Below are 56532 nucleotides of genomic sequence, written 5' to 3' on the forward strand. Positions count from 1 at the left end.
CATGGTCACCCTCGCCTGCCTGCGGCTCTGGCTCCCATGACTTTCCGGACACCCCCTAGGGCCTGTCCGGCGGATCCGGTCTGGGACGCGGGGCCTGGCACGCCCACCGGCACCACGCAGCAGAGGCCGCTCGGCGGCGACCGGATCCGCCGGACAGGCCCCGGGCACGACGAAGCCGGGTGCCCGGCCGGGGTCCGTGGGGACTCGCGGCCGGGCACCCGGCTTCGTCATTGCTCCGCCGGATCAGCCGACCACGGTCCAGGTGTCCTTGCCGGCGAGCAGGGAGCCGAGGTCGCCCTTGCCGTTCTGCTCGATGGCGGTGTCGAGCTGGTCGGACATGAGGGTGTCGTAGACCGGCCGCTCGACCGAGCGGAACACCCCGATCGGGGTGTGGTGCAGGGTGTCCGGGTCGGCGAGCCGCGACAGCGCGAACGCCGTGGTCGGCGAGGCCTGGTGGGCGTCGTGGACCAGGATGTCGGCCTCGTTCTCCGGCGTGACCGGGACGACCGCGAGGTCACCGGTGGCCGCGTCGCGGACGACGCCCTTGGCCCGGTCCGCGCCGAAGCGGATCTGCTGCCCGTGTTCGAGCCGGATGACGGCTTCCTCGGCCTGGTCCTTGTCCTTGAGGACCTCGAAGGCGCCGTCGTTGAAGATGTTGCAGTTCTGGTAGATCTCCACCAGGGCGGTACCGGGGTGCTCGGCCGCCTGCCTCAGCACCTCGGTGAGGTGCTTGCGGTCGGAGTCGACGGTACGGGCCACGAAGGAGGCCTCGGCGCCGATCGCCAGGGAGACCGGGTTGAACGGGGCGTCCAGGGAACCCATCGGCGTCGACTTGGTGATCTTGCCGACCTCGGAGGTCGGCGAGTACTGGCCCTTGGTCAGGCCGTAGATCCGGTTGTTGAACAGCAGGATCTTCAAGTTGACGTTGCGGCGCAGCGCGTGGATGAGGTGGTTGCCGCCGATGGACAGGGCGTCGCCGTCACCGGTGACCACCCACACGCTCAAGTCCCGCCGCGAGGAGGCGAGTCCGGTCGCGATGGCCGGGGCGCGGCCGTGGATGGAGTGCATCCCGTAGGTGTTCATGTAGTACGGGAAGCGGGAGGAGCAGCCGATGCCGGAGACGAAGACGATGTTCTCCTTGGCCAGGCCGAGCTCGGGCATGAAGCCCTGCACGGCGGCCAGGACCGCGTAGTCGCCGCAGCCCGGACACCAGCGGACCTCCTGGTCCGACTTGAAGTCCTTCATGGACTGCTTGGCCTCGGCCTTGGGGACCAGTTGCAGCAGCTCGTTGGCGTGAGCGTCAGGCATGGATGGCCTCCTTGAGAGCGGTGGCGAGCTGCTCGGCCTTGAACGGCATGCCGTTGACCTGGTTGTAGGAGTGGGCGTCGACCAGGTACTTGGCGCGGATCAGGGTGGCGAGCTGACCGAGGTTCATCTCCGGCACGACGACCTTGTCGTAGCGCGCCAGGATGTCGCCGAGGTTCTTCGGGAACGGGTTGAGGTGGCGCAGATGGGCCTGCGCGATCGGCTCGCCGGCCGCCCGCAGCCGGCGTACGGCCGCGGTGATCGGACCGTAGGTGGAGCCCCAGCCGAGCACCAGGGTGCGGGCGCCGTCGGGGTCGTCCACGGTCAGGTCGGGGACCTCGACGCCGTCGATCTTGGCCTGGCGGGTGCGGACCATGAAGTCGTGGTTGGCCGGGTCGTAGGAGATGTTGCCCGTGCCGTCCTGCTTCTCGATGCCGCCGATCCGGTGCTCAAGCCCCGGCGTGCCCGGTACCGCCCACGGGCGGGCCAGGGTCTGGGGGTCGCGCTTGTAGGGCCAGAACACCTCGGTGCCGTCGGCCAGCGTGTGGTTCGGCCCGCTCGCGAACTGGACGCGCAGGTCCGGGAGTTCGTCGAGATCCGGCACCCGCCACGGCTCGGAGCCGTTGGCGAGGTAGCCGTCGGAGAGCAGGAACACCGGGGTGCGGTAGGTCAGGGCGATGCGCGCCGCGTCCAGGGCCGCGTCGAAGCAGTCCGCCGGGGTCTTCGGCGCGACCACCGGCACCGGGGCCTCGCCGTTGCGCCCGTACATCGCCTGGAGCAGGTCGGCCTGCTCGGTCTTGGTCGGCAGGCCCGTCGAAGGCCCGCCGCGCTGGATGTCCACGACGAGCAGCGGCAGTTCGAGCGAGACGGCGAGGCCGATCGCCTCGGACTTCAGGGCCACGCCCGGGCCGGACGTCGTCGTCACCGCGAGCGAGCCGCCGAAGGCCGCGCCGAGCGCCGCGCCGATCCCGGCGATCTCGTCCTCGGCCTGGAAGGTGCGCACGCCGAAGTTCTTGTGCCGGGACAGCTCGTGCAGGATGTCGGAGGCCGGAGTGATCGGGTACGAGCCCAAGTACAGCGGCAGATCGGCCTGTTGGGCCGCCGCGATCAGTCCGTAGGACAGGGCCAGGTTCCCCGAGATGTTGCGGTAGGTCCCGGCCGGGAAGGCCTGGGTCGCGGGGGCGACCTCGTAGGAGACGGCGAAGTCCTCGGTCGTCTCGCCGAAGTTCCAGCCCGCGCGGAACGCCGCCACGTTGGCCTCGGCGATCGCGGGCTTCTTCGCGAACTTCGAGCGCAGGAACTTCTCGGTGCCCTCGGTCGGCCGGTGGTACATCCACGACAGCAGGCCGAGCGCGAACATGTTCTTCGACCGCTCGGCCTCCTTGCGGGAGAGGCCGAACTCCTTGAGCGCCTCGATCGTCAGCGTCGTCAGCGGCACCGGATGCACGTTGTACGCGGACAGCGAGCCGTCCTCAAGGGGCGAGGTGTCGTAGCCGACCTTCGCCATGGCCCGCTTCGCGAACTCGTCCGTGTTGACGATGATCTCGGCGCCCCGCGGCACATCCGCCAGGTTGGCCTTCAGCGCCGCCGGGTTCATCGCGACCAGCACGTTCGGCGCGTCGCCCGGGGTCAGGATGTCGTGATCGGCGAAATGCAGCTGAAAGCTCGACACACCGGGAAGCGTTCCGGCAGGTGCCCGGATCTCGGCCGGGAAGTTCGGCAGCGTCGACAAGTCGTTTCCGAACGACGCGGTCTCCGACGTGAACCGGTCACCGGTGAGCTGCATACCGTCACCCGAGTCACCCGCGAAGCGGATGATGACCCGGTCGAGTCGCCGGACTTCCTTCTCGCCGGCTGGCTTGCGCTGCTCCCCGACGACGGCCTCATCGGGTCCGTCTGCCTGCTCGGCTGGGCTACTGACCTGGCTGGTCACTGAACTGGACCTCCCTCGGGCGGGCTGCTCGGGCGCATCCGGCCGACCGGTAGCGCCAAGGCCCACCCTACGTCGGTAAGGGTCGCCTTCCCTGGACCGCTCATATGTTGGACGCTCTTTTGAGACGCCTTATTGCCCTGAATTGCCACTCTTTGTTCGCCCCCCGGCCCTTCTGCTGAGTCGCCCGGCCATCCTTCTTTGGTTGTAGGTCCCGCCGTGACGGGAGCCCCGCGGGCGGGGTGTCAGTCCGGCCCGGCGACCGGAATGCGGCCCCGGCGGTCGTGGCCCGCCCGATCCTCGCCAGGGTGACACCCGGTCATGAATTGATATAGGTCAGGACCGCGAGAACGCGGCGGTGATCCCCGTCACTCGGCGAGAGTCCCAGTTTCAGGAAGATGTTGCTGACGTGCTTCTCGACCGCGCCGTCGCTGACCACCAATTGCTTGGCGATCGCCGAGTTGGTCCGGCCCTCGGCCATGAGTCCTAGGACCTCCCGCTCGCGCGGCGTCAGATTGGCCAGCACGTCCTGCTTGCGGCTGCGCCCCAGGAGCTGCGCCACGACCTCCGGGTCGAGGGCGGTGCCGCCCCGGGCGACCCGCACCACGGCCTCGACGAACTCCCTGACCTCGGCCACCCGGTCCTTCAGGAGATAGCCGACGCCCCGGCTCGACCCGGCGAGCAGCTCGGTCGCGTACTGCTCCTCCACGTACTGGCTCAGCACCAGGACGCCGATGTCCGGGTACAGCGCGCGCAGCTGGACCGCCGCGCGCACGCCCTCGTCGGTGTGCGTCGGCGGCATTCGTACGTCCGCCACCACCACATCGGGCAGCGCGCCCTGGTCGGCGAGTTCCCCCACGGTCTTGACCAGCGCCACCCCGTCGCCCACGCCCGCGACGACCTCGTGCCCCCGGTCGGTCAGCAGGCGGGTCAGGCCCTCCCGAAGCAGTACCGAGTCCTCGGCGATGACCACCCGCACCCTGTCCTCCACGACTCCACAGCCCCCGTGCTCTGTCGGCTCCCCAGGCCCGCGCCGTCGGGCGCGCGCCGCACAGCTCCGTGCAAGCCGTGACGTTGTGCCGTCCAGCATCTCAGCATCCGGCCGCGAAACCGCGCCCGCCAGGCAAAAACCCCCTGACCCGAGGTTTACGGGCCAGGGGGTGGTACCGGGTGCCGGCGTGTCGTCCGGGGCGTGGGGCGCGTCCGGTACGCGGCCGGGGACGCGCCCGGACGGTGGCTCAACTCCTATGAGCGCCAGGGAAGTTCGGCGGTGATGGCCGTCGGGCCGCCGGGCGGGGAGTCCACGGCGAGGACGCCGTCCACCGCGTCGAGCCGATCGGCGAGGCCCGCGAGGCCGGAACCCGCCGAAGCGTCCGCACCCCCGCGCCCGTTGTCGACGACCTGGAGCATCAGACGCTCGCCGGCCTGCCAGACGTCCACCGTGGCCCGGCTCGCGCCGCTGTGCTTGCTGACGTTCTGGAGGAGTTCGGAGACGGTGAAGTACGCGATGCCCTCAATGGCCGGAACCGGTCGGCCCGGCAGGTCCACCTCGACCCGGACCGGCACCGTGCAGCGGGACGCGACGGCGGAGAGGGCCGCGTCCAGGCCCCGGTCGGTGAGGACCGCGGGGTGGATGCCGCGGGCCAGGTCGCGCAGCTCCTGGAGGGCGACCTTCACCTCGCCGTGCGCCTCGTCGACCATGCGGGCCGCCGTCTGCGGGTCCTCGGTCAGCTTCTCCTTGGCGAGGCCGAGGTCCATGGCGAGGGCGACCAGGCGGGCCTGCGCCCCGTCGTGCAGATCGCGCTCGATGCGGCGCAGATCGGCGGCCGAGGTGTCCACGACCACGCCGCGGTCCGACTCCAGCTCGGTGACCCGCTCCTCCAGGCGCGAGGGGCCGAGCAGCCCGACGACCATCACCCGGTCCACCGCCGTGAGGCCGCGGATCAGCCACGGCACGGCCAGCGTGATCAGCAGGCCCGCGGCTGCGGTCAGGCCGATCTCGAACGGCGTGTCCAGGTACACGTCGTGGTGGTCGTCGCCGTACAGCTGGAGTCCGGCCTGCCCGGCGTACATCGGGAACACCCAGCGCCACAGCGGGTAGCTGAACAGCGCCCAGCCGGTCAGCCAGAGCGGCAGCGCCGTGCAGAAGGCGAAGACCGCCCAGGGGAAGTGGAGCACCGCGTAGATCAAGTGGCGCCAGGAGACACCGCTCTTGAGGACTCCGCCGATCCACGCCATGAGGCCGCCGCGCGAGCGCACCGGCCGCGGCTCGTCGATCTCGACCCCGAGCAGCGCCCGCGCCCGGGCCCGCTCAAGCATGCCGAGCCCCCGGCAGCCCATCAGGGCCACCGCCATCAGCGGGATGCCGATGAAGGTGATCAGGAGCCCGGCGCTCGCCGACACCATGGGCACGGCCCAGCAGAACAGCACGACGCTGATCGGCAGGCTCAGCAGCAGATAGCCGAACTCGCGGAAGGTGCGGCCCTCGAACGGCGCCCGCAGCACCGGCGGAAGGAGGTGCCGCCGGTGCTCGGGGGAGCGCGCCACGCCGTACCCGTACTCGGTGTCCATGGTCATCGTCCCGTCCGTCCGTTCCGTGTGCCGCGTGCACGCCGACTGCGCGCCGCCCCCTGTGACCTCCAGCCTGTCCTGCGCGGGCGCCCCCGGCCATGGAGCCGGTCACCCTCTTCGACCGGGGGTTTTCCCTACCCCGGGACCCCAGGGCGCTCCCGAGGGCGCTCCAGGGCCCCGGCCGGTCCCGCGGGGCCCGGCGCCGGTTCTGCGGGGCCCCGTCAGTCCTGCGGGCCCCGGTCGCGCCATGGCAGCTCGGCGGTCACGGCCGTCGGGCCGCCGGCCGGCGAATCGAGGACGAACAGGCCGTCCACCGCGCCGAGCCGCTCGGCCAGCCCCGCCATGCCGGAACCGCCGTCGAGCCGGGCTCCGCCCACCCCGTCGTCCTCGACCTGGATGAGCAGCCGGTCCCCGCTGCGCCACACCTCGACCGACGCGGCCCGGGCCCGGCTGTGCTTGCTGACGTTCTGGAGCAGCTCGGAGACCGTGAAGTACGCGATGCCCTCGATGGCGGGCGCGGGCCGTCCGGGCAGGTCGACGGCGACCTTGACCGGGACCGTGCAGCGTGTCGCGATGGCGGAGAGGGCGGCGTCGAGACCACGGTCGGTGAGGACCGCGGGGTGGATGCCGCGGGCCAGGTCGCGCAGCTCCTGGAGGGCCAGCTTCACTTCGCCGTGCGCCTCGTCGACCATCGCGGCCGCCGTGTCCGGGTCTTCCAGGAGCTTCTCCTTCGCCAGGCCGAGGCCCATGGCGAGGGCGACCAGGCGGGCCTGCGCCCCGTCGTGCAGATCGCGCTCGATCCGGCGCAGGTCCGCCGCCGCCGTGTCGACGACCACGCCCCGGTCGGACTCCAGCTCCGCGATCCGCCGCTCCAGGCTGTCCGACGGGGAGAGCAGGGCGCGCACCATCATCCGGTCCGCGTTGGTCAGCCCCCGCGCGACGAAGCCGAGCAGCGGCCACGCCACGAACAGCGAGACCAGCGTCACCGTGAAGGTCAGGATCCCCCAGGGCAGCCGCACGAACTCGTACAGCACATTGCGCCAGGCCACCGGGTCGCGCAGGCTCGTCCACAGCCAGGGGAAGAAGCCGCCGTGCCTGCTCGGGCGCGCCGGGATCGGGGTGGGCTCCTCGACGTGCACCCCCAACAGGGCCCGGGCCCGCGCCCGTTCGGCCTTGCCGAGCTGGCGTGCGCCGAGCAGTCCCACGGCGAGCAGCGGAAGACCGATCACGGTGACGGAGAGACCGAGCCCGAGGGCGACCATCACGACCACGTAGACGAAGCCGATCAGGGCCATCGGGAAGTCGGCGAGGAGATGCGCGATCTCCTTCCAGGTGTGCCGCTCGTAGGCGAACCGCACGACGGGCGGAGCGGTCTTCTCGTCGCCGGTGGCCGCGCCCGGCTGTTCTGCTGCGTACCGCTGCTGCTCGCGGGGGGTCCTGGTCATGGTGCCAAGCCTGCCGGGCGGAGATCGGCGGCGCCATGGGGTGCCGCACCCTCCTTGTGCGGGGGAAAACCCCACCCCGGCGGCCCACCCCGTGAGACGCGCCTGCGAAGGGCCCCCTTAGCAGGGCCTAGACTCCCGTCCGTACACAGCGTCGAACAGGGCGCGACGAGATCATCGAGGCCAGGGAGCGAGGGGCGCGACGTGCCGGAACCGACCGTGCGCCAGATGCCGGTGTTGGCTGCCGACTACTTCCACAGCTATGCGGTCGTGGGCCTGCTCGCCGTCGTCGGCGTGCTGTTCGTCGCCGTGGCCTTCGGGGCCGGGCGGCTGCTGCGGCCCGTGGTGCCGACGCCGGAGAAACTCCTCACCTACGAGTGCGGCGTCGACCCGGTGGGCGAGGGCTGGGCGCACACCCAGGTCCGCTACTACGTCTACGCCTTCCTGTACGTGATCTTCGCCGTGGACTCGATCTTCCTCTTCCCCTGGGCGACCGTCTTCGCGGCCCCCGGCTACGGCGCGACCACCCTCGTCGAGATGTTCATCTTCCTCGGCTTCCTGGCCGTGGGACTGCTCTACGCATGGAAGAAGGGCGTCCTGGAATGGACGTGACGACTCCCGGACCCGCGTCGCAGCCCGTGCTGCTGCCCGAGCCGAAGAAGCTGGGCGTGCTCTCGCGCCTGGCCCCCGAGCCGATGAAGGTGGTCCTCAACTGGGGCCGCCGCTACAGCCTCTGGGTCTTCAACTTCGGCCTCGCCTGCTGCGCGATCGAGTTCATCGCGGCCTCCATGGCCCGCCACGACTTCATCCGGCTCGGCGTGATCCCCTTCGCGCCCGGACCGCGCCAGGCCGACCTCATGATCGTCTCCGGCACGGTGACGGACAAGATGGCGCCCGCGGTCAAGCGGCTCTACGAGCAGATGCCCGAGCCCAAGTACGTCATCTCCTTCGGCGCCTGCTCCAACTGCGGCGGCCCCTACTGGGATTCGTACTCGGTGACCAAGGGCGTGGACCAGATCATCCCGGTCGACGTGTACGTGCCCGGCTGCCCGCCCCGGCCCGAGGCGCTGCTCCAGGGCATCCTCAAGCTCCAGGAGAAGATCGCCCGCGAGTCGCTCGGCGAGCGGTACGCGAACGCGGCCACCCCGGCCCAGCTGACCAGCGGGCTCGTCACGGCCCCGCCGACCCCGGGGGAGGACCGGGCGTGACCGCGTACGACAGCCTGCCCGACGGCGTTGCGGACGTCTTCGGCGCGGAGGCCACGGCGGAGGAGGCCTACGGGCTGCTCACCGTCGACGTGCCCGCGGGATCGTGGATCGCCGCGCTCGAAATCGCCCGCGACAAGCTGGGCTGCACCTACTTCGACTGGCTGAGCGCGGTCGACGAGCCCGGCACGGGCTTCCGGGTCTGCGCGCATGTCGTCTCGCTCGGCGAGGGCCGGGTCCGCCGTCTGCTCGTGCGCACGACCGTGCCGCACTCGGCTCCGGTGCTGCCCTCCGCCATCGACGTCTACGCGGGCGCGGCCTGGCACGAGCGCGAGACCCACGAGATGTTCGGCGTGGACTTCAGCGACCATCCGCACCTGGTCCCGCTGCTCCTCCCCGAGAACTTCGAGGGCCACCCCCTGCGCAAGGACTTCGTCCTCGCGGCCCGCGTCGCCAAGGCGTGGCCCGGCGCGAAGGAGCCGGGGGAGCCCGCGGCGGGGACGGCGCACGGCGGGCCCAAGCGCCGTCAGATGCTCCCGCCCGGCGTCCCCGACCCGAACGAATGGGGCCCCCTGAAGGGCCAGCTCCCTCCGGCCCCGGCCCGTCCCGCCCGCACCCCGCGTGCGGCGGGCGCGGCCGGCGCCGAACGCCCGGCCCGGGCCGCGGGCGACCGCCCGGTGCGGCGCGCCCGAAGCGTGTCGGAGGGCTCGGCTTCGCAGTCGGCCGCCCCGGCCGTCACGGAGGGTGCCGCGACTGCGGAGCCCACGCCTTCGGAGGCCCCTGCGGTACGCCCGAGGCGGGCCCGCACGGCGAGCGAGGGCTCGGCGTCGCAGACGGCCGCCCCGGCCGTCACGGAGGGTGCCGCGACTGCGGAGCCCACGCCTTCGGAGGCCCCTGCCGTACGCCCGAGGCGGGCCCGCACGGCGAGCGAGGGCTCGGCGTCGCAGACGGCTCCGGAGGGCCCGGACGGCCAGGGGACACCGGCTGCTCCGAAAAGCCCGGCCCCGCCGGAGGCTCCGGCGGGGCCGGGCAACCCGGACGCCCCGGCCACCCCGGACGCCCCGGGGACCCCGGTACGTTCGGAGGGCCCCGCCGGCCCGGCCGCCCCGGAAACCCCTGTGGCCCCCGCTGCCCCCGAAGCGCCCGCCGCCCCGACGGGGCCCGGTGCGCCCGAGACCCCGGCAACTCCCGACGCCCCCGAGGCGCAGGAGAGCCCGGTCGGCCCCGGGACCCCGGAAGCTCCGCCCACTCGCGAGGCCCCGGAAAGCCCGGCCGCCCGCCCCCGGCGGAGCCGCAGTGCCAGTGAGGGCTCCGCCTCGCAGCAGGGCGCGGACACGCAGAAGCGGGCCGCCGCTCCGCCCCGTACGCGCAGCTCGGACGCCCCCTGGCACAGCCCGAAACCCGCCTTCGACGAGGAGGAGCCGGCCGCGAAGCCCGCCCCGGCCCCCGGAACCGAAGAGCCGGAACCCAACGGCCCCGCCGACCCCGACGTCGACTCCAGCGCCGAACCCACCGACCCAGCCGAACCCACCGACCCCGCCGGAGGCGACCCGCGTGAATGACGCACTCGACGTCGCCGTCCGGCTTGTCGTCGTCTTCGTCGTGTTCCTGGTCCTCCCCCTCGTCGTCGGGCAGACCGAGCACAAGGTGATGGCGCACATGCAGGGCCGGCTCGGCCCCATGTACGCGGGTGGCTTCCACGGCTGGGCCCAACTCGTCGCGGACGGCGTGAAGTTCGCCCAGAAGGAGGACGTCGTCCCGGCGGCCGCCGACCGGCGCATCTTCCAACTCGCCCCTGCCGTCGCCCTGTTGCCCTACCTCCTCGTCCTCGTCGCCGTGCCGATCGGCCCGAGCGAGGGCGCGGTCGGCCAGGTCGTCGACGCGGGCATCTTCTTCGTGCTCGCCGTGATGGGCGTGGGCGTGCTCGGCTCGCTGATGGCGGGCTGGGCATCGGCCAACAAGTTCTCCCTGCTCGGCGGACTGCGCACCGCGGCCCAGCTGCTCGCGTACGAACTGCCGATGCTGCTCGCCGCCGCCTCCGTGGCGATGGCGGCCGGCACGGTCTCGCTGCCCGGCATCCTCAACGCCTTCCACTGGTGGTGGCTGCCCTGGCAGATCGTCGGCGCCCTGGTCTTCTTCGTCGCGGGCCTCGCCGAACTCCAGCGCCCGCCGTTCGACATGCCCGTCGCCGACTCCGAGATCATCTTCGGTGCGTACACCGAGTACACGGGCCTGCGCTTCGCGCTGTTCCTGCTCGCCGAGTACGCCGGCATCGTCGTCCTGTGCGGCCTGACCACCGTCCTGTTCCTGGGCGGCTGGCACGGCCCGTGGGGCGCGGACGGCCTCGGCTGGGTCTGGACCCTGCTCAAGACGGCCGTGCTCGCCTTCGTCGTGATCTGGCTCCGGGTCAGCTACCCCCGCCTCCGCGAGGACCAGTTGCAGAAGCTCGCCTGGACCACGCTCATCCCGCTCGCGCTCGCCCAGATCGCGCTCACCGGCATCGTGAAGGTGGCGATCAGCTGATGTCTGAGTCTCTCCCGCCCACCCGGCCCCGGATCCCTGGTTCGGGCCTCGCCAAGGGCCTCGCCGTCACGCTCCGCACGATGACGAAGAAGACCGTCACTGCGCAGTACCCCGACGTCCAGCCCGAACTACCGCCCCGCAGCCGGGGCGTGATCGGCCTGTTCGAGGAGAACTGCACGGTCTGCATGCTGTGCGCCCGCGAGTGCCCCGACTGGTGCATCTACATCGACTCCCACAAGGAGACGGTGCCCGCCGCCGTCGAGGGCGGCCGCGAACGCAGCCGCAATGTCCTCGACCGCTTCGCCATCGACTTCTCGCTCTGCATGTACTGCGGCATCTGCATCGAGGTGTGCCCCTTCGACGCGCTGTTCTGGTCGCCGGAGTTCGAGTACGCGGAGACGGACATCCACGAACTCACCCACGAGCGCGACAAGCTGCGCGAGTGGATGTGGACGGTGCCGGCCCCGCCCGCGCTCGACCCCGGCGCCGAGGAGCCGAAGGAGGTCGCCGCCGCCCGCAAGGCCGCCGACAAGCTGGCCGCCGCGCAGGCGGCCGCTTCGGCCACCCCGGACCCGGCCACCCCGGACCCGGCCACCCCGGACCCGGCCACCCCGGACGCCGCGTCCCCGAACCCGGCGACCCCGGACTCCGGCCCCGAGGGAGGCCGGGCATGAGCGCGACCCTCGCCCAGGCGGCGCTCACCGCACCGCAGGGCTTCCTGTCGCCGAGTGGCGTCGAGATCGCCTTCCTCCTGGTCGGCATCGCCACCCTCGGCGCGGCCGTCATGACCGTCACAACCCGGCAGCTGGTGCACGCCGCGCTGTGGCTGGTCGTGGCGCTCGGCGGCCTGGCCGTCGAATACCTGCTGCTCACGGCCGAGTTCATCGCCTGGGTGCAGGTCCTCATCTACGTCGGTTCGATCGTCGTGCTCCTCCTGTTCGGCCTGATGCTCACCAAGGCCCCCATCGGCCGCTCCCCGGACGCCGATTCGGGCAACCGCTGGGTGGCCCTGACCGTGGCCGTCGCCGCCGCCGGGACCCTGGTCTGGGTCGTCGTGGACGCCTTCCGCACCAGCTGGATCGACCTCGACGGACCGGCCCAGGGCTCCACCAAGGTGTCCGGCGAGATCCTCTTCCGGCACTGGGTGCTGCCTTTCGAGGCGCTGTCCGTACTGCTCCTGGCCGCCCTTGTCGGCGCGATCGTGCTGTCCCGCAAGAGCGCCCCCGATGACACCCCCGGTGAAGCCTCGGCCGCAGCCGCCCCCGGTGGGCGCTCCGCAGCCGCCCCCGGTGAGCCCTCCGCCGCCGCCCCACCTGAGACGGAGTCGCGCTGATGCACCTCGCCTATCCCGCCGTGCTCGCCGTCCTCCTGTTCTGCACCGGGCTCTACGGTGTGCTCGCGCGGCGCAACGCGATCCTGGTCCTGATGTCCGTCGAGCTGATGCTCAACGCCGTCAACCTCAACCTCGTCGCCTTCGACGTCTGGCTGCGCGACACCCTCCACGGCGGCCAGGCGCTCACCCTGTTCACCATCGCCATCGCCGCCGCCGAGATCGGCATCGGCCTCGCGATCGTGCTCGCGGTGTACCGCAATCGCGGCAGCTCCGACATCGACCGGCTCCGCGACACCGCCGAGGGCCCCGACCCGGCCGACCCCGAAGGTCCCGAAGACCCCGCCGCCCCGGCACAGAAGGCTGAGGCCGCCGCGTGACCACCACGACCCTCGCCGTCCTCGTTCCGCTCCTTCCGTTCCTGGGCGCCGCGGCCGGCCTGCTGCTCGGCCGCCGCGCGCCCGGCTTCGTCCGCCCGCTCGCCGTGCTGCCGACGTTCGCCGCGTTCGTCCTCGCCGTCGTCGTCGCCGTGGACCAAGGCGGCGGCAAGGCGATCGACGCGGCCACCCGGCTCACCCCGACCGGCTCGGTGCCGATCGAACTCGCCCTCCACCTGGACGGGTTCGCGGTCCTCGTCGCCGTCCTGGTCGGCCTGGTCGCCACCTGCGTCCAGCTCTACTCCACGGGCTATCTGCGCGACGACCCGCGCTACACCTCGTACGCCGCACTCGTCTCGCTCTTCACCTCCGCGATGCTGCTCGTCGTCTACTCCGGCGACCTGATGGTGCTCCTGGTCGGCTGGGAGATCATGGGCATCTGCTCGTACTTCCTGGTCGGCCACTACTGGGAGACTCCCGAGGCGCGGGCCGCCTCGCTGAAGGCCTTCCTGGTCACCAAGCTCGGCGACGTCCCCTTCCTCATCGGTCTGTTCGCGCTCGCCACCGACGCCGGCGCGTTCCGGATCACCGGCGTCGTCCAGGCCGCCCTGACCGGCGGCATCGGGCACCCCACCCTCATCGCCCTGCTGCTGCTCGCGGGCGTGGCCGGCAAGTCCGCCCAGTTCCCGCTGCACACCTGGCTGCCCGACGCGATGGCCGGCCCGACCCCGGTCTCCGCGCTGATCCACGCGGCGACGATGGTCGCCGCCGGCATCTACTTCGTGGCCCGGCTGCTGCCCGTGTTCGCCGCGTCCGCCGCCGCGATGACCGTGCTCGCCGTGATGGCCGCGATCACCATGGTCGGCTCGGGCCTCGCCGCGCTCGCCCAGGACGACATCAAGCGCGTCCTCGCGTACTCGACCATCGGCCAGCTCGGCTATCTGTCGGGCGCCCTGGCCGTCGGCGACCGCGGCGCCGCCGTCTTCCACCTCCTGTCGCACGGCGCCTTCAAGGCGCTGCTCTTCCTCGCCGCCGGCGTGGTCATCCACGCGGCCGGCACCAACTCCCTGACCGCCATGTCCCGCATGGACGGCCTGGCCAAGCGCATCCCCGACGCGTACTGGACGATGACCGTCGCCCTGCTCGCGCTCGCCGCGATCCCGCCCTTCGCCGGCTTCTTCTCCAAGGAGGCCGTCCTGTCCGCCGCCGAGCACACCGCGCTCGGCGAGAGCCAGATCGCCCCGTCCGGCGCCGGCTGGACCGTGCTGATCGCCGGGCTCCTCACCGCCCTCCTGACCGCCGCGTACGCGACCCGCCTGTGGCTGCTCGCCTTCCGCGGCAGGGGAGCGGAGGCCCCCGACCACGGTCGTCAGCCGTTCGTCATGAACGCCGTCCTGTGGGTGCTCGCCATCCCCTCCATCGGTTTCGGTCTCACCGCCGGCTACCTCGGCGACTGGTTCGACGGGCGCGCGCTCACCCCGTCCGTCACCACCGCCGTCCTGTCCACGGGCGTCGCCCTGGTCGGCGGCCTGGTCACCTACGCGGCCTGGCGCCACACCTCGGCCCTGGCCGCCCGCACCCCGATGGGCGCCGTCGCCGCCCACCCCGAGGGCGACGGAAGCCTCGTCGAGGAGGAGGCCATCGCCAGCCACACCGAGGTCTACGGCTCCATCGCCTCCGCCCCCGACCCGGCCGACCCGGGCCGTCTCCTGCTCGGCCCGCTGCACCGCCACGCGGCCACCGGCTTCCACCTGGACGCCGTCTACTCCGCCCTGTTCGTCCGCCCCGTCCTGGCCGCGGCCGGGCTGGTCCGCTTCCTGGACCGGGAGGTCGTCGAGACGTATGTGCGCGCTGCGGGCGCGGGGCCGCGCTGGCTCGGCCGGGCCGTGCGCCGGGCGCAGAACGGCAATGTGCAGAGCTACCTCAGCGCGCTGCTGGCCGGCTCACTCGTCCTGGCGGCCGCCGTGGTCGTCCTTGCCAACGTCACCGCGGGGTCCTGAGCCGTGATCGATATCAGCGAGTCCGTGATGCAGTTCCTTCTGGCGTTCATCGTCGTCGTCCCCCTCATCGGCGCCGTCGCCGCCCTGCTCCCCGCCCCGCCCGGGCTCCGGGGCAGGAGCCCCGACCAGGCCGTGCTCCGCCACGGCGTGACCGTGACCGGCGTGATCCTGGTCGCCGCGATCGTCCTCGCGCTCGGCTTCGACCGCGGCCATCCGTCGAAGATGCAGGCCACGACGGACATCCAGTGGATCCCGGCGCTGAACATCCACCTCCACCTCGGCATCGACGGCATCTCCCTCCCCCTCCTCGTCCTGACCGCGCTGCTGACCTTCCTCTGCGCGCTGTACAGCTACTTCAAGATGCCGTCCGGCCCCGGCCCGAAGGCGTTCGTCGCGCTCCTGCTCGTCCTGGAGTCCGGCACCCTCGCCACCTTCGCCGTCCTCGACCTCGTGCTGTTCTTCCTCGCGTTCGAGATGGTCCTCATCCCGATGTACTTCCTGATCGCCCGCTGGGGCGGGGCCGAAAGGACCGCCGCCGCCTGGAAGTTCATCCTCTACACCCTGCTCGGCTCCGTCGTCATGCTGCTCGGCCTGCTCCTGATCGGGCTCAAGGCGGGCACCTTCGACATGGTGGCACTCGCCACTGACAACGGCCGGGGGCTGACCACGTCCGTGCAGGTCATCGCCGTTCTGGCGATCGGGATCGGGCTCGCGGTCAAGACCCCGATGTTCCCCCTGCACAGCTGGCTGCCGGACGCCCACACCGCCGCCCCGACCGTCGGCTCGGTGCTGCTGGCCGGCGTCCTCCTGAAGATGGGCACGTACGGGTTCGTGCGCATCGTGCTGCCGATCGCCCCGCACGGCATGCACACCTTCGCGCCGTATCTGGCCGCCTTCGCCGTCGCCGGGATCATCTACGGTTCGCTGGCCTGCCTCGCGCTCGCCAAGCAGGGCAACAAGGGCGACCTGAAGCGGCTCATCGCGTACTCCTCCGTCGGCCACATGGGCTTCGTGCTGCTCGGCATCGCCTCGATGACCCCGACCGGCGTGAACGGCGCGCTGTTCGCCAACATCGCCCACGGCCTCATCACGGGCCTGCTGTTCTTCCTGGTCGGCGCCCTCAAGGACCGCTACGGAACCGCCGACCTCGACACCCTGGCCGGCGCCACCGGGGCCGCCCTGTACGGCAGGGCGCCACGCCTGGGCGGGCTCCTCGCCTTCGCGGCCGTCGCCTCCCTCGGGCTGCCCGGACTCGCCGGGTTCTGGGGCGAGATGCTCGCGATGTTCGGCGCCTTCGACCCGGCGGCCGGCCTCAGCCGCCCCGCCTTCCTCACCTTCGTGGCGATCGCCGCCCTCGGCACCCTGCTCACCGCCGCGTACCTGCTGGTCGTCGTGCGCCGGGTCTGCATGGGCGGCAAGCCGAGCGAAGGCCCGCAGCTCGCCGACATCCAGGGCTACGAGTTCGCCGCCTGGAGCCCGCTCGTCGCGCTCACCGTCCTCGCCGGGCTCTGGCCCGCGGTCCTCCTCGGCCTGACCGACCCGGCCGTCCAGAAGCTCCTCGCAGGAGGCAAGTCGTGACCCCCGACGTCACCACCGCGGCGGCCGGCACCGCAAGCCTGGTCCAGTCCGTCGACTGGGTCGCGATCGCGCCGCCCCTGATCGCCGCCGCGGTGGCCCTGGTCGTGCTGCTCGCCGATCTGTTCCTGCCGCCCGCGCGCAAGCCGCTGCTCGGCTGGATCACGATCGCGGGCCTGGTCGCGGCGCTCGCCGCGCTGGTGCCGCTGCGCACCGGCAGCCGCTCCACGTTCTGCCTGACCGCCAACCCGGACGCGTGCAGCTACACCGCCGACCAGTTCGCCTTCGTCATCCAGGCCCTGGTCCTCGGCGGCGCCCTGCTCACCGCGCTGCTCTCGATGAAGGACACCGAGGAGAAGCTCCCGGCGGGCGAGTTCTGGTTCCTGCTGCTGTCCTCGGCGGCCGGCGCGGCCCTGCTGCCCGCCGCCCGCGACCTGGCCACCCTCGTCGTCGCCCTGGAGGTCGCCTCGCTGCCGGCCTTCGCGCTGGTCGGCCTCAAGCGCGGCGACCGGCTGTCCTCCGAGGCGGCCCTGAAGTTCTTCCTCTCCTCGGTCACCGCCACCGCCGTGATGCTGCTCGGCGTCAGCTTCGTGTACGCGGCCACCGGCACCCTGCACCTCACGGAGATCGCCACCAGGCTCGCGGACGTGCCCGGTCAGCTGGGCACGGTCGCCGAGACCGGAGTGGTGCTGACCCTGGTCGGCTTCGCCTTCAAGACGGCCGCCGCGCCCTTCCACTTCTGGGTGCCCGACACCTATGTGGGCGCGCCGCTGCCGGTCGCCGCCTATCTGTCCGTCGTCGGCAAGGCAGTCGGCTTCTCCGGACTCATCCTGGTGACCGTCATCGCCTTCCCCGCGTACGCCGACGTGTGGGGTCCGGCGCTCGCGGTGCTCGCCGCGCTGACCATGACCATCGGCAACGCGGCCGCCGTGCGCCAGGCCGCGAGCCGCGCCCACAGCGCGGTCCGGCTGCTCGCCTGGTCCTCGGTGGGCCAGGCCGGCTACCTCCTGGTGCCGATCGCGGCCGCCGCGTACTCCGGCGACGACAAGGTCGGCGCCACCGTCGCGTACGCCCTGATGTACGCCGTCGTGAACCTGGGCGCCTTCGCGGTGGCCGCCCTGGTCGCCCGCGGCAAGCCGCTGAACCGCCTCACCGACTACCGGGGCCTGTACGCCGAGCGCCCCCTGGCGGCCCTGGCGCTCGCCTTCTTCCTGCTGTGCCTGGCCGGTCTGCCGCCGGGCATCATCGGCCTGTTCGCCAAGGTCACCGTGTTCTCGGCGGCCGTGGACGCGGGGCTCGGCTGGCTGGCGGTCGTCATGGCCGTCAACGTCGTCGTCGCCCTGTACTACTACCTGCGCTGGACCGCGATCCTGTTCCGCTCGCCGGAGAGCGCCGACGAGCCGTCCGAGGCGGCGGGGGAGCCCTCCGGGACCGCCGGGACCGCCGGGACCGCCGGGACCTCCGAGATCCCCGAGATCCCCGAGATCCCCGTGCGGCCCGTACGCTCCCGCGTCCCGGCGCCCCTCGCGGTCGCCATCGCGCTCACCGCGATCGCCGGCGTCGTCCTGTCGGGCCTGCCCCAACTCGCCCTGCACTTCGCCTCGGTGACCCTCTTCTGACGGACCCGCGCCCGCCCACGGGCGCGCGCGGGGCGTGCCGGAGACGACGTGCCCTCTTGCGGCCGCCGCCGCGTTGTGGCGAGCCTGGAGCGAGGGCACGGTTTGGTGCGCAGGTGCTGGAGCAGGCACTGTCGTACGCGCACACCCGGGCGCGTACGCGTGTACGACAGCGCGGATCCAGACGAGACACATCAGGGAGCAGAGCGGTGCTGAGCGGGTTCAAGGACTTCATCCTGCGCGGGAACATAGTCACGATGGCGGTCGGTCTGGCCGTCGGATCGGCGTTCACCGCGGTGGTCACGGGCTTCAGCACCGCGTTCATCACCCCGCTGATCGGCCTGGCGACCCGCTCGACCGGCGACTTCAGCACGGCGACCTTCACCGCCCAGGGCGTGACGTTCCCGTACGGCAAGTTCGTCGGCGCGGCCATCGCCTTCGTGATCACCGCTGCCGTGCTGTACTTCATCGTCGTCGTGCCCATGATGAAGGTGCAGGCCCGCTTCGACCGCAAGGACAAGCCGGTCGACATCAAGGCCGCGCTGCGCGACTGCCCGCGCTGCTACTCGCAGATCCCCGGCATCGCCAGCCGCTGCTCGTACTGCACCAGCGAGATCGAGCCCGACGAGGCGGCCCTGGAGATGGCCGGGCTGCCCGCGCAGCGCTGAGCCCGCCCCGTACGGCGTAACGCGCCCTCCAGCGCGCACAAGGGAACCCGCGTCCCCCGCCTGGCGTTGACCAGTACGGGAGGGTCCACTGGACAGTGGAAGGACCACCAGCGATGGCTCCCCACCGCACCACTTGGAGGGCGTACCGTGCACCGCCGGCACAACGGGCTGAGGACAGCTGTCCTCCTCGGAGGACTGTCCGCGCTCATCATCGTCATCGGAAGCTTCTTCGGCCGCACCGGGCTGATCGTCGCGGTTCTGATTGCCCTTGGCACCAATGCCTACGCGTACTGGAACAGCGACAAGCTGGCCCTGCGCGCCATGCGGGCCCGCCCGGTCAGCGAGTTCGAGGCCCCGGCCCTGTACCGGATGGTCCGCGAGCTCTCGACGCAGGCCCGCCAGCCCATGCCCCGGCTGTACATCTCGCCCACGCAGGCCCCCAACGCGTTCGCGACGGGCCGCAACCCGCGCAACGCGGCCGTCTGCTGCACGGAGGGGATCATGCAGATCCTCGACGAGCGGGAGCTGCGGGGCGTGATCGGGCACGAACTGAGCCATGTCTACAACCGGGACATCCTGATCTCCTCGGTGGCCGGCGCGCTCGCCTCGGTGATCATGTTCCTGGTCAACTTCGCCTGGCTGATCCCCGTCGGCCGCTCCAACGACGACGAGGGCCCCGGCATCTTCGGCATGCTCCTGATCATGATCCTGGGCCCGCTCGCGGCCTCGGTCATCCAGCTCGCGATCAGCCGCTCCCGCGAATACGAGGCGGACGCGTCCGGCGCCCAGCTCACCGGTGATCCACTGGCCCTGGCCAGCGCGCTGCGCAAGCTCGAAGCGGGCACCCAGCAGCTGCCGCTGCCGCCCGAGCCGCGCATCGAGACGGCCAGCCACATGATGATCGCGAACCCCTTCCGCCCCGGTCAGGGAGTGTCCAAGCTGTTCTCGACCCACCCGCCGATGGCGGAACGCATCACCCGACTCGAACAGATGGCAGGTCGCCGCCCGTGAAGACAATCCTGAACGTCATCTGGCTGATCCTGTGCGGCTTCTGGATGTTCCTGGGCTACCTGCTGGCGGGCGTCCTGCTGTGCGTCACCATCATCGGCATCCCGTTCGGCATAGCGGCGTTCCGCATCGGCGTGTACGCCCTCTGGCCGTTCGGCTACACGGTCGTCGACCGGCAGGGCGCGGGCGCGCCCTCGTGCGTCGGCAACGTCCTGTGGCTGGTGCTCGCCGGCTGGTGGCTGGCGCTCGGCCACATCGTCACGGGCATCGCGCTGTGCGTCACGATCATCGGCATCCCGCTGGGCATCGCCAACTTCAAGCTGCTCCCGGTGTCGCTGCTGCCCCTGGGCAAGGAGATCGTCCGCACGGACGAGCCGTTCGCCGCGCGCTGAGGGGCGAGCGGGACGGCAGCCTGCCGCGGGCCGTCGGGGGCGGCCCCTGTGGCCTGCGCCGCACCCTGAAGCGAGGCGCAACCGTGCGTGCCGCGACGGCGTCTTCCCCGACGACCGAATGGTTGCGGGGTTACGCAATACGGCAGATGCCCCGCGCAGCGCGTACGAAAGGCAGGTTCCCGGAATGGGCATCTTCAGCTGGATCGTTCTCGGCCTGCTCGCCGGGGTGATCGCCAAGGTCCTGCTCCCCGGCCGCGACCCGGGCGGACTGATCGGCACGACCCTCATCGGTATCGCGGGAGCGTTCGTCGGCGGCTGGATATCGGCCCGCTGGCTGGACCGCCCGATCGCCAACCACTTCTACGACGGCGCCACTTGGGCGGCCGCGATCGGCGGCTCGCTGGTGCTGCTGATCATCTACCGCATCCTGTTCGGCAATTCACGCAGCCGCTGACCAACCGGCCACCGCGGCAAGGCGGTCAGCCGCCGAGCCCGGTGTCGCGCAGGGTGATGTTGAGCCGGCCACGAGCCATGCCCGTGGCCGGCTCGCCCGTTCCCGGAAGCACTTTGGGCACACCGTGATAGGCGAAGCGGGACGCCCCGCCGAAGACGAACAGGTCGCCGGACACGAGCTCCACATCGGTGTAGGGCCGCCCCCGGGTCTCGGCGTTGCCGAACCGGAAGACACAGCTGTCCCCGATGCTGAGCGAGACGACCGGCGCGTCGGACTTCTCGTCCTTGTCCTGGTGCAGCCCCATCCTGGCGGTGTCGTCATAGAAGTTGATGAGCGCGGTGTCGGGCGCGTAGCGCGCGGCGGCGGCACCGTCCCCGTACGCGGCAGCCACCGCCGACCGCCCCAACTGGCCCAGCCAGTCCGGGAACGGGGCGACGGGCAGCCCGTTCACATCATCGGCCACCCGGGTGTACCGATAGGGCTGCCAATGCCACCCGACGCACACCGTCCGCACCGACATGACACCGCCGCCCGGCAGCTCGGTGCGACGGATCGGCACGGGGCCCCGGGCCCACTCCCGGCAGGCGGCGACGAGTTCCCGCTGCCGCGCGATCGAGAGCCAGCCCGGCATGTGGACCGCGCCCGGCGCGACCTCGACCCGCTCGGGCCGAGGCAGCCGGAACAGCCCCTCGCTCATGACGTCGGGGCGCCTTCGAGCCCCAGCAGCGCCCGCTTGCGCTCCAGCCCGCCGGCGTACCCCTTGAGGGAGCCGTCGGAGCCGATCACGCGGTGGCAGGGTCGCACCACGAGCAGCGGGTTCCGCCCGATGGCGGTGCCCACGGCCCGCACCAACACGGCCGAGGCGCCGAGCCGCCGGGCGATCTCCCCGTACGAGACCGTCGTCCCGTACTCGATCGCGTCCAGCTCGGCCCAGACCTGGCGCTGGAAGGCGGTGCCGGGGGCGCCGGCGGCGTACTCGATGTCGAACCGGGTCAGCTCGCCGGCGAAGTACGCCCGCAGCTGCGCGGCGATCGCGTCGAAGGCGTCCGGCGCGTGCCGCCACCCGTCCTGGACGACGGCGCCGCCCTTCTGCCCCGGCACGGAGAGCGAGACCAGCGCGGTCCCGCCCGGCGCGGTCGCGGACTCCTCCCCGACCAGCAGCAGCTCACCCAGAGGGCTTTCGAGGGTCGCGTAGACAGTCATCGCACATTCCCTTCCTTGCGTACGACATCGAGTCTGCGACCCTCGACCGCGTGGCGCTGGCGGAATTCGGACACCACGTCCGGACGCCGGCGCATCGGGCGGACGATCTCAGCGGTAGTTCACGAACTGGATCGCGAAATCGAAGTCCTTGCCCTTGAGCAGGGCCTGGACGGCCTGGAGGTCGTCGCGGCTCTTCGAGGAGACGCGCAGCTCGTCGCCCTGCACCTGCGCCTTGACGCCCTTGGGGCCCTCGTCGCGGATGACCTTCGCGACCTTCTTGGCGTTCTCCTGGGAGATGCCCTCCTCGATGGAGGCGAAGATCTTGTACTCCTTGCCGGACAGCTGCGGCTCGCCCGCGTCCAGCGACTTCAGGGAGATGCCGCGCTTGATCAGCTTGGTCTCGAAGATGTCGAGGATCGCCTTGACCCGCTCCTCGCCGTTCGCCTGCATCAGGATCTTCTCGCCGGACCACGAGATCGAGGCGTCGGTGCCCTTGAAGTCGTAGCGCTGCGAGATCTCCTTCGCGGCCTGGTTGAGGGCGTTGTCGACCTCCTGCCGCTCGACCTTCGAGACGATGTCGAAACTGGAGTCGGCCATGTCCTGTGGCTCCTTGGTTCGGTTCTGTGTCGGGTGCGCACGAGCCCTGCGGCCGAACGCGCGGCGACCCGGCCCCACTGCCGAACCACCGCCCCAAAGCCTAGCCACCCCATGCCGGGCGAAGCGTTGATCAATGGGGTGGCGAAGCACCCCTGGGCATCGGGTATCGTTTACGTCGTTGCCACGGAGCACCGCCGAAAAGCGGGAACCGGAGGCGACATCCCATGGCGGTGTGCCCGAGTGGCCAATGGGAACGGACTGTAAATCCGTCGGCTCTGCCTACCCAGGTTCGAATCCTGGCGCCGCCACAGTGGGTGAAACCCCTGGTGACCTGAGAAGGTCACCAGGGGTTTCTTCGTTGTGCGCCCCCTTCCGAACGGGCTGCCCTGCCGGGGGGATGGCGGTGGGGGCCGTCTAGAGTCGCGGGGATCTGGCCCATGGGGGGACCGGGGGCAGGTGGGGACGTATGCGTAATCGACGAGCCGTGGTCTGTGGAGCGGCGCTGGCCGGGCTGCTGGTGTCCGGGTGCGGGGGCTCCGGCGAGGCCCGGCCCCGGGACGTCGGGAAGCTTCTGGACGGCGCGAGCACACGGCCCTATTCGGTTCAGTTGCAGGCGACTTCACTGCGGAACGGTGTGCAGGTTTACCGGTCGCAGGGCCGGGTGAACCTCAACGGTCCACTCACGGGGCGGCTCGACGATCAGGTCAGGGGCCATCCGGGTGAGGAGGTCGTCATCACGGCCGCCCATGTCTACCGCCGCCCTGTGACGGGAGGCGGACCCTGGCAGCCCTTCGACGCCGCCACGGCGGAGGGCGGGATTCCCACCAAGAACCTGCCCGGATATGCCCGCCTGCTCATCGGCCACGGAGCCCGGGCTGTCGACGGCGACGACGAGGGGACCGGTCCCACGTGGCGCCTCTCCGCCCGGATCACGCCCGCCGACCTGAAAGGGGTCGACCCCGTCGTCGCGGGCAACCTCGACGGCGTCGGGTCCGTCGCCAGCGACCTCTGGGTCGACGGGCAGGGGCGCGTGGTGCGCGTGGAGCAGCAGTTGCACGCGCCCGACGGCTCGGCGATCAAGAACACCCTCACCCTGCGCGACTTCGGGGAGCCCACGAGCGTCACGGACCCCGGTTAGTCCTGCCGGGTCAGTTTCCCGCCACGCCCTTCACGGCCACCACCACCGGCGCCGAGCCGCTGATCAGCTCCAGGGTGAGGCCCGCCGTCGCGGGGGAGTCCACGAGTTCGGCCAGGACCGCGGCCACGTCGTCGCGGGGGATCGTGCCGCGGCCGGTCGAGGCGGCCAGGGTCACCAGGCCCTTGCCCGCGTCGTTGGTCAGCATGCCGGGGCGCAGGACCGTCCAGTCCAGGTGCTCGCGGGAGCGTACGGCGTCGTCGGCGGCGCCCTTGGCACGCAGGTACTCGTCGAAGACCTCGTCGCCCTGGTGGGCCGAGTCCGCGCCCATCGACGACACGATGACGTAGCGGCGTACGCCCGCCCGCTCCGCCGCGTCCGCGAGCAGGACCGCCGCCCCGCGGTCCACCGTCTCCTTGCGGGAGGCGTCGCTGCCCGGGCCTGCGCCCGCCGCGAACACCACCGCGTCCGCGCCCTGGAGCGCCTCGGCGACCGCCTCCACCGTCGCGGACTCCAGGTCGAGGACCACCGGCTCCGCGCCGACCTTCCGCAGGTCGTCCGCCTGTTCCGGCTTGCGGATGATTCCGGCCACCTCGTCGCCGCGCGCCGCCAGCAGGCGTTCGAGCCGCAGCGCGATCTGACCATGACCTCCAGCGATGACAATGCGCATGCTCCCGACGGTACGCGGAGATGCCGTCGCTCGCCGGTGGAGCGGGTGGAGCGGTGGCGCGGAGGGACCGGGCGGCACCCGGGCCCTCACCCGGGCCCTCACCCCGCGTCGCCGCGCCCCGATTCCGTGCGCCCCTGCCGGGGCAGGTCGAGGGCGACCGCCGCGGCCGAGTCGCAGTACTCGCGCACCGCGCTCGTACGGGCCACCACCCGGCCGCGGTGGACGACGATGCGGCTGTAGGCGAGCGAGAGGACGCCCGCGATGCGTTCGCCGCGCACCGCGAGCAGTTCGGCGGGGAAGCCCGCCTCGACCCGCACCTCGGGCAGCCCCATCGACTCGCGGGCCACCGTGCTGACCGCCGCGTACGCGTCCTCGGGCCGCATGCCGGCCTGGGAGGCGAGGAGGTAGGCGGCCTCCAAGGGGTCGCCCCGGCCGACCGGATTGGAGACGTCCCGCAACGCGCCGCTGCCCGCCGCCAGTCGGACCCCGGCAGCCCTCAACAGCCTTACTGGTGCTGCTCCTTGACGGTCCGTCATGCCGCAGCCGCCCTGCGGAAGGCACATCACCGCCACACCCGCGGAGGCGAGTTGGTCGGCGGCGCGGGCCGCGGTGTCGCGCGGAAGGCGGGACAGGCCGCCGCAGGGGCCGATCGTGACGCCCGGGCGCAGGCCGCCGGACATGGCCGCGAGCCGCGCGAGGCGGGCCGGATCGGCGCCGTCGGTGTGCAGGTCGACCGCGCAGCCGTGCTCGGCGGCGAGCTCCAGGACGGCCTGGGCGTACCCGGCCGGATCGGCGTCCAGATCCGGGCAGCCGCCCACCACGGAGGCGCCCATCTTGACCGCGTCCCGCAGCATGGCGAGCCCGTCCGCGCCGGCCACCCCGGTGAGCAGGCGCGGCACGGCGACCACCGCAAGCTCGGTGAGGCCGCGCAGGGAGCGCCGGGTCTGGAGCACCGCCTCCAGCGGATCGAGGCCGCTGACCTCGTCGATGCGTACGTGCGAGCGCAGCGCGGTGGCGCCGTGCCCGAGCTGGAGCAGGGCGGCCTCGGTGGCCCGGCGCTGGACCTCCTCGACCGCGTACGAGACCGGGCCCTCGGCGCTGGAGGCGGTCAGGGCGGTGTCGCTGTGGGCGTGCGGCTCGGCCGGGGCGGGGAGCAGCAGGAAGCCGTTCAGATCCACCCGCGAGGAGCCGTTCGCGGTGAGGCTGCCCGCGGTGCCCACCGCCTCGATGCGACCGCCGCCGAGCCGCACGTCCACCGTGCGCCCGTCGGCGAGCCTGGCGCCGCACAGCAGCAGCGAGGAGCCCGCGGCGGGATCGGGGCCTTCGCCGGTGCCGGGGGAGTGGGCCGGCTGCTGGTGGCTGTCGGACATCGCGCTCCTGATCGGGCTCGGGTGATCGGGCTCGGCTGATCGCGCTCGGGTGATCGGGCGCGGCGGGCATGATCACGCAGCGTGAGGCGAGCCTAGGGGCGGCCACGGCACGCATCGAGGAGGAGCGAAATAGTCGTACCGGTGTGGCCCTGAGTGGCCTACGAGACCGGTGGGGGAGGGCCTCGGGAGGGGTGCTCGGGGGCGGCACGAAACGGATTTGGGCGATCGGCGAGAGAGCGTGTAATGTCTTCCTCGCTCGCCCCAATAGCTCAGTCGGTAGAGCGTCTCCATGGTAAGGAGAAGGTCTACGGTTCGATTCCGTATTGGGGCTCTGGTGCGGAAGCCCTCACCTTCGGGTGAGGGAATCCGTGTCAAAGCGGTGTAGCTCAGTCGGTAGAGCAAGCGGCTCATAATCGCTGTGTCACCGGTTCAAGTCCGGTCACCGCTACACACAGTAGCCGATTGTGGGGTCGGTCCTTCGATCGGCTACTCTTTCATGCGTTCATCCGTCAACCCGTCCGTCAAGGAGCACTCACGTGGCTGCCACCGACGTCCGCCCGAAGATCACGCTGGCCTGCGTGGAGTGCAAGGAGCGGAACTACATCACCAAGAAGAACCGGCGTAACAACCCGGACCGACTGGAGATGAAGAAGCACTGCCCGCGCTGCAACTCGCACACCGCGCACCGCGAGACCCGCTAACCACGGCGTCTGGCACTCAGGCTCGTCCGAGAGGTCGTCCCCCATACCGGGGGGCGGCCTCTCGGCGTTTTCCGGGCGTACGGCGTTTCCCAGGCGTACGACTAAATTCTCCGTAGACCGCATCACCACCCTGATCCCCAGGAGGTAGCCGCCCGATGGCGCTCGACCAGTCTTTCGTGGGGCGGACCTATCCGCCCACCGCCCCGTACGAGGTCGGCCGCGAGAAGATCCGCGAGTTCGCGGTGGCGGTCGGGGACGAGAACCCCGCCTACACCGACCCGGAGGCGGCCAAGGCGCTGGGGCACGCCGATGTCATCGCGCCGCCCACCTTTGTGTTTGCCATCACATTCGGTGCTGCGGGCCAGGTCGTCCAGGACCCGCAGCTGGGCCTGGACTACAGCCGGGTGGTGCACGGCGACCAGAAGTTCGCGTACACCCGCCCGGTCCGCGCGGGCGACCGGCTGACGGTCACCTCCACCATCGACGCGATCAAGTCCCTCGCGGGCAACGACATCCTGGACATCCGGGGCGAGGTCCACGACGAGGCCGGCGAACACGTCGTGACCGCCTGGACCAAGCTGGTGTCCCGAGCGGCCGAGGGGGCCTGACATGACCGCGAAGATCCGTTACGAGGACGTCGAGCCCGGCACCGAGCTGCCGTCCGCGTCCTTCCCCGTGACCCGCGCCACGCTCGTGCAGTACGCGGGCGCGTCCGGTGACTTCAACCCGATCCACTGGAACGAGAAGTTCGCGAAGGAGGTCGGGCTGCCCGACGTCATCGCGCACGGCATGTTCACGATGGCCGAGGCGATCCGAGTGGTCACGGACTGGGCCGGCGACCCGGCCGCGGTCGCGGAGTACGGCGTCCGCTTCACCAAGCCGGTGGTGGTCCCCAACGACGACACCGGCGCACTGATCGAGGTCACCGCCAAGGTGGCGGCCAAGCTCGACGACGAGGCCCGCACGGTCCGGGTGGACCTCACCGCGACGAGCGCCGGCCAGAAGGTCCTGGGCATGTCCCGGGCGGTCGTCCGCCTGGCCTGAGCCGCGGAGGTTCCGGGGGTCGCGGCCCCCGGAACCCGGCGGGGGCGGCGGCCCCCACGGGGCCGCACCCGTACGCTGGACCCCGTGCAGGAACTTCACGACGCTCCCCTCGCCCCCCTGACCACCCTCCGCCTCGGCGGCCCGGCGGACCGGCTCGTCACCGCGACCACCGACGCCGAGATCGTCGCCGCCGTGCGCGAGGCCGACGACAGCGGGACCCCGCTCCTCGTCATCGGTGGCGGCAGCAACCTGCTGATCGGGGACAAGGGCTTCGCCGGTACCGCCCTGCGCATCGCCACCCGCGGCTTCGAGCTCGACGGCACGCGCCTCGAACTCGCCGCCGGCGAGGTGTGGAGCGACGCCGTGGCCCGCAGCGTGGAGGCCGGGCTGGCCGGGATCGAGTGCCTGGCCGGCATTCCCGGTTCGGCCGGCGCGACCCCGATCCAGAACGTCGGGGCGTACGGGCAGGAAGTCTCCAGCACCATCACGCACGTCGTCGCCTACGACCGCGTCGAGGGCGCCACCGTCACGCTCACCAACGCCGAGTGCGACTTCTCGTACCGGCACAGCCGCTTCAAGCAGCACCCCGACCGCTACGTCGTGCTCCGCGTCGTCTTCGAGCTGGAGGACGCCGGTGGGCTCTCGGCGCCGGTCAAGTACGCCGAGACCGCCCGCACCCTGGGCGTCGAACCCGGTGACCGGGTCCCGGCCGCCACTGCCCGCGAGACCGTCCTGAAGCTGCGGGCCGGCAAGGGGATGGTGCTCGACCCGGAGGACCACGACACCTGGTCGGCCGGCTCCTTCTTCACCAACCCGATCCTGCCCAACGAGGCGTACGCCGCGTTCCTCGCCCGCGCCCAGGAGCGGCTCGGCGCGGACGTGGCGCCGCCCGCGTGGCCCGTCGGCACCGACCGTACGAAGACCTCGGCGGCCTGGCTGATCGACAAGGCGGGCTTCACCAAGGGGTACGGGACGGGGCCCGCCCGCATCTCCACCAAGCACACCCTCGCCCTCACCAACCGCGGCGGCGCCACCACCGAGGACCTGCTGGGCCTGGCCCGCGATGTGGTGGCCGGGGTGGAGCTGGCGTTCGGCGTGACCCTGGTGAACGAGCCGGTGGCGGTCGGGGTGGAGATCTGACCCGGTGGAGAGCTAGCCCCGCACGGGTCGACGGGCGTCAGGCCTTCAGCCAGGTATCCACTCCCGCCAGAAGTTCCCCCCGGATGTCCGCGGGGGCCGCCGACGCCCGGATCGACTGGCGGGCCAGCTCCGCCAACTCGGTGTCGTCGAAGGCGTGGTGGTGGCGGGCGATGTCGTACTGGGCGGCCAGCCGGGAGCCGAAGAGCAGCGGGTCGTCCGCACCCAGGGCCATCGGGACGCCGGCGTCGTACAGCACGCGTAGCGGCACGTCCTCGGGCTTCTCGTAGACGCCGAGGGCGACGTTGGACGCGGGGCACACCTCGCAGGTGATGCCCTTCTCGGCGAGGCGGCGCAGCAGGCGGGGGTCCTCCGCGGCCCGCACCCCGTGCCCGACCCGCCGCGCGTGCAGGTCGTCGAGGCAGTCGCGCACCGAGGACGGTCCGGAGAGCTCGCCGCCGTGCGGGGCCGCGAGCAGCCCGCCCTCGCGGGCGATCGCGAAGGCGCGGTCGAAGTCCCTTGCCATGCCCCGGCGTTCGTCGTTGGACAGGCCGAAGCCGACGACCCCGCGATCGGCGTAGCGGACCGCGAGCCGGGCCAGGGTGCGTGCGTCGAGGGGGTGCTTCATGCGGTTCGCCGCGACCACGACGCGCATGCCGAGCCCGGTCTCGCGCGAGGCCGCGTCGACCGCGTCCAGGATGATCTCCAGGGCCGGGATCAGACCGCCGAGCAGCGGGGCGTACGAGGTCGGGTCGACCTGGATCTCCAGCCAGCCGGAGCCGTCCCGGACGTCCTCCTCGGCCGCCTCGCGCACCAGCCGCTGGATGTCCTCGGGGGCGCGCAGACACGAGCGCGCGGTGTCGTAGAGGCGCTGGAAGCGGAACCAGCCGCGCTCGTCGGTGGCCCGCAGCTTCGGCGGCTCCGCGCTGGTCAGCGCCTCGGGCAGCCGTACGCCGTACTTGTCGGCGAGCTCCAGCAGGGTCGAGGGCCGCATCGACCCGGTGAAGTGCAGATGCAGATGGGCCTTCGGCAGATCTCGTACGTCGCGAACGTGCTCCATCCAGGGATCTTGCCGCACCCGGCCGGAATCCGGCAGCCCCTTTCCCCGATCGGGGCCGGCCCCGAACGCAGAAGCGGGCCCCACCGGGGCCCGCTCCCGCCGCACGACCCGCCGGAATCTAGTCCCGGGCCTCCGCCAGCAGCTTCTGGATCCGCGAGACGCCCTCGACGAGGTCCTCGTCGCCCAGCGCGTACGAGAGCCGCAGATAGCCCGGTGTGCCGAAGGCCTCGCCGGGGACGACCGCGACCTCGGCCTCGTCCAGGATCAGCGCGGCGAGCTCGGCCGAGGTCGCCGGGCGCTTGCCGCGGATCTCCTTGCCGAGCAGGCCCTTGACCGACGGGTAGGCGTAGAAGGCGCCCTCGGGCGTGGGGCAGATCACGCCGTCGATCTCGCTCAGCATGCGCACCATCGTCGTGCGGCGCCGGTCGAAGGACTCCCGCATCCTCGCCACCGCGTCCAGGTTCCCGGAGACCGCGGCGAGCGCGGCGATCTGCGCCACGTTGGAGACGTTGGACGTGGCGTGCGACTGGAGGTTGGTCGCGGCCTTGACGACGTCCTTCGGGCCGATGATCCAGCCCACCCGCCAGCCGGTCATCGCGAAGGTCTTGGCGACGCCGTTGACGACGATGCACTTGTCGCGCAGCTCGGGCACGATCGCGGGCAGCGAGGTGAACGCGGCGCTGCCGTACACCAGGTGCTCGTAGATCTCGTCCGTCATCACCCACAGGCCGTGCTCGACGGCCCAGCGCCCGATGGCTTCGGCGTCGGCCTCGCTGTAGACGGCGCCGGTCGGGTTGGACGGGGAGACGAACAGGACGACCTTCGTCCGCTCGGTACGGGCCGCCTCCAGCTGCTCCACCGAGACCCGGTACCCGGTCGTCTCGTCGGCCACGACGTCCACCGGGACACCGCCTGCGAGCCGGATCGACTCGGGATAGGTGGTCCAGTACGGGGCCGGGACGATGACCTCGTCGCCCGGGTCGAGGATCGCCGCGAAGGCCTCGTAGATCGCCTGCTTGCCGCCGTTGGTCACCAGGACCTGCGAGGCGTCGACCTCGTAACCGGAGTCGCGCAGTGTCTTCGCGGCGATCGCGGCCTTGAGCTCGGGCAGGCCCCCGGCCGGCGTGTAGCGGTGGTACTTCGGGTTGCGGCAGGCCTCGACCGCGGCCTCGACGATGTAGTCGGGCGTCGGGAAGTCGGGCTCGCCCGCGCCGAAACCGATGACCGGACGCCCGGCGGCCTTGAGGGCCTTGGCCTTGGCGTCGACGGCGAGGGTCGCGGACTCGGAGATGGCGCCGATGCGCGCGGAGACCCGGCGCTCGGTGGGGGAGGAAGGCGGGGGAGTTGCAGCGCTCATGCGGGCCATGGTCCCAGAACGCCAACGGGCCGGGCACCCGCGTTTCACGGACCGGTCAGCATGTGGACAGGAGTCCGAGAGGGCTTCTCGCAGCGGCCGTGCGGAGGCCGTGGGAAGGCCGTGGGAAGGCCTGGGGCGGGCGCCGAGAAGGCCGGCGGAAGGACGGTACGGCGGCGGTCCGGAGGGGCTCGGGAGGAAGCTGTTCGACGCCGGGCCCCTGACCACGTACACTCACTGCCTGTTGGTCCTCACCAACCGCAGCATCACATGCGGTAGGTTGGGGGAACCACAAAGGGTCGTAGCTCAATTGGTAGAGCACTGGTCTCCAAAACCAGCGGTTGGGGGTTCAAGTCCCTCCGGCCCTGCTACACACACCTTCGCCAGGATGTGTGCGCATGTACGTACTTCAATGCACCGCCGTGCGGCTCCACCGGGCGCGGCACGGCCATGACCCGGAATCAGGTGAGAAGCGTGACGGACGCCGTGGGCTCCATCGACATGCCTGATGCCCAGGACGAGGCAGCGGAGTCCAAGGATGCGAAGAAGAAGGCCCGCAAGGGCGGTAAGCGCGGCAAGAAGGGCCCTGTGGGCCGTCTCGCGCTCTTCTACCGGCAGGTTGTTGCCGAACTCCGTAAAGTTGTCTGGCCGACACGCAGCCAGCTGACGACGTACACCACGGTCGTGATCGTGTTCGTCGTCATCATGATCGGCATTGTGACGTTGATTGACTCCGGCTTCTCGCAGGTAGTCAAGTACGTCTTCGGCTGATCGCGAAGGGCGCCCCTCATCGGCGCCCCTTTCGCGCGTTCCACCCCATCTGTAGCCAGGAAGAAGCAGCCACCGTGTCTGACCCGAACCTGAACGACGCCTCCGAGTCGGTCGAGTCCGTCGAGGACGAGATCAAGATCATCGAGGCGGCCGACGAGGACGAGGCCGAGGCTGCCGACGCCGCTGCGGGCGAAGCGGCCGAAGAGGCTGCCCTGCACGTCGACTCCGATGACGCCGAGGCCGAAGAGGCCGAGGCCTCCGACGTGACCGAGGACGCCACCGACGAGGACGCCGACGAGGCCGAGGCCTCCGTCGAGGACGAGGACGAGGACGCAGAGTCCGAGGAGTCCGAGGAGCCCACCGAGGACGAGGAGCCGGCGGAGCCCGCCGCCCCCGTCGACCCGGTCGAGGCCCTGCGCCAGGAGCTTCGCTTCCTGCCCGGCGAGTGGTACGTCATCCACACGTACGCCGGTTACGAGAAGCGTGTGAAGGCCAACCTCGAACAGCGTGCCGTCTCGCTGAACGTCGAGGAGTTCATCTACCAGGCCGAGGTCCCCGAAGAGGAGATCGTCCAGATCAAGAACGGCGAGCGCAAGAACGTCCGGCAGAACAAGCTGCCCGGTTACGTTCTCGTCCGCATGGATCTGACGAACGAGTCCTGGGGCGTCGTCCGCAACACCCCCGGTGTCACCGGCTTCGTGGGCAACGCCTACGACCCGTACCCGCTGACGCTCGACGAGATCGTCAAGATGCTCGCCCCCGAGGCCGAGGAGAAGGCCGCCCGCGAGGCCGCGGAGGCCGAGGGCAAGCCGGCTCCGCAGCGCAAGGTCGAGGTCCAGGTCCTGGACTTCGAGGTCGGCGACTCGGTCACCGTCACCGACGGCCCGTTCGCGACGCTCCAGGCGACCATCAACGAGATCAACGCCGACTCGAAGAAGGTCAAGGGCCTCGTCGAGATCTTCGGCCGCGAGACCCCGGTCGAGCTCAGCTTCGATCAGATCCAGAAGAACTGACGCCTTCCGGCCACCTGGAACGCTTTCTGGAACCAGCACTTCCGAGCAGGTCAGAGGAGCTCTCGCAGCCCCTCTGACCTGCTCGGTTTTTAGCCGCACAGCTATACCCGTTATCGTTGTGCGGTATGCCTCCATCCGGTTGAACGGATGAAGGCGGTTCACTCTCACTAGGACCCGGAGAGAGCAATGCCTCCCAAGAAGAAGAAGGTCACGGGGCTTATCAAGCTCCAGATCAACGCCGGTGCGGCGAACCCGGCCCCGCCGGTCGGCCCCGCGCTCGGCCAGCACGGCGTCAACATCATGGAGTTCTGCAAGGCCTACAACGCCGCGACCGAGTCGCAGCGTGGCTGGGTGATCCCGGTGGAGATCACGGTCTACGAAGACCGCTCCTTCACCTTCATCACCAAGACGCCGCCGGCCGCGAAGATGATCCTCAAGGCCGCTGGTGTCGAGAAGGGCTCCGGCGAGCCCCACAAGACCAAGGTCGCGAAGATCACCGAGGCCCAGGTTCGCGAGATCGCCACGACGAAGCTCGCCGACCTGAACGCCAACGACCTTGACGCCGCGTCGAAGATCATCGCTGGCACCGCCCGTTCCATGGGCATCACGGTCGAGGGCTGATCTCAGCTCACCCCCGTTTGACCTCCAGTGGTAGGGCCAAGCGCTGGCCCGCACCACGACTCCATGCCTGAACCATTACAGGAGCTGAAGTGAAGCGCAGCAAGACTCTCCGCGCTGCGGACGCCAAGATCGACGCGGACAAGCTGTACGCGCCGCTTGAGGCGGTCCGTCTCGCCAAGGAGACCTCCACGACCAAGTTCGACGGCACCGTCGAGGTCGCCTTCCGCCTGGGTGTCGACCCGCGCAAGGCCGACCAGATGGTCCGTGGCACCGTGAACCTCCCGCACGGCACCGGTAAGACCGCCCGGGTCCTGGTCTTCGCGACCGGCGACCGTGCCGAGGCCGCGCTTGCCGCGGGCGCCGACATCGTCGGCTCCGACGAGCTCATCGACGAGGTTGCGAAGGGCCGTCTGGACTTCGACGCCGTCGTCGCCACCCCGGACCTCATGGGCAAGGTCGGCCGCCTCGGCCGCGTGCTCGGTCCCCGTGGTCTGATGCCGAACCCGAAGACCGGCACGGTCACCCCCGACGTCGCCAAGGCCGTCGAGGACATCAAGGGCGGCAAGATCGAGTTCCGCGTCGACAAGCACTCGAACCTGCACTTCATCATCGGCAAGGTGTCCTTCGACGACGCCAAGCTGGTGGAGAACTACGGTGCGGCTCTGGAGGAGATCCTCCGTCTGAAGCCGTCCGCCGCCAAGGGCCGGTACATCAAGAAGGCGACCATCACCACCACGATGGGCCCCGGTATCACCCTGGACCAGAACCGCACCCGCAACCTCCTCGTCGAGGAGGACCCGGCCGCCGTCTGATCCCCAGGATCACCGGCAGTCGCGGGTTCGCGTACGGCGACGTACGCCGCGTACCGAGACCGGCCCCCGCACCTCTTCGGAGGGGCGGGGGCCGGTTTTTTCTGTGTCGGCTGTCAGTGCGCTGAGTTACGGTTGTGAAGGTTTTCGTCAGTTTGATCTATGGGGTGGGGACGTAATGAGCAAGTCCGTCAAGCGCGCCGGGATATCTCTCGCGGCGGTCGGAATCCTGGTGGCGGCGACCGCGGGATGTCAGAGCGACGGTGACTCCAAGAAGGCCGCCGAGGCACCGAAGAAGGCGGCTCAGCAGTCGAGTCCGAAGGATGCCCGCACGGCGCTCCAGGCGGCCTACAAGAAGACGTCGGCGGCCAAGTCGGCGAAGGTCACCATGAAGCTGTCGCTCCCGGCCGGGGCCACGGGCACGGCCGGGGCGGGCGCGGGGGACATGGAGATGTCCGGCATCCAGTCGTGGGACCCGGCCGCGATGGACATGACCATGAGCGGCTCGGCCTTGGCCCAGGGTGGCAAGGACCTGGGGGGGAAGATCCGGATGGTCCAGCTCGACAACGTCATGTACATGGACATGGGGGCGGCAGCCGCCAAGGAGATGGACGGCAAGCACTGGATGAAGATGGACCTCGGCGCCCTGGCCGGGGCCGCAGGCGGCGGGGCGTCGACCCAGGCGCTGACCGGCAGCGCCCAGAAGCAGGACCCGGCCCAGCAGCTCGCCATCCTGACGGACTCGCCGAACGTGAAGCACCTCGGCACCGAGCAGATCGACGGAGCCCCGGCGGAGCACTACAAGGGCACCCTGACGCTGGACGAGATGGCGGCGAACAACCAGGCCCTCGACGGCATGTCCGCCCAGGACCGCCAGAAGCTCCTCGACAGCGTGAAGAAGGCCGGCATCAAGAGCTACGACACCGAGCTCTGGATCAACAAGGACGGCTACCCGGTGCAGATGAACGTCGGCATGAACATGTCGGAGGGCAAGGTCACCATGAGCGCCCACTACGCGGACTACGGCACCAAGGTCGCGGTCACGGCCCCTCCGGCGGCCGAGACGTTCGACATCGCCGAGATGATGAAGGGCGCCGGAGCCGGCACGGGCGGCGCCGCTTGAGCGGATTTGCCTGACCCGGACGACGTAACGTACGCTCTCCCAGAAGCCAAAGACCGCTGGTCGTTGCCGTGCCTTCATCTGAGGGGGCGGTGGCCGAAGGATCCGCTGAATGCGGACGACCCGCGCAGGTGACCGTGGAAAGTTCCCGGATGTTCCTCTTCTGAGTGCAGCTGGTTGAGCTACGCCCCGTGCGCCTGCGCCGGGGCGTTTCGTTTTGTTCAGCCCCTTCTGAGCGGTCCTCATCACCCGGAAGGAGGCCGACGCTCTATGGCAAGGCCCGACAAGGCTGCCGCGGTAGCCGAGCTCGCGGACCAGTTCCGCAGCTCGAACGCCGCCGTGCTGACCGAGTACCGGGGTCTCACCGTGGCGCAGCTCAAGACGCTGCGTCGTTCGCTCGGTGAGAACGCCCAGTACGCCGTGGTGAAGAACACGCTGACCAAGATTGCGGCCAACGAGGCCGGGATCACTTCGCTCGACGACCAGTTCAACGGTCCGACGGCGGTTGCCTTCATCACCGGTGACCCGGTGGAGTCGGCGAAGGGTCTTCGTGACTTCGCCAAGGAGAACCCGAACCTGATCATCAAGGGCGGTGTCCTTGATGGCAAGGCGCTGTCCGCCGATGAGATCAAGAAGCTTGCGGACCTTGAGTCCCGCGAGGTTCTGCTCAGCAAGCTGGCCGGCGCGTTCAAGGGCAAGCAGTCCCAGACTGCCTCGCTCCTTCAGGCGCTGCCGTCGAAGTTCGTCCGCACTGCGGAAGCGCTTCGCGTCAAGCTCGCCGAGCAGGGCGGTGCCGAGTAATTCGGCTCGCGCAATGATCGCCGCCCGCTAGGGCGACGGTCGCAGCGGGCCGAACGTACGCCCGCCTACATGTACATCCGGCACCCGCCGAATTAGTGGAAGGATCGCCCATCATGGCGAAGCTCAGCCAGGAAGACCTGCTCGCCCAGTTCGAGGAGATGACCCTCATCGAGCTCTCCGAGTTCGTGAAGGCCTTCGAGGAGAAGTTCGACGTCACCGCCGCCGCGGCCGTCGCCGTTGCCGGTCCGGCCCAGGGTGGCGGCGACGCCCCCGCCGCCGAGGAGCAGGACGAGTTCGACGTCATCCTCACCGGTGCCGGCGACAAGAAGATCCAGGTCATCAAGGTCGTGCGCGAGCTGACCTCCCTGGGTCTGAAGGAGGCCAAGGACCTCGTGGACGGCGCCCCGAAGCCCGTCCTGGAGAAGGTCGCCAAGGAGGCCGCGGAGAAGGCCGCCGAGTCCCTCAAGGGCGCCGGCGCCTCCGTCGAGGTCAAGTAACACCTCGCGGGTCCCACGGGCCCGCACCGTCCGGCAGGCGCGCTCGCGCGCCGCTGGGCACCGCCAAGGGCGATCACCCATCCGGGTGGTCGCCCTTCGGCGTACCCGCGCCGTGCGCCTTGCACGGTGCCGCTCGGGGAGTATGGTGATCTTCGCCGTCTGCTCGGCGAGGACGCAGGCGTAGCCCCGCAACGGCTCCCGCGGCGATCTCCGGGGAGCGGAGGGGTCTTGACGAACCGCACGCAGCGCGCAATTCTCAGGACGCGTCGTCACAACGATCCGGATCCGAGGCATGGATCGACGGCGAAGAGGGCAGTACTAATCTGCGTCTGCGCGGCGCACGGCTGACCGAGGTACCGAGGTACTTGAGAAGAGCAATGCGGGTCTCTGAAAATCCGCCCTGGACATCAGTGTGCCGAGTGGCTACACTGTCCCTTTGCGCTGCCTGTTAGCTGTCCCCTGCCCGTCACCAGGGGCATGCCCTCGCTTGAGCACCTCGGATTGAACCGCCCTGAACTGGCCTTCCCGGCCGACTCGGAAACGTCTCTCCCTGTGCCCACGTGGGACCGGTACGCGCGTAGTGAGTCCGAGCCCTCGGAAGGACCCCCTCTTGGCCGCCTCGCGCAACGCCTCGACCGCCAATACGAACAACGGCGCCAGCACCGCCCCGCTGCGCATCTCTTTTGCAAAGATCAAGGAGCCGCTTGAGGTTCCGAACCTTCTTGCGCTGCAGACCGAGAGCTTTGACTGGCTGCTCGGCAATGCCGCTTGGAAGTCTCGGGTCGAGGCCGCTCTTGAGAGTGGGCAGGACGTCCCCACCAAGTCCGGTCTGGAGGAGATCTTCGAAGAGATCTCCCCGATCGAGGACTTCTCCGGGTCGATGTCCCTGACCTTCCGCGACCACCGCTTCGAGCCGCCGAAGAACTCGATCGACGAGTGCAAGGAGCGCGACTTCACGTTCGCGGCCCCGCTCTTCGTCACCGCCGAGTTCACCAACAACGAGACCGGCGAGATCAAGTCCCAGACGGTCTTCATGGGCGACTTCCCGCTCATGACCAACAAGGGCACCTTCGTCATCAACGGCACCGAGCGTGTCGTCGTGTCGCAGCTGGTCCGCTCGCCGGGTGTCTACTTCGACTCCAACATCGACAAGACGTCCGACAAGGACATCTTCACGGCCAAGATCATCCCGTCCCGGGGTGCCTGGCTGGAGATGGAGATCGACAAGCGCGACATGGTCGGTGTCCGCATCGACCGCAAGCGCAAGCAGTCCGTCACCGTCCTGCTCAAGGCTCTCGGTTGGACCACCGAGCAGATCCTGGAGGAGTTCGGCGAGTACGAGTCCATGCGCGCCACCCTGGAGAAGGACCACACCCAGGGCCAGGACGACGCGCTGCTCGACATCTACCGCAAGCTGCGTCCGGGCGAGCCGCCGACGCGCGAGGCCGCTCAGACGCTGCTTGAGAACCTCTACTTCAACCCGAAGCGCTACGACCTCGCCAAGGTCGGCCGCTACAAGGTGAACAAGAAGCTCGGCGCGGACGAGCCGCTGGACGCCGGCGTGCTCACCACCGACGACGTCATCGCGACCATCAAGTACCTGGTCAAGCTGCACGCCGGTGAGACCGAGACGGTCGGCGAGTCGGGTCGGAACATCGTCGTCGAGACCGACGACATCGACCACTTCGGCAACCGTCGTCTGCGCAACGTCGGCGAGCTCATCCAGAACCAGGTCCGCACGGGTCTGGCTCGTATGGAGCGCGTCGTGCGTGAGCGCATGACGACCCAGGACGTCGAGGCGATCACGCCGCAGACCCTGATCAACATCCGGCCGGTCGTCGCCTCCATCAAGGAGTTCTTCGGCACCAGCCAGCTGTCGCAGTTCATGGACCAGAACAACCCGCTGTCGGGTCTCACCCACAAGCGCCGTCTGTCGGCGCTCGGCCCGGGTGGTCTCTCGCGTGAGCGGGCCGGCTTCGAGGTCCGTGACGTGCACCCGTCGCACTACGGCCGCATGTGCCCGATCGAGACGCCCGAAGGCCCGAACATCGGTCTGATCGGTTCGCTCGCCTCGTACGGCCGCGTCAACGCGTTCGGCTTCATCGAGACGCCGTACCGCAAGGTCGTCGACGGCCAGGTCACCGACGAGGTCGACTACGTCACCGCCGACGAGGAGGACCGCTTCGTCATCGCGCAGGCCAACGCCGCGCTCAGTGACGAGATGCGGTTCACCGAGCCGCGCGTCCTCGTTCGCCGCCGTGGTGGCGAGGTCGACTACGTGCCCGGCACCGAGGTCGACTACATGGACGTCTCGCCGCGCCAGATGGTGTCGGTCGCGACCGCCATGATCCCGTTCCTTGAGCACGACGACGCCAACCGTGCCCTCATGGGCGCGAACATGATGCGTCAGGCCGTGCCGCTGATCACGTCCGAGGCGCCGCTGGTCGGCACCGGCATGGAGTACCGCTGCGCGGTCGACGCCGGTGACGTCATCAAGGCGGAGAAGGCGGGTGTCGTCCAGGAGGTCTCCGCGGACTACATCACCGTCGCCAACGACGACGGCATGTACACCACGTACCGGATCGCCAAGTTCTCCCGCTCCAACCAGGGCACCTCGGTCAACCAGAAGGTTGTCGTGGACGAGGGCGCCCGCGTGATCGAGGGCCAGGTCCTGGCCGACGGTCCCGCCACCCAGCAGGGTGAGATGGCGCTGGGCAAGAACCTGCTCGTGGCGTTCATGCCGTGGGAGGGTCACAACTACGAGGACGCGATCATCCTGTCGCAGCGCCTCGTGCAGGACGACGTCCTCTCCTCGATCCACATCGAGGAGCACGAGGTCGACGCCCGTGACACCAAGCTCGGCCCGGAGGAGATCACCCGGGACATCCCGAACGTCTCCGAGGAGGTCCTCGCCGACCTCGACGAGCGCGGCATCATCCGTATCGGTGCCGAGGTCGTCGCCGGCGACATCCTCGTCGGCAAGGTCACGCCCAAGGGTGAGACCGAGCTGACGCCGGAGGAGCGCCTGCTGCGCGCGATCTTCGGTGAGAAGGCCCGCGAGGTGCGTGACACCTCGCTGAAGGTGCCGCACGGCGAGACCGGCAAGGTCATCGGCGTCCGCGTCTTCGACCGTGAAGAGGGCGACGAGCTGCCGCCGGGCGTGAACCAGCTGGTTCGGGTCTACGTGGCGCAGAAGCGCAAGATCACGGATGGTGACAAGCTCGCCGGCCGTCACGGCAACAAGGGCGTCATCTCGAAGATCCTCCCGATCGAGGACATGCCGTTCCTTGAGGACGGAACCCCGGTCGACATCATCCTCAACCCGCTCGGTGTGCCGTCCCGAATGAACCCGGGACAGGTGCTGGAGATCCACCTCGGCTGGCTCGCCAGCCGCGGCTGGGACGTCTCCGGTCTCGCCGACGACTGGGCCCAGCGTCTCCAGGTCATCGGCGCCGACCAGGTCGCCGCCGGTACCAACGTCGCCACCCCGGTCTTCGACGGTGCCCGCGAGGACGAGATCACCGGCCTCTTCCAGGCCACGATCCCGAACCGCGACGGGGACCGGCTGGTCCAGCCCTCGGGCAAGGCCAACCTGTTCGACGGCCGCTCCGGCGAGCCGTTCCCGGACCCGATCTCGGTCGGGTACATGTACATCCTGAAGCTGCACCACCTGGTCGACGACAAGCTGCACGCGCGCTCGACCGGTCCGTACTCGATGATCACCCAGCAGCCGCTGGGTGGTAAGGCCCAGTTCGGTGGCCAGCGCTTCGGTGAGATGGAGGTGTGGGCGCTGGAGGCTTATGGCGCCGCGTACGCACTCCAGGAGCTGCTGACCATCAAGTCCGACGACGTGACCGGCCGTGTGAAGGTCTACGAGGCCATCGTCAAGGGCGAGAACATTCCCGAGCCCGGCATTCCCGAGTCCTTCAAGGTGCTCATCAAGGAAATGCAGTCGCTCTGCCTCAACGTGGAGGTGCTGTCCTCGGACGGCATGTCCATCGAGATGCGCGACACGGACGAGGACGTCTTCCGCGCTGCGGAGGAGCTCGGTATCGACCTGTCCCGGCGCGAGCCGAGCAGCGTCGAAGAGGTCTGACGGGTCTGGCGGGGGGTTCTCCCTGAGAACCCCCCGCCGTCCCAGGACCCCCCTCAGACCATCTTGAAGAATCGACCCCGAAAGAGGGATTGACGACAAGTGCTCGACGTCAACTTCTTCGACGAGCTGCGGATCGGCCTCGCCACCGCTGACGACATTCGTCAGTGGTCCCACGGTGAGGTCAAGAAGCCGGAGACCATCAACTACCGCACCCTCAAGCCCGAAAAGGACGGACTCTTCTGCGAGAAGATCTTCGGTCCGACCCGGGACTGGGAGTGCTACTGCGGCAAGTACAAGCGCGTCCGCTTCAAGGGCATCATCTGTGAGCGCTGTGGCGTAGAGGTCACGCGTGCCAAGGTGCGCCGCGAGCGGATGGGCCACATCGAGCTTGCCGCTCCCGTGACCCACATCTGGTACTTCAAGGGCGTTCCGTCGCGTCTTGGCTACCTGCTCGACCTCGCGCCGAAGGACCTTGAGAAGGTCATCTACTTCGCCGCGTACATGATCACGTTCGTGGACGAGGAGCGCCGTACGCGCGACCTGCCGTCGCTGGAGGCGCACGTCTCCGTCGAGCGTCAGCAGATCGAGAACCGTCGCGACTCGGACCTCGAAGCCCGCGCCAAGAAGCTTGAGACGGACCTCGCCGAGCTTGAGGCCGAGGGTGCCAAGGCCGATGTGCGCCGCAAGGTGCGCGAGGGTGCCGAGCGCGAGATGAAGCAGCTGCGCGACCGTTCGCAGCGCGAGATCGACCGTCTCGACGAGGTGTGGAGCCGCTTCAAGAACCTCAAGGTCCAGGACCTGGAGGGCGACGAGCTGCTCTACCGCGAGCTGCGTGACCGTTTCGGCACGTACTTCGACGGCTCGATGGGTGCCGCTGCCCTGCAGAAGCGCCTGGAGACCTTCGACCTCGACGAGGAGGCCGAGCGCCTCCGCGAGATCATCCGCACCGGCAAGGGCCAGAAGAAGACCCGTGCGCTCAAGCGCCTCAAGGTCGTCTCCGCGTTCCTGCAGACCAGCAACAGCCCCAAGGGCATGGTGCTCGACTGCGTGCCGGTCATCCCGCCGGACCTGCGTCCGATGGTGCAGCTGGACGGTGGCCGCTTCGCGACCTCCGACCTGAACGACCTGTACCGCCGCGTGATCAACCGCAACAACCGCCTCAAGCGACTCCTTGACCTCGGCGCCCCCGAGATCATCGTGAACAACGAGAAGCGCATGCTTCAGGAGGCCGTCGACGCGCTCTTCGACAACGGCCGTCGTGGTCGCCCGGTCACGGGCCCCGGCAACCGTCCGCTGAAGTCGCTGTCCGACATGCTCAAGGGCAAGCAGGGTCGATTCCGTCAGAACCTGCTCGGCAAGCGTGTGGACTACTCCGCGCGTTCCGTCATCGTCGTCGGTCCGCAGCTGAAGCTGCACCAGTGCGGTCTGCCCAAGGCCATGGCACTTGAGCTCTTCAAGCCGTTCGTGATGAAGCGCCTGGTCGACCTGAACCACGCGCAGAACATCAAGAGCGCCAAGCGGATGGTCGAGCGCGGCCGCACGGTCGTGTACGACGTCCTCGAAGAGGTCATCGCCGAGCACCCGGTTCTGCTGAACCGTGCGCCCACGCTGCACCGCCTCGGCATCCAGGCCTTCGAGCCCCAGCTGGTCGAGGGCAAGGCCATCCAGATCCACCCGCTCGTCTGCACCGCGTTCAACGCGGACTTCGACGGTGACCAGATGGCCGTCCACCTGCCGCTCTCCGCGGAGGCGCAGGCCGAGGCCCGCATCCTGATGCTGTCCTCGAACAACATCCTGAAGCCGGCCGACGGTCGTCCCGTCACCATGCCGACCCAGGACATGGTGCTCGGCCTCTTCTTCCTCACCACGGACGAAGAGGAGCGCGAGGTGAAGGGCGCGGGCCGCTCCTTCAACTCGACCGCCGAGGCGATCATGGCGTTCGACGCCCGGGAGCTCTCGCTCCAGGCGAAGGTCGACATCCGCTTCCCGATCGGCACCGTCCCGCCGCGCGGCTGGACCCCGCCGCTCGACGAGGACGGCGAGACGACCTGGCAGCAGGGCGACTCGTTCCGTCTGCGGACGTCCCTGGGCCGCGCGCTCTTCAACGAGCTGCTGCCCGAGGACTACCCGTTCGTCGACTACTCGGTGGGCAAGAAGCAGCTCTCCGAGATCGTCAACGACCTCGCCGAGCGCTACCCCAAGGTCATCGTGGCGGCGACGCTCGACAACCTGAAGGCGGCCGGCTTCTTCTGGGCGACCCGTTCCGGTGTCACCGTGGCCATCTCCGACGTCGTGGTCCCCGAGGCCAAGAAGGCGATCGTCGCGGGCTACGAGGCGCAGGACGAGAAGGTCCAGAAGCAGTACGAGCGCGGTCTGATCACCAAGGACGAGCGCACGCAGGAGCTCATCGCGATCTGGACCAAGGCGACCAACGAGGTTGCCGAGGCGATGAACGCGAACTTCCCCAAGACGAACCCCATCTTCATGATGGTTGACTCGGGTGCCCGAGGAAACATGATGCAGATGCGTCAGATCGCCGGTATGCGTGGTCTGGTGTCGAACGCGAAGAACGAGACCATCCCGCGTCCGATCAAGGCCTCGTTCCGCGAGGGCCTGACCGTGCTTGAGTACTTCATCTCGACCCACGGTGCCCGTAAGGGTCTCGCCGACACCGCCCTGCGTACCGCCGACTCGGGTTACCTGACCCGTCGTCTGGTGGACGTCTCGCAGGACGTCATCATCCGCGAGGAGGACTGCGGCACCGACCGCGGCCTCAAGCTCAAGATCGCGGAGCGGGGCGCCGACGGCGTGCTGCGCAAGACCGAGGACGTCGAGACCTCCGTCTACGCCCGCATGCTCGCCGAGGACGTCGTCGTCGACGGCAAGGTCATCGCGCCGGCCAACGTGGACCTCGGTGACGTGCTCATCGACGCCCTCGTGGGTGCGGGTGTCGAGGAGGTCAAGACCCGCTCGGTCCTGACCTGTGAGTCCGCGGTCGGCACCTGTGCCTTCTGCTACGGACGCTCGCTCGCCACCGGCAAGCTGGTCGACATCGGTGAGGCGGTCGGCATCATCGCCGCCCAGTCCATCGGTGAGCCCGGTACCCAGCTGACGATGCGTACCTTCCACACCGGTGGTGTGGCCGGTGACGACATCACGCAGGGTCTGCCGCGTGTCGTCGAGCTCTTCGAGGCCCGTACGCCCAAGGGTGTCGCGCCGATCTCGGAGGCCAAGGGCCGCGTCCGGATCGAGGAGACCGAGAAGACCAAGAAGATCGTCGTCACCCCGGACGACGGCAGCGAGGAGACGGCGTTCCCGATCTCCAAGCGTGCCCGTCTGCTGGTCGGCGAGGGCGACGCGGTCGAGGTGGGCCAGAAGCTCACCGTCGGTGCCACCAACCCGCACGACGTGCTGCGGATCCTCGGTCAGCGTGCGGTCCAGGTCCACCTGGTCGGCGAAGTCCAGAAGGTCTACAACTCGCAGGGCGTGTCGATCCACGACAAGCACATCGAGATCATCATCCGGCAGATGCTGCGCCGCGTGACGATCATCGAGTCCGGCGACGCGGAGCTGCTGCCGGGCGAGCTCGTCGAGCGCTCGAAGTTCGAGACCGAGAACCGTCGTGTGGTCACGGAAGGCGGCCACCCGGCCTCCGGCCGTCCGCAGCTGATGGGTATCACCAAGGCCTCGCTGGCGACGGAATCCTGGCTGTCGGCCGCCTCCTTCCAGGAGACGACCCGAGTCCTGACGGATGCGGCGATCAACGCCAAGTCCGACAGCCTCATCGGCCTCAAGGAGAACGTCATCATCGGTAAGCTCATCCCGGCCGGTACGGGTCTGTCCCGCTACCGCAACATCCGGGTCGAGCCCACCGAAGAGGCCAAGGCCGCGATGTACTCGGCCGTCGGCTACGACGACATCGACTACTCGCCGTTCGGCACCGGCTCCGGCCAGGCCGTTCCGCTGGAGGACTACGACTACGGTCCGTACAACCAGTAAGGCGTACGTCCGACGTACTGAAGGGCGCCCATTCCGCTTCGGCGGGGTGGGCGCCCTTCGGGTTTTCCGGCCGCTCAGCGGGCGGCCAGCTGCCACAGGCCGAGCGCGGTCCCGGTCACCGCGGTGAGTGCGGCGATGCTCGCCACCGGCCAGCGGGTCCGCTCCAGGGCGTCCAGACGGCTCTCGTGGTCGGCGAGCTGGCGGTCGGTCTGGTCGCTGCGCTGTACGAGCAGGGCCAGCGCCCCGTCGACCCGGGCGAACCCGGCCTCCAGGGTGCCGCGCAGCCGCTCCAGCTCCAGGGCGACCGGCACCGGGTCGCTCCGGTCAGGCTCGGTCATCGGCGGCACCCGTGGGCTGGGTCCCGGTGCGCAGCCAGCCGGGCAGCAGGCGCTGGACGGCGGGCAGCGCCATGACCCGGGCGAGCCCGCCGGCGACGGCCAGGGCCCCGGCGACCCAGGGGAGGCTGGCCGGGACGCCGGAGGCGTCCACGACGGCGGGCAGCGCGAGGGCGAGGCCGACGGCCGTCTGGAGGACGGTGCGCAGGGCGCTCTTGGCGGCTTCGGACATGAGGGACTTCCTTCTTCGGTACGGGGGAGCGGCCCGGGAGCGGCGTACCGCTCCCGGGCCGTGCGGCGGGGAGGTCAGGCGGTGAACGGGACCTTCAGGGCGTCCCAGGAGGTGCGGCCCGGCACGCCGTCGGCGTCGGTGCCGTCGAAGCCGAGCCGGCGCTGCCACTCGGCGTACGAGGCGCGGTCGGTGTCGCTCCAGCGCGGCCCCGGGCCTTCCGCGTACGCCGAGCAGCCCTCGGCCACGAGCCGGCGGCCCATCGCGGTGACGACCGGCGAATCGCGGCCCACGGTGAAGAATCCGGCGCCGGGGAACGGCTGGTAGCGCTGCGGGACGGGACGGGCGGCGGGCTTTCCGGCGAGCCGGGCGGCGATGCGCGAGCGCAGGTCCGCCATGGCGAAGCCGCGCGGATCGCTCTTCCAGTCCGACCACTCCAGGTGGCCGATCACGCTCTTCGCGGACCAGCCGTGGGCCCGGCACAGCGCCGCCGAGACCCGCTCGATCGCGTCGAGCTGGGCGGCGGGCCACGGGTCGGCGCCGTCACCGAGGTTGACGCACTCGAAGCCGTAGAAGCGGGCGTTGCCGTCGACCGCGCCGGAGCTGCCCTCGTGCTGGTGGGTGGCCGGCGGCCGGTCGCCGTAGTTCTCGGCGATCACGGCGTTCAGGACCGCCGGGTCGCCGCCGCCCGCGTGGTTGGCGCGGCCGTTGCCGACCAGGTGGACGGTGCCGTCCTTGGCGATGACGCCGTGGCACAGCGGTCCGGGCAGCTCGTCGTAGCCGTCGTAGCACAGGCGGACGGAGGCGTCGGTGCCACTGCTCACGGTGTGGTGGACGATCACGCCGTTGACCGGGCCCCAGGCGCCCTTGTGGTTGCGGTTGTGGTCGCGCCAGCCGTCGGTCTCGACGACGGAGACGCCTTCGGCGCACAGAGCGGCGACAAAGGCCGCCGCGGACAGGGGAGTTGACATGGTCTTCCCATCGATGGGGGTGGACGAAAGCCCCCGGGCCGGGGGCGCGGGGGCTTTCGGAGGGGAGGGCGGGGCGGGTCAGGCGACGGCGGCCCAGAGGGAGTTGGTGTCGTTGACGATGGTCTTGGGTGCGAAGCTGGTCGGCAGCGTGGCCTGGCCCGTCGCGGGCAGCCGGCCGTAGCGGGCGAAGGCGCCCGGCATCCGGGCGGCGCCGGCCGGGCGGTCGCCCGCTCCGGCGCCCATCGCGAACGCGGGGCCCTTGCCGGCCTCGGTGGGGCCGTTGACCAGGAGCGCCACCCAGTAGCTGCCGGCGGGGGCGTCGTAGGCCTTGGTGAGCGGGCAGACCGCGGTGGCGCCGTCCTTGATGACGTCCTTGAGCGAGCCGGTCACCCCGACCCGGTTTCCGTTCGCGTCGTAGAGGCCCGCGTACGTGGCCTCGCTGAGGGTGCCGCCCACATAGCCGGTGCAGTAGAGGGCGATGGTGCCGATGGTGGCCGGGGTGTTGAGGCGGATGCCCATCAGATAGACCGAGCCCGCGCCGCAGTACTGCGAGCGGGTGCCGGAGGTCGTCGCCGGGTCGAAGCCCCAGGCCTTGAAGCCGAGGTCGCCGGGGGCCCAGCTGCCGGGGGTGGCGACGGCGTCCACGTAGTCCCGGCGCGTCAGATGGGCCGCGGCGGTGGGAGCCGCCCCGGACGAGGGCGCCGAGGTGAAGGTCTTGGCGCCGTCGACGCTCTGCGCCCCGCTCAGCAGGACCGTCGAGCCGAGCGGCGCGGCGCCCACCGCGGCGGCGTCCAGGACGACCTTGCCGGTGCGGTCGTTGACGGACTGGACGGGGATGCCCTCCGGACGCACGTACCGCAGATCGCCGGCCGCCTGGTCGAGCGCGTTGACGTCGGCCGCGCTGAGCACGACCACGCCCTTCTTGCCGTTGACGGACGACACCGGGTCGACCGTGCCCGGCGGCAGCTGTGCGACGGGCACCCGCCCGGCCGCGTCAAGGGTGGCCACTCCGCCCGCGGCGCCGACGGACGCGGTGGCCACCGCCTTGACGTCGGCGGCGGCGAGCACGACGTCCGCGGTGCTCTTGCCGTTCACGGACCGCACGACGCCGGGCGCGCCCGCCGGACCGGCCGGACCCGCCGCGCCGGCCGGTCCGGGCGGGCCCGGGACCGCGACGTACTGCGGTGCCTGCGGGTCGGCGGGCGCCAGATCGGCCAGGTCGATCAGCGGCTGGGAGGCCGGCAGGACGATGTTGTACGTGCGGTTGGCCGGCAGCCCGGAGAGCTGTTCGGTGACGGTGTACTGCCAGTTGACCGGGTTCATGCCCGGGCTGTCGGTGGCCGGCAGGACCGTGCTGATCCGGCCGTCCGCGTCCAGCGGGGCGACGATGGGGCCGCCGAGGATGACATCGCTCGCGGTGTGCGTGAGCAGGGTGGGCGCGCTGAAGGTGACCGTGCCGCTCAGCGGGAGGCCGGACGGGGTGAGGTAGTGCGCGGTGACGGTCACCGTGGGAATGGCGGAGGGCAACACGGAGGTACTCCTCGAACTGTGGCTCAGGGAAAGGGAGTTGGGGCTGGCGGGGGTCAGGACTTGACGCCGTACAGCGCGCGGGGCGAACAGCGGACCGTGGCGCCGGGCTCGACGGCCCTGGCCTGCACCAGGAAGGTCACCGGGCTGTCGTAGACGGCGCCGATGGGCGCGGTGAACTCCAGCGTCCCGGCGGCGCTCGGCCCCACCTGGACGCCGTTGACGAGCAGCCGCACCTCGCCGCCCCGCGTCGCCGCGACCAGGCAGTACAGGCTCGGGTGCTGGGCGATCGCGTTGCCGTTGTAGAGGGTGGTCCACTCGGTGGCCGAGGTGGACTCCCAGTGGCCGGTGTCCTCGGGGGTGGGCAGCGGATACGGGATGTAGGGGCGGGCCAGGCCCTCGCCGCCGAGGTCGTCGGCGAAGAGCGCGTTGCCCTTGCGGTCGAAGACCTTCACCGACTGGTTGGGCTGGAGGTCGGGGGCGTCGGCGTGCACGGTGAGCGCCTTGGAGCCGTCGTCGCGCCGCACGAAGAAGCCCTGCTGCTCCTCGCCGCCGGGCCGGGCCGGGGACACCTGCCCGATGTAGAGGAGCTCGGCGCCCTTCTGCTCGTCGCGGTTGCGCACCGCGAGCTGCCCGCCGTCGCTGATGACGACGTTGCCGCCGCTGATCCGGTCCATCGCGGGCCGGGTGTTGGCGCTGCCCATCAGGGCGCGGACCTGGCGTTCCAGGGCACGGATGCGGTCCAGGAGATCGGTGGGGATGGCGGCCATCTAGGCGTCCTCCGGTTCCAGATAGAGCTTCGCGGTCTCGCCCTTGCCGCGCCCGGGCGGCGTCACGGTGAGGCCGACGACCCGGTAGCGCCGGTCGGTGCCGCCCTGGTGCCAGCCGTCGCGGATGCGCAGCAGCACCGGGGCGCCGATGAGGGCGGGGGTGATGCGGCCGTCCACGCGGATGGTGACCTCGGGAATGACCTGCGGCCGCCGGGCGCGGGCCAGTTCGGCCCTGGCCAGGCCGTCCAGGACGCCCTGGTCGGACACGCCGCTGTGGTCCGAGGAGCCTTCGAGGCGGGGCCAGCCCGCGTCCAGGTCCTCGGCGGCGACGGCCGGGCTGGACATCTGGGGCAGCGAGGCCGCGGCGCTGTTGTTGTTCGCGGTCTCGCCGCGGGCCAGCCACACGTTGGCCTGCACGGTCGAGTCCGTCGGCAGGCTGTAGGTGATCACCGGCCCGGGCCGGTCCAGGACGATCGGCACGGAACCGGTGCTGATCCGGGGGTGGCCCAGCTGGAGCCTCTTGACCCGGGCGCCCGTCCCGGAGTCGCGGTAGCACTGGACACGCCACTCGAATCCGTACTGAAGGGCGGCGAGCGCGTCGATGATCTCCCGCACCCGGGCCAGGTCGGTCCGGGCGTAGGCGTGGCTGCCGAGCACCCCCGAGAGCTCGTCGTCGAGGACGATCCCGATGTCGCCGCCGGGCTGCTCCTGGACGTGCCGTACGAGCGCGCGCACGATCTCGAACTGGTCGGTGCCCGGGGCCGGGAAGGACAGGTCGCCGGAGAGGACGCGGTGATCGAGGTAGGAGTCGAAGGTGCCCGCCTGGATCTGCACGTCGAGCCGGCCGCGCTCGTCGCCGGCCGGGGTGCAGGTCCACAGGATGCCGCCCCACCAGATGTCCGGGCCGCGCTCCAGCCAGACCGCGGTGCGGCCGGGCCGGAGCGCCTCGCGGGCCCGGGCCGCGAGCGCCTCGTCGGGCAGCGGCACGGTGGCGCGCAGCTGGCCCGGCTTGCCGATGAAGTCGTCGAACTCGACCTCGGTGAGCGGCAGCGCGTCGATGACCCGGTCGGTGCGCAGATCGCAGAACAGGGCGCGGTAGGTGACCTCGCCCGTCGGCGTCACGCGGTTCACGGGGCGACCTCGTAGGTGCCCCACACCTCGTACCAGCTGCCGGGCACCGGGGTCATCGGGTCGTCGGCGTCGACCCAGACGCCGGTGGGCTTGCCGCTGGCCTGGATGGTGGACCAGTTCCGGGCCACGCCGTTGGGGTGGTACGCGGTGCTGGTCTCGGCGCCGCCGTAGAAGTAGCCGCCGGCGTCGCCGCCGGTGCGGGCGCGGAAGTTGATGGTCAGACCGCGCGGGCCGGCCGGGCGGACCGGCAGCGACAGGTACCAGTTGCCGTTCTTGTTGGGACCGCCCCAGTTGCTGGTGGAGCCGATGGTGACCGCCGCCTGGAAGTGCACCACCGGGCCGTCCTTGAGGTACCGGCCCCACAGCGAACCGTTGCCGAGCTTCGGCACCGGGGCGCCGGCGGTCGCCTGGCCCCAGGCCGGGGTGTAGTCCTGCCAGGTCGCCCGCGGCTCGGGGTAGGGCCGCCACTCCGTGCCGTTCCAGCGCTCCAGGCTGCCGCCGTTGTCGCGGTACTGGCCGGGGTAGGAGCCGCGGTAGGCGCCGCCGCCGGCGGGGATGATGCCGCCCACCGACGCGGTGGGCCGGCGCAGGTCCTTCACGGCGGTCGTCCAGTCGATGCCGCCGCTGCCGGCCGAGGCGCCGGCCGGCACCTTCACCTCGGCGAGCGCCAGGGCCGCCTCCGGAAGCCGGGGTGCCGCGGGGGAGGCGGCGTACTCGCCCTGGACGACTTCGAGGACGGCCGCGGTCGTGCCCGCGTCGTCGTAGACCCGCACCACGACGAGGTCGACGCGGGGCAGGCCCGGGTCGCCGTCCAGGAAGGTGAGGCTCGTGTACTCGGAAATGTAGACGGGGTAGGCGCCCGCGCCGGGGCGGCCCTGGACGACGGCCCGGCCGGGGGCGACCAGCGCGCTCATGCCCGCCTTGTCGCCGAAGACGTACAGGCCGGCCATGAGGTACTGGCCCTCGGGGGAGCCGGGGATGACACCGCCGCGGGAGGCGAGCGGCCCGTCCGGAGCCATCGTGCCGATCGGGGCGAGCCGGGTGTCGAGCCGGGTCTGGCCGCCGCTGCCGTCGGTGCTGTTGAGCAGCCAGGCACTGCCGATGTTCATGCGATCTCCTAGGTGGTGTGCGGGAGTTGACGGGTGGCGTGGACTACCAGTGCGCGTTGCGCCAGGTGACCGCCGCCGACGGCTGGGGCCCCTGGGGGGCCGGGGCGGCCGAGCCGGCCTCGCAGCGGAAGGCGAACGTGCTCTGGCCCGGCTCCAGTTGGAAGAGCTGCTCGGGCGTGGACCAGGCCGAGGCCGTGTGGATGCGCGAGGCGGTGCCGTTGAGCAGCACGGTGCCCGCGCCGGTGTCGACGGTGAGTACGTCGGAGGCGGCGAGCGCGATGTCGTACTCAAGGCGCAGGCCGTCGCTGAGCCGGGTCAGGGACGGCTTGCGGACCGGGCCGCGGAACTCGATCACCGGGTTGGCGGGTGCGTCGCCGCTGTTGTACGCGGTGAGGAGACCGGTGGAACGGGCCGTGCCCCAGCCGAGCGGCCAGGCGAGACCGGAGGCGGGGTCGGGTGCCACCGGCCCGGCGGCGGGCGCGAGGACCGGCGCCGTACCGGTGCCCGGCCGGGTCTCCTCGTCGGGCTTGGGCGGGGGCTGGTTGGGGTCGGGCACCTGGGCGGGCGGCCGCTCCCAGGTCAGACCCGTCTCGGGCAGCGGCAGGCCGGTGCGGGCGGACAGCACGTCGAGGGAGAAGCGCCGCGGGTCGGCGCAGACCCACTGCACGGCGGCCTTGGCGGCGCCCTGGGTGACGTACATGCGGTCGTGCGGGATGGACCGCTGGCTGATCCGGGCCCGCACGGCAAGGGTCTCGCCGTGCAGCCGCACCGTCAGCCACTGCTCGCCGGAGTGCACCGAGGTGGCCGCCCGGAACCGCTGCGCCACGGCGGCCGCCTGTTCACGCTGGTCGGGCAGCAGCCAGACGGAGGCGGTGACGGTACGGGCCTGCGACCACTGGGCGCCGGGCCAGGCGCCGTGCTGGTCGGGGCGCAGCACGTCGCCGCTGTCGAGGCCGGGCAGGTCGGCCCAGCCGGTGAGCCCGCTGTCGGCGATCTCGTAGTCCGTGCCGGGCCCGAAAAGAAGCCCGGCCCACTGGATCTGCCCGTCGCGGGTGATCAGTGAGCCGGGGGGTTCGGTCGTGGTGGTCAACTGTGTTGGGGGCATGGGTGGTTGGCCCTCACCTTCTGGGGGTTACGTCGTGTGCGCCAGGAAGAGCAGTTCCTCGGCGATGCCGTACGAGCCGCGGCCCTCCGGCTCGTGGTAGTGCCCGATGCGGCGGCTGCGCCGGCCGGGCCGGGTGGCGCGGGCCGCTCCGGCGGTGCGGGCGAGCAGCGCTTCGAGCCGGGACAGTGGCAGGACGACCTCGGCCTCGCCCGCCTCGGCGAGGATCACCGGGACGCCGCCGGTGCGGGGCGCGACGATGCCGCCCGCCGCGAGCATGGGAATCCTGCTGAGATCGACGCCGAAGTGCTTGCCGAAGAAGTTGAAGCTGAGGCTGTTGAGCCCGTCGATGACCCAGTTGGCGAAGGCGATGAGCCCGTTGATCGGGCCCTTGATGACGCCGACGGCCATCTGGAAGCCGCTCTCCAGGAAGCCGCCCATGCCGCGCAGGGCCCGCTCCATCGCCGCGTTGACGGTACGGAACGCCCCCGGCAGGGAGGTGGTGACCCACTTCAGGGCCGGCTTGAGGACGTTCGCGAGGCCCTTCCAGAACCCGAGGACGACGGTCAGATAGCCGGTGATGACGGGAGCCACATACGTCAGGGCGGTCTCGATGAGCCCGCCGACCGTGGCGAACACCGTCTCCATGAGCTGCTGCCCGAACTCCGAGTTCAGCGCGAACTCGATGAGCTGCTCGGCGAACGGGGCGAGCAGGGTGGCGACCAGGACCCAGGGGTTGGCCTTCATGACCAGGTTCACCGCGGTCATCACCGCGCCGGCGATCTTCAGATTGCCGCCGAAGAGCGTGGCGGCCTTGCCGAGCGCGCCGGACCCCTTGCCCACGATGCCGATGGACTTGGCGGAGAGGTCGGAGTTCCGCTTGAGGTTCTTGAGCTCGCGGGTGGCGCCCTGGGCGCCGGACTTCACCTTCAGTACGCCGGTGTGCGCACCGGGTGCCGCCCGCCCCAGCGCTCCCGCGGCCCGGCCGGCCGCGTCGGCCCCGGTCGCGAACTGCTTGATGTCCTTGCCGGCCTGGGCGGTGGCGGCCCTGATCCGGTCGACGGCGCGGGTCGCGCCGGTGATGCCGGCCGCGGCGCTTCCGGCGGCCCGGGCGGCCTGTCCCGCCGATCCGCCGACGTTACGGAAGGCGCCGGCGGAGTTGGCGAGTGGATTCGGCTGGGCCGTGGCCATGGCGGTCCTCCCTTCGGGGACGCGGGGCCGTGTCCCGGCTCATCCGCGTGCCTTGGCGAGGAAGAGCAGGGCTCGGGCGGTGTCCTGGGGGTCGGTGCTCTGGGTGGCGTAGTAGTTCTCGATGTGGAACCCGTCCCCGTATCCGTACGGGCCGCCCGGCACGGATCCGGCCTGGGCGGTACGGCTCAACAGCCGGTCGAGGCGGGACAGCGGCAGCACCGCCTCCGACTCGCCCGCCTCGGCCACGATCGCCGGCACGCCTCCGCTGCGCGGCGCGACGATGCCGCCCTCCGCCAGCATGGGGATGCGCGGGATGTTCACGCCGAAGGTCTTGCCGCCGACGAGGGGGACCCAGCCGGGGATCGAGACGTGGATGCCGTTGAGGGCGCCGATGGCGGAGTTGATGAGCCCGATGACCAGGTTGAGCGGGGACTTCACCGCCGACAGGATCCCGTCGAACACCCCGCCCGCGAAGCGGGAGAGCCCGCCCCAGGCGCCGGACAGGGCGTCCCTGACGGTGTCGAACGCGCCGGGTATGAAGCTGGCGATCCACAGGGCGATGGGCAGGATCGCGCCCTTGATCCCGTTCCAGACGGACGAGATGATCTTCCCGGTGCTCTTCATCAGCGGGCCGATCGCCTTCATGACGGTGTCGACGACCTTGCCGATGACGTCGAAGGCGACCTTCATGATCTTCTGCATCGCCTTCGACTTGGTCGCCATGGCGACGACCTTCTCGATGAGCGGCGCGAAGAGTTCGAGCAGCATCCCGATGACGTTGCCCTTCATGGCCTTGTTGAGCCCCTTGAACCCCCCGTCGGCCTTCTTGAGCCCGCCTTGCAGCTTCCCCATGGAAACCCCGCCGGCCCCGGCGTCCTTGCCGACCTTCCCGACGGACTTCGCCGCCTGGTCGGCGGCGGTCTTCATCCCCTTGAGCTCCTTGGCGGACTGCTGGGCGGCCCCCTTGATCCGCCCGACATTGGTATTGGCCGTCCCGGCCTGCCTACCGAGCGACCCGGCGGAGCGGCCGGCGCCGTCGATTCCTGTTTTGAACCCTTTTAGCGAGCCGGAGGCTCGGGTCAGGGATTGGACTAGGGACATCGGTCACTCACCTCATCCAATTTCTCGACCAAGCGCGGACACGGCCTGACGCAAACCGGAAATGTTTCGATTGATGGCTGCGTAAGCGTCTTTGGTCTGCTGCAGACTCTTCTCGGTGTCCTTCTTCTTCTGCTCGGCCTGCTGCGCGATTCGTCTCACCTCGATCTGAGCACGACCTGCCTCCCGCCGGGCCTTCTCCAGGCGCTCAAGACTCTCTCTGACCACCACTTGGTTGATGAGACCGGGGTTGCGTCGGGCATCACGCATGCTGTTGGTGAGATCGCTCTGCCTCGCTTCCAGCTGTCGTGAGGCACCTACTGCTCTGGACTGCGCTCGTTCGCTCTCGCTTCGGGTCCAAGGCGTCGTCCATATTTGGTGACCGAAAAAGCTGAGACCCTTTTCGTCCATTTTCAGGCCGGTGAAGTCCGCCTTGGCCAAGGTGGCGCCACCTGCAAATCCGGCGAACCCGAGTTTGGCGGTGTCCAGTCCCACACTAAGAGCGTTGACTGACACGGCCAGATCGCTGACGACCTTTTTGGTCGGCTTGTATTCGTCGGCGAGGAATTTACCGAAGACGGGCTCAAGCAAGCCCTCGCCCGTAAGCCAACCCGTTTGCGCAGGAGCGTCGTCTTTCGCTGCCATGTGGTCTCTTTCCGCTGTCGGTTTGCACTATTTGCTACTTTTGCCATGGTGGATAAACCGGGCATCTGTGCTAAGTTCAGGTCTGCGCACGGTAAAGTATTCGCTAGGAGGGGCGCTGTGGTAGTGACGATGGCGGTTATCTGGGTCGCGGTCCACTTAATGCTGTTTGGTCTTGTGATGTATCCATTCGGTCTGCGTCCCATCTTTGTGAAGCGGAGACTTCTGGCCGTGGGGGTTAGGACGAAGGCCACGTGCGTTAGCAGTTACTGGTCCGAAGATCGCGTATCGGAGCGGTTCAACTTCACAGTGGACGGGTTTACCTTCTCCCATAGCAGCTCACTGCGATGGAGTCGTATAGCGAGCGATGGCGAAACGGTAGAAATCGTCTACGATCCCAAAAGGCCCTCACGGGCGCGCACGGTTCGGGAGCTCAATGGGCGCACCGAAGTTCGCTTCATGATAATTGGCAGCCTGGTGGCCATGGTGTGTTTCAACCTGTTCTACATCAAGGCCTTCATCGGCCTCTTCCAATATCTCTTCGGCGGCTGAGCGAAAGCGGGCCGATTGCGTGCCGGTCCAGGAGGAATGTGTAACGTCGTCGTGGTGCTACGACACTGAAGCTCGCGCGGCACCTATACAGCGCTGAACGGCGTTGACTTGGTGCCCCGTGCCGACCTTCTGCACATGCCGAATGCTCAGCGAGAAGACTCGATGGCCATGTGTATCGGGTTACGTGCTGGCTTCGGGCACGGTTCACGTAGCGGCGAAGGAGAGAGTGTCCCGTCCGCCCCCTAAGTAAAGTCCCGCCAGGCAAAGAAGCGCTCCGGCTGGGGAGGATGGGCGTATCGGGCTCCTGGAGAGGTCTTCCCGGAGCCGGTGCGGATACGGCTATGCGCCAGGCGCATTCGGCGGGGGCGCCGCCTCCGGATAGTCCAGTAGGTCGGCGTACTCGCTGGAATTGATCGTCGTCGTCATCCAATTGGCCACCCGCAGGTGGTTCACCGTCGCGGCGAGGGGGCGAGATGACACTGTCTCGCCTTGCCAGTCGAAGAAGGCAACGGTGTAGTAAGCGTGGCAGGCCGGCTTCGAGGGTCTCGCCGTGTCCGGCGAAGAACACGCCGAGGCTTCGCCGCCGCTGTTCTGGCTGACCGTGCCGAGTCGCACTACTCAGGCGTTTTCGCGCGTCGACTCTATTCCCTTGCTTTATGACAGCTCCTCGGTAGATGCTCCCCTGGCTTTGATCTTGGCGTGATCTTAGTCAGCCTTCGAGAAGAAGTGCATTCTTCCCAGGTATTTCAGCCCGGCCCTGTGGGCATTGGTTTTCGAATTGGAGGCTGGCGAATGCCGACGATTACCCTTTCTGGAATCCTCTCTCTGGGGCGCTGGTGGATTTTCTTAGAGGGTATGGCCTGGGTGTCCTGTGCCGTTGGGCTCGCGGTGGCTGACATCTATGCCCATCGCAGAAGGGTGACGACATCCGCTCGGTGTATCCATGTGGAGAGCGAACCGGGCGGAATCGCTAGACACACCCTCGAAAGGGTTCCCGTCGCGAGCGAGAAAAAGCTCGTCACTCTGCGCACCAAGGGGGAGGCGGTACGTCCGCAGGGGGTGGTGAAGATCTCCTATGACCCAAAGAACGCCCACGAGGTATTCGTGGCCGCTGAACATCCTCGAATATCTCGCCTGCGCGGCGAATTGTTCATCGCGGGCATAGGTTTCGTACAGATCTTCTACGTTCTCATCAGGTGGGGGATTTCCTGAGAATTCCCTCCGCGCCATGGGCTGCTTGCGGTGCACTGCTCAGCTGAAAAAGCGCGCGAGATCCGTAGGCGTCGGCATGCCAGACCCCTGGTCCGGCTCCTGGTCGGGATGCGGAGACGGATCCGCGTGCCCTTCCGTCATACCCGGCCGCGGTACCGCCTCCGGATAGTCCAGCGGATCCGCGTCCTCGCCCGAATTGATCGTCGCCGTCATCCAGTTGGCCACCGCGAGGTGGTCCACGGCGGCGGCGAGGAGGTGGGTGGTGGAGT

The 56532-nt window shown here is 70.1% G+C and carries 53 protein-coding genes, 4 tRNA genes and 1 pseudogene (1 of these 58 only partly in view); 34 read left to right on the forward strand and 24 right to left on the reverse strand.

The genetic code is table 11. The annotated features are described in order from the left end of the window. Positions 1-243 precede the first annotated feature (243 nt). From CG740_RS27925 to CG740_RS27945, 5 genes are all read right to left on the reverse strand, one after another. Entirely contained in the window at positions 244-1308 is a 1065-nt protein-coding gene (locus CG740_RS27925) for a 2-oxoacid:ferredoxin oxidoreductase subunit beta (protein WP_100578058.1), read from the reverse strand. Next, positions 1301-3238, reverse strand: a complete 1938-nt coding sequence (locus CG740_RS27930; RefSeq protein ID WP_100578059.1) for a 2-oxoacid:acceptor oxidoreductase subunit alpha — start codon at positions 3236-3238, stop codon at positions 1301-1303. The genes CG740_RS27925 and CG740_RS27930 overlap by 8 nt, the downstream gene beginning before the upstream one ends. 316 nt (positions 3239-3554) lie before the next feature. Further along, entirely contained in the window at positions 3555-4214 is a 660-nt protein-coding gene (locus tag CG740_RS27935; protein WP_199846606.1) for a response regulator transcription factor, read from the reverse strand. A gap of 266 nt (positions 4215-4480) precedes the next feature. After that, entirely contained in the window at positions 4481-5806 is a 1326-nt protein-coding gene (locus CG740_RS27940) for a sensor histidine kinase (protein ID WP_100578211.1), read from the reverse strand. Between the two features lie 221 nt (positions 5807-6027). Beyond that, positions 6028-7251 (reverse strand): sensor histidine kinase, encoded by a 1224-nt coding sequence (locus tag CG740_RS27945; RefSeq protein ID WP_100578061.1) that lies wholly within the window; start codon positions 7249-7251, stop codon positions 6028-6030. A gap of 225 nt (positions 7252-7476) precedes the next feature. Between CG740_RS27945 and CG740_RS27950 the strand changes: the two genes are divergently transcribed. The 14 genes from CG740_RS27950 (at position 7477) to CG740_RS28015 (ending at position 20396) form a co-directional block, all read left to right on the forward strand. Then, positions 7477-7860, forward strand: a complete 384-nt coding sequence (locus tag CG740_RS27950; RefSeq protein ID WP_100578212.1) for an NADH-quinone oxidoreductase subunit A — start codon at positions 7477-7479, stop codon at positions 7858-7860. Continuing rightward, positions 7851-8456, forward strand: coding sequence for an NADH-quinone oxidoreductase subunit B (locus tag CG740_RS27955; RefSeq protein ID WP_100578062.1), 606 nt, complete (start codon positions 7851-7853; stop codon positions 8454-8456). The genes CG740_RS27950 and CG740_RS27955 overlap by 10 nt, the downstream gene beginning before the upstream one ends. Beyond that, on the forward strand, positions 8453-10015 hold the full coding sequence (locus CG740_RS27960; protein WP_100578063.1) for an NADH-quinone oxidoreductase subunit C: 1563 nt from the start codon (positions 8453-8455) through the stop codon (positions 10013-10015). Before CG740_RS27955 ends, CG740_RS27960 begins: the two co-directional genes overlap by 4 nt. Continuing rightward, complete coding sequence (locus CG740_RS27965) at positions 10008-10976, forward strand: complex I subunit 1/NuoH family protein (protein ID WP_100578064.1); 969 nt, start codon at positions 10008-10010, stop codon at positions 10974-10976. The genes CG740_RS27960 and CG740_RS27965 overlap by 8 nt, the downstream gene beginning before the upstream one ends. After that, positions 10976-11650, forward strand: a complete 675-nt coding sequence (locus CG740_RS27970; protein WP_100578065.1) for a NuoI/complex I 23 kDa subunit family protein — start codon at positions 10976-10978, stop codon at positions 11648-11650. Before CG740_RS27965 ends, CG740_RS27970 begins: the two co-directional genes overlap by 1 nt. After that, positions 11647-12309 (forward strand): NADH-quinone oxidoreductase subunit J family protein, encoded by a 663-nt coding sequence (locus tag CG740_RS27975; RefSeq protein ID WP_234376518.1) that lies wholly within the window; start codon positions 11647-11649, stop codon positions 12307-12309. The genes CG740_RS27970 and CG740_RS27975 overlap by 4 nt, the downstream gene beginning before the upstream one ends. After that, positions 12309-12686, forward strand: coding sequence for an NADH-quinone oxidoreductase subunit NuoK (gene nuoK / locus CG740_RS27980; protein ID WP_100578066.1), 378 nt, complete (start codon positions 12309-12311; stop codon positions 12684-12686). The genes CG740_RS27975 and nuoK overlap by 1 nt, the downstream gene beginning before the upstream one ends. Beyond that, positions 12683-14683 (forward strand): NADH-quinone oxidoreductase subunit 5 family protein, encoded by a 2001-nt coding sequence (locus CG740_RS27985; protein WP_100578067.1) that lies wholly within the window; start codon positions 12683-12685, stop codon positions 14681-14683. Before nuoK ends, CG740_RS27985 begins: the two co-directional genes overlap by 4 nt. A 3-nt stretch (positions 14684-14686) precedes the next feature. Then, positions 14687-16261: a complex I subunit 4 family protein gene (locus CG740_RS27990; protein ID WP_100578068.1), complete on the forward strand. Its 1575-nt coding sequence runs from the start codon at positions 14687-14689 to the stop codon at positions 16259-16261. After that, positions 16258-17877, forward strand: coding sequence for an NADH-quinone oxidoreductase subunit N (locus tag CG740_RS27995; protein ID WP_100578069.1), 1620 nt, complete (start codon positions 16258-16260; stop codon positions 17875-17877). Before CG740_RS27990 ends, CG740_RS27995 begins: the two co-directional genes overlap by 4 nt. A gap of 206 nt (positions 17878-18083) precedes the next feature. Next, positions 18084-18542 carry a large conductance mechanosensitive channel protein MscL gene (locus CG740_RS28000; RefSeq protein ID WP_100578070.1) on the forward strand — a complete coding sequence of 153 codons (459 nt, stop codon included), beginning with the start codon at positions 18084-18086 and terminating at the stop codon, positions 18540-18542. Positions 18543-18689: 147 nt separating this feature from the next. After that, positions 18690-19553 (forward strand): zinc metalloprotease HtpX, encoded by an 864-nt coding sequence (gene htpX / locus CG740_RS28005; RefSeq protein ID WP_100578071.1) that lies wholly within the window; start codon positions 18690-18692, stop codon positions 19551-19553. Then, positions 19550-19942, forward strand: coding sequence for a YccF domain-containing protein (locus CG740_RS28010; RefSeq protein ID WP_100578072.1), 393 nt, complete (start codon positions 19550-19552; stop codon positions 19940-19942). Before htpX ends, CG740_RS28010 begins: the two co-directional genes overlap by 4 nt. 184 nt (positions 19943-20126) lie before the next feature. Then, positions 20127-20396: a GlsB/YeaQ/YmgE family stress response membrane protein gene (locus CG740_RS28015; RefSeq protein WP_100578073.1), complete on the forward strand. Its 270-nt coding sequence runs from the start codon at positions 20127-20129 to the stop codon at positions 20394-20396. 25 nt (positions 20397-20421) lie between these two features. On the opposite strand, the gene CG740_RS28020 is transcribed toward CG740_RS28015, so the two are convergent. From CG740_RS28020 to CG740_RS28030, 3 genes are all read right to left on the reverse strand, one after another. After that, positions 20422-21093: an alpha-ketoglutarate-dependent dioxygenase AlkB family protein gene (locus CG740_RS28020; RefSeq protein WP_100578074.1), complete on the reverse strand. Its 672-nt coding sequence runs from the start codon at positions 21091-21093 to the stop codon at positions 20422-20424. Further along, positions 21090-21599, reverse strand: a complete 510-nt coding sequence (locus CG740_RS28025; protein WP_100578075.1) for a methylated-DNA--[protein]-cysteine S-methyltransferase — start codon at positions 21597-21599, stop codon at positions 21090-21092. Before CG740_RS28025 ends, CG740_RS28020 begins: the two co-directional genes overlap by 4 nt. Positions 21600-21707: 108 nt before the next feature. Further along, the gene (locus tag CG740_RS28030) at positions 21708-22196 is read right to left on the reverse strand and encodes a YajQ family cyclic di-GMP-binding protein (RefSeq protein ID WP_100578076.1); all 489 of its coding nucleotides are present in this window, start codon (positions 22194-22196) and stop codon (positions 21708-21710) included. 226 nt (positions 22197-22422) lie between these two features. Here CG740_RS28030 and CG740_RS28035 point away from each other — a divergent pair. Both CG740_RS28035 and CG740_RS28040 read left to right on the forward strand, forming a co-directional pair. Then, a tRNA-Tyr gene (locus CG740_RS28035) sits at positions 22423-22504 on the forward strand. 158 nt (positions 22505-22662) lie between these two features. Next, positions 22663-23334, forward strand: coding sequence for a hypothetical protein (locus CG740_RS28040; RefSeq protein WP_159030419.1), 672 nt, complete (start codon positions 22663-22665; stop codon positions 23332-23334). 10 nt (positions 23335-23344) lie between these two features. Here CG740_RS28040 and CG740_RS28045 read toward each other — a convergent pair whose 3' ends face one another. Beyond that, complete coding sequence (locus tag CG740_RS28045; RefSeq protein ID WP_100578078.1) at positions 23345-24001, reverse strand: SDR family oxidoreductase; 657 nt, start codon at positions 23999-24001, stop codon at positions 23345-23347. Between the two features lie 98 nt (positions 24002-24099). After that, entirely contained in the window at positions 24100-25371 is a 1272-nt protein-coding gene (locus CG740_RS28050) for an amidohydrolase family protein (RefSeq protein ID WP_199846599.1), read from the reverse strand. A gap of 258 nt (positions 25372-25629) precedes the next feature. Here CG740_RS28050 and CG740_RS28055 point away from each other — a divergent pair. From CG740_RS28055 to CG740_RS28080, 6 genes are all read left to right on the forward strand, one after another. Further along, positions 25630-25702, forward strand: a tRNA-Thr gene (locus tag CG740_RS28055). Between the two features lie 44 nt (positions 25703-25746). Continuing rightward, a tRNA-Met gene (locus tag CG740_RS28060) sits at positions 25747-25819 on the forward strand. 88 nt (positions 25820-25907) lie between these two features. Then, complete coding sequence (rpmG, locus tag CG740_RS28065; RefSeq protein ID WP_003956487.1) at positions 25908-26072, forward strand: 50S ribosomal protein L33; 165 nt, start codon at positions 25908-25910, stop codon at positions 26070-26072. A 155-nt stretch (positions 26073-26227) separates the two neighbouring features. Continuing rightward, positions 26228-26680: a MaoC family dehydratase N-terminal domain-containing protein gene (locus CG740_RS28070; protein ID WP_100578079.1), complete on the forward strand. Its 453-nt coding sequence runs from the start codon at positions 26228-26230 to the stop codon at positions 26678-26680. A 1-nt stretch (position 26681) separates the two neighbouring features. After that, positions 26682-27116, forward strand: a complete 435-nt coding sequence (locus tag CG740_RS28075) for a MaoC family dehydratase (RefSeq protein WP_100578080.1) — start codon at positions 26682-26684, stop codon at positions 27114-27116. A gap of 84 nt (positions 27117-27200) precedes the next feature. Further along, positions 27201-28256: a UDP-N-acetylmuramate dehydrogenase gene (locus CG740_RS28080; protein ID WP_100578081.1), complete on the forward strand. Its 1056-nt coding sequence runs from the start codon at positions 27201-27203 to the stop codon at positions 28254-28256. A gap of 37 nt (positions 28257-28293) precedes the next feature. Here CG740_RS28080 and CG740_RS28085 read toward each other — a convergent pair whose 3' ends face one another. Both CG740_RS28085 and CG740_RS28090 read right to left on the reverse strand, forming a co-directional pair. Continuing rightward, the gene (locus CG740_RS28085; protein WP_100578082.1) at positions 28294-29313 is read right to left on the reverse strand and encodes an adenosine deaminase; all 1020 of its coding nucleotides are present in this window, start codon (positions 29311-29313) and stop codon (positions 28294-28296) included. Positions 29314-29431: 118 nt separating this feature from the next. Beyond that, positions 29432-30670 carry a pyridoxal phosphate-dependent aminotransferase gene (locus CG740_RS28090; protein WP_100578214.1) on the reverse strand — a complete coding sequence of 413 codons (1239 nt, stop codon included), beginning with the start codon at positions 30668-30670 and terminating at the stop codon, positions 29432-29434. 292 nt (positions 30671-30962) lie between these two features. On the opposite strand from CG740_RS28090, the gene CG740_RS28095 reads away from it, so the two are divergent. The 10 genes from CG740_RS28095 (at position 30963) to CG740_RS28145 (ending at position 44394) form a co-directional block, all read left to right on the forward strand. Further along, positions 30963-31035 (forward strand) — tRNA-Trp (locus CG740_RS28095). A 106-nt stretch (positions 31036-31141) separates the two neighbouring features. After that, entirely contained in the window at positions 31142-31438 is a 297-nt protein-coding gene (gene secE / locus CG740_RS28100; RefSeq protein WP_100578215.1) for a preprotein translocase subunit SecE, read from the forward strand. A gap of 74 nt (positions 31439-31512) precedes the next feature. Next, entirely contained in the window at positions 31513-32451 is a 939-nt protein-coding gene (nusG, locus tag CG740_RS28105; protein WP_100578083.1) for a transcription termination/antitermination protein NusG, read from the forward strand. Between the two features lie 186 nt (positions 32452-32637). Further along, positions 32638-33072: a 50S ribosomal protein L11 gene (rplK, locus tag CG740_RS28110; RefSeq protein WP_053731185.1), complete on the forward strand. Its 435-nt coding sequence runs from the start codon at positions 32638-32640 to the stop codon at positions 33070-33072. Positions 33073-33161: 89 nt separating this feature from the next. Continuing rightward, positions 33162-33884 (forward strand): 50S ribosomal protein L1, encoded by a 723-nt coding sequence (gene rplA, locus CG740_RS28115; RefSeq protein WP_100578084.1) that lies wholly within the window; start codon positions 33162-33164, stop codon positions 33882-33884. A 175-nt stretch (positions 33885-34059) separates the two neighbouring features. After that, positions 34060-35004, forward strand: a complete 945-nt coding sequence (locus CG740_RS28120; RefSeq protein ID WP_159030420.1) for a hypothetical protein — start codon at positions 34060-34062, stop codon at positions 35002-35004. A gap of 267 nt (positions 35005-35271) precedes the next feature. Next, on the forward strand, positions 35272-35802 hold the full coding sequence (rplJ, locus tag CG740_RS28125) for a 50S ribosomal protein L10 (protein ID WP_053731188.1): 531 nt from the start codon (positions 35272-35274) through the stop codon (positions 35800-35802). A gap of 113 nt (positions 35803-35915) precedes the next feature. Then, positions 35916-36299 (forward strand): 50S ribosomal protein L7/L12, encoded by a 384-nt coding sequence (gene rplL / locus CG740_RS28130; protein WP_100578086.1) that lies wholly within the window; start codon positions 35916-35918, stop codon positions 36297-36299. Positions 36300-36909: 610 nt separating this feature from the next. Next, positions 36910-40395 (forward strand): DNA-directed RNA polymerase subunit beta, encoded by a 3486-nt coding sequence (rpoB, locus tag CG740_RS28140; protein WP_100578087.1) that lies wholly within the window; start codon positions 36910-36912, stop codon positions 40393-40395. Positions 40396-40494: 99 nt separating this feature from the next. Next, positions 40495-44394: a DNA-directed RNA polymerase subunit beta' gene (locus CG740_RS28145; protein ID WP_100578088.1), complete on the forward strand. Its 3900-nt coding sequence runs from the start codon at positions 40495-40497 to the stop codon at positions 44392-44394. A gap of 74 nt (positions 44395-44468) precedes the next feature. Here CG740_RS28145 and CG740_RS28150 read toward each other — a convergent pair whose 3' ends face one another. The 11 genes from CG740_RS28150 to CG740_RS39875 form a co-directional block, all read right to left on the reverse strand. Next, entirely contained in the window at positions 44469-44732 is a 264-nt protein-coding gene (locus CG740_RS28150; RefSeq protein WP_100578089.1) for a hypothetical protein, read from the reverse strand. Further along, positions 44719-44961: a hypothetical protein gene (locus tag CG740_RS28155; protein WP_100578090.1), complete on the reverse strand. Its 243-nt coding sequence runs from the start codon at positions 44959-44961 to the stop codon at positions 44719-44721. The genes CG740_RS28150 and CG740_RS28155 overlap by 14 nt, the downstream gene beginning before the upstream one ends. 74 nt (positions 44962-45035) lie before the next feature. After that, positions 45036-45929 carry a peptidoglycan-binding protein gene (locus CG740_RS28160; protein ID WP_100578091.1) on the reverse strand — a complete coding sequence of 298 codons (894 nt, stop codon included), beginning with the start codon at positions 45927-45929 and terminating at the stop codon, positions 45036-45038. Between the two features lie 78 nt (positions 45930-46007). Continuing rightward, complete coding sequence (locus CG740_RS28165; protein WP_100578092.1) at positions 46008-47459, reverse strand: phage tail protein; 1452 nt, start codon at positions 47457-47459, stop codon at positions 46008-46010. Positions 47460-47512: 53 nt separating this feature from the next. Further along, positions 47513-48226 (reverse strand): hypothetical protein, encoded by a 714-nt coding sequence (locus CG740_RS28170; RefSeq protein ID WP_100578093.1) that lies wholly within the window; start codon positions 48224-48226, stop codon positions 47513-47515. Beyond that, entirely contained in the window at positions 48227-49357 is a 1131-nt protein-coding gene (locus CG740_RS28175) for a hypothetical protein (RefSeq protein ID WP_234376519.1), read from the reverse strand. Next, complete coding sequence (locus CG740_RS28180; protein WP_100578094.1) at positions 49354-50466, reverse strand: hypothetical protein; 1113 nt, start codon at positions 50464-50466, stop codon at positions 49354-49356. The genes CG740_RS28175 and CG740_RS28180 overlap by 4 nt, the downstream gene beginning before the upstream one ends. 43 nt (positions 50467-50509) lie before the next feature. Next, the gene (locus tag CG740_RS28185) at positions 50510-51571 is read right to left on the reverse strand and encodes a phage distal tail protein (protein WP_100578095.1); all 1062 of its coding nucleotides are present in this window, start codon (positions 51569-51571) and stop codon (positions 50510-50512) included. A 27-nt stretch (positions 51572-51598) separates the two neighbouring features. Beyond that, positions 51599-52759 (reverse strand): hypothetical protein, encoded by a 1161-nt coding sequence (locus tag CG740_RS28190; protein WP_100578096.1) that lies wholly within the window; start codon positions 52757-52759, stop codon positions 51599-51601. Positions 52760-52798: 39 nt separating this feature from the next. Continuing rightward, positions 52799-53860 (reverse strand): phage tail protein, encoded by a 1062-nt coding sequence (locus tag CG740_RS28195; RefSeq protein WP_100578097.1) that lies wholly within the window; start codon positions 53858-53860, stop codon positions 52799-52801. Positions 53861-53872: 12 nt separating this feature from the next. Then, positions 53873-54502: a hypothetical protein gene (locus CG740_RS39875; protein ID WP_159030421.1), complete on the reverse strand. Its 630-nt coding sequence runs from the start codon at positions 54500-54502 to the stop codon at positions 53873-53875. Positions 54503-54679: 177 nt separating this feature from the next. Here CG740_RS39875 and CG740_RS41960 point away from each other — a divergent pair. Together CG740_RS41960 and CG740_RS28205 are read left to right on the forward strand one after the other, a co-directional pair. Next, positions 54680-54919 (forward strand): annotated as a pseudogene (locus CG740_RS41960) (DUF3592 domain-containing protein); the annotation flags it as partial. Positions 54920-55750: 831 nt separating this feature from the next. After that, positions 55751-56263: a hypothetical protein gene (locus tag CG740_RS28205; RefSeq protein WP_159030423.1), complete on the forward strand. Its 513-nt coding sequence runs from the start codon at positions 55751-55753 to the stop codon at positions 56261-56263. Between the two features lie 39 nt (positions 56264-56302). On the opposite strand, the gene CG740_RS28210 is transcribed toward CG740_RS28205, so the two are convergent. Beyond that, positions 56303-56532, reverse strand: the 3' portion of a protein-coding gene (locus CG740_RS28210) for a hypothetical protein (protein WP_442802857.1). The gene runs 10 nt beyond the window's last position; 230 of the gene's 240 nt are visible here — the last part of the coding sequence; its start codon lies beyond the right edge, outside the window; it ends in the stop codon at positions 56303-56305.

Origin of the sequence: Streptomyces sp. CB01201 (assembly GCF_002803085.1) — a bacterium.
GTDB classification, from domain to species: domain Bacteria; phylum Actinomycetota; class Actinomycetes; order Streptomycetales; family Streptomycetaceae; genus Streptomyces; species Streptomyces hundungensis.

Bases quoted from the DNA above. Each gene is read 5' to 3' on its own strand.
- CG740_RS27925 (WP_100578058.1), bottom strand. From the start codon at position 1,308: ATGCCTGACGCTCACGCCAACGAGCTGCTGCAACTGGTCCCCAAGGCC.
- CG740_RS27940 (WP_100578211.1), bottom strand. From the start codon at position 5,806: ATGGACACCGAGTACGGGTACGGCGTGGCGCGCTCCCCCGAGCACCGG.
- CG740_RS27945 (WP_100578061.1), bottom strand. From the start codon at position 7,251: ATGACCAGGACCCCCCGCGAGCAGCAGCGGTACGCAGCAGAACAGCCG.
- CG740_RS27950 (WP_100578212.1), top strand. From the start codon at position 7,477: ATGCCGGTGTTGGCTGCCGACTACTTCCACAGCTATGCGGTCGTGGGC.
- CG740_RS27955 (WP_100578062.1), top strand. From the start codon at position 7,851: ATGGACGTGACGACTCCCGGACCCGCGTCGCAGCCCGTGCTGCTGCCC.
- CG740_RS27970 (WP_100578065.1), top strand. From the start codon at position 10,976: ATGTCTGAGTCTCTCCCGCCCACCCGGCCCCGGATCCCTGGTTCGGGC.
- CG740_RS27975 (WP_234376518.1), top strand. From the start codon at position 11,647: ATGAGCGCGACCCTCGCCCAGGCGGCGCTCACCGCACCGCAGGGCTTC.
- nuoK (WP_100578066.1), top strand. From the start codon at position 12,309: ATGCACCTCGCCTATCCCGCCGTGCTCGCCGTCCTCCTGTTCTGCACC.
- CG740_RS28015 (WP_100578073.1), top strand. From the start codon at position 20,127: ATGGGCATCTTCAGCTGGATCGTTCTCGGCCTGCTCGCCGGGGTGATC.
- CG740_RS28020 (WP_100578074.1), bottom strand. From the start codon at position 21,093: ATGAGCGAGGGGCTGTTCCGGCTGCCTCGGCCCGAGCGGGTCGAGGTC.
- CG740_RS28025 (WP_100578075.1), bottom strand. From the start codon at position 21,599: ATGACTGTCTACGCGACCCTCGAAAGCCCTCTGGGTGAGCTGCTGCTG.
- CG740_RS28030 (WP_100578076.1), bottom strand. From the start codon at position 22,196: ATGGCCGACTCCAGTTTCGACATCGTCTCGAAGGTCGAGCGGCAGGAG.
- CG740_RS28040 (WP_159030419.1), top strand. From the start codon at position 22,663: ATGCGTAATCGACGAGCCGTGGTCTGTGGAGCGGCGCTGGCCGGGCTG.
- CG740_RS28045 (WP_100578078.1), bottom strand. From the start codon at position 24,001: ATGCGCATTGTCATCGCTGGAGGTCATGGTCAGATCGCGCTGCGGCTC.
- CG740_RS28050 (WP_199846599.1), bottom strand. From the start codon at position 25,371: ATGTCCGACAGCCACCAGCAGCCGGCCCACTCCCCCGGCACCGGCGAA.
- CG740_RS28070 (WP_100578079.1), top strand. From the start codon at position 26,228: ATGGCGCTCGACCAGTCTTTCGTGGGGCGGACCTATCCGCCCACCGCC.
- CG740_RS28075 (WP_100578080.1), top strand. From the start codon at position 26,682: ATGACCGCGAAGATCCGTTACGAGGACGTCGAGCCCGGCACCGAGCTG.
- CG740_RS28085 (WP_100578082.1), bottom strand. From the start codon at position 29,313: ATGGAGCACGTTCGCGACGTACGAGATCTGCCGAAGGCCCATCTGCAT.
- CG740_RS28090 (WP_100578214.1), bottom strand. From the start codon at position 30,670: ATGAGCGCTGCAACTCCCCCGCCTTCCTCCCCCACCGAGCGCCGGGTC.
- rplK (WP_053731185.1), top strand. From the start codon at position 32,638: ATGCCTCCCAAGAAGAAGAAGGTCACGGGGCTTATCAAGCTCCAGATC.
- CG740_RS28120 (WP_159030420.1), top strand. From the start codon at position 34,060: ATGAGCAAGTCCGTCAAGCGCGCCGGGATATCTCTCGCGGCGGTCGGA.
- rplJ (WP_053731188.1), top strand. From the start codon at position 35,272: ATGGCAAGGCCCGACAAGGCTGCCGCGGTAGCCGAGCTCGCGGACCAG.
- rplL (WP_100578086.1), top strand. From the start codon at position 35,916: ATGGCGAAGCTCAGCCAGGAAGACCTGCTCGCCCAGTTCGAGGAGATG.
- CG740_RS28150 (WP_100578089.1), bottom strand. From the start codon at position 44,732: ATGACCGAGCCTGACCGGAGCGACCCGGTGCCGGTCGCCCTGGAGCTG.
- CG740_RS28155 (WP_100578090.1), bottom strand. From the start codon at position 44,961: ATGTCCGAAGCCGCCAAGAGCGCCCTGCGCACCGTCCTCCAGACGGCC.
- CG740_RS28160 (WP_100578091.1), bottom strand. From the start codon at position 45,929: ATGTCAACTCCCCTGTCCGCGGCGGCCTTTGTCGCCGCTCTGTGCGCC.
- CG740_RS28170 (WP_100578093.1), bottom strand. From the start codon at position 48,226: ATGGCCGCCATCCCCACCGATCTCCTGGACCGCATCCGTGCCCTGGAA.
- CG740_RS28180 (WP_100578094.1), bottom strand. From the start codon at position 50,466: ATGAACATCGGCAGTGCCTGGCTGCTCAACAGCACCGACGGCAGCGGC.
- CG740_RS28185 (WP_100578095.1), bottom strand. From the start codon at position 51,571: ATGCCCCCAACACAGTTGACCACCACGACCGAACCCCCCGGCTCACTG.
- CG740_RS28190 (WP_100578096.1), bottom strand. From the start codon at position 52,759: ATGGCCACGGCCCAGCCGAATCCACTCGCCAACTCCGCCGGCGCCTTC.
- CG740_RS28195 (WP_100578097.1), bottom strand. From the start codon at position 53,860: ATGTCCCTAGTCCAATCCCTGACCCGAGCCTCCGGCTCGCTAAAAGGG.
- CG740_RS39875 (WP_159030421.1), bottom strand. From the start codon at position 54,502: ATGGCAGCGAAAGACGACGCTCCTGCGCAAACGGGTTGGCTTACGGGC.